This is a genomic window from Nocardia sp. NPDC055165 (genome assembly GCF_053606985.1).
Window position 1 is genome coordinate 1 of record NZ_JBSGSS010000006.1, and the last position, 57671, is coordinate 57671.

At 68.5% G+C, this 57671-nt stretch carries 39 protein-coding genes (1 of these 39 running past the window's edge); 19 read left to right on the forward strand and 20 right to left on the reverse strand.

All coding sequences use genetic code 11. From position 1 onward, the window contains the following. Positions 1 to 221: 221 nt before the first annotated feature. Entirely contained in the window at positions 222 to 1112 is an 891-nt protein-coding gene (locus tag ACWFRF_RS14055; RefSeq protein ID WP_379316300.1) for an MHYT domain-containing protein, read from the forward strand. On the opposite strand, the gene ACWFRF_RS14060 is transcribed toward ACWFRF_RS14055, so the two are convergent. Genes ACWFRF_RS14060 through ACWFRF_RS14070 form a run of 3 tightly spaced genes read right to left on the reverse strand, consistent with a single transcriptional unit; the run spans position 1113 to position 3188 of the window. Further along, positions 1113 to 2291, reverse strand: a complete 1179-nt coding sequence (locus ACWFRF_RS14060) for a cation:proton antiporter (RefSeq protein WP_378988632.1) — start codon at positions 2289 to 2291, stop codon at positions 1113 to 1115. It abuts the gene before it with no gap. Positions 2292 to 2296: 5 nt separating this feature from the next. Then, positions 2297 to 2779, reverse strand: a complete 483-nt coding sequence (locus ACWFRF_RS14065; protein WP_101466659.1) for a cation:proton antiporter regulatory subunit — start codon at positions 2777 to 2779, stop codon at positions 2297 to 2299. A gap of 37 nt (positions 2780 to 2816) precedes the next feature. Beyond that, on the reverse strand, positions 2817 to 3188 hold the full coding sequence (locus tag ACWFRF_RS14070; protein WP_452450242.1) for a DUF952 domain-containing protein: 372 nt from the start codon (positions 3186 to 3188) through the stop codon (positions 2817 to 2819). 402 nt (positions 3189 to 3590) lie between these two features. Here ACWFRF_RS14070 and ACWFRF_RS14075 point away from each other — a divergent pair, with 402 nt between their 5' ends. Continuing rightward, positions 3591 to 3785, forward strand: a complete 195-nt coding sequence (locus ACWFRF_RS14075; protein WP_378988628.1) for a DUF7455 domain-containing protein — start codon at positions 3591 to 3593, stop codon at positions 3783 to 3785. 101 nt (positions 3786 to 3886) lie between these two features. Here the strand turns inward: ACWFRF_RS14075 and ACWFRF_RS14080 are convergent, their stop codons facing one another. Beyond that, positions 3887 to 4645: a TetR/AcrR family transcriptional regulator gene (locus ACWFRF_RS14080; protein WP_378988626.1), complete on the reverse strand. Its 759-nt coding sequence runs from the start codon at positions 4643 to 4645 to the stop codon at positions 3887 to 3889. A 138-nt stretch (positions 4646 to 4783) separates the two neighbouring features. Here ACWFRF_RS14080 and ACWFRF_RS14085 point away from each other — a divergent pair, with 138 nt between their 5' ends. Next, on the forward strand, positions 4784 to 6514 hold the full coding sequence (locus tag ACWFRF_RS14085) for a DEAD/DEAH box helicase (protein ID WP_378989122.1): 1731 nt from the start codon (positions 4784 to 4786) through the stop codon (positions 6512 to 6514). Beyond that, positions 6514 to 7062 carry a hypothetical protein gene (locus ACWFRF_RS14090; protein WP_379316547.1) on the forward strand — a complete coding sequence of 183 codons (549 nt, stop codon included), beginning with the start codon at positions 6514 to 6516 and terminating at the stop codon, positions 7060 to 7062. Before ACWFRF_RS14085 ends, ACWFRF_RS14090 begins: the two co-directional genes overlap by 1 nt. 118 nt (positions 7063 to 7180) lie before the next feature. Here the strand turns inward: ACWFRF_RS14090 and ACWFRF_RS14095 are convergent, their stop codons facing one another. After that, positions 7181 to 7918, reverse strand: coding sequence for an SDR family NAD(P)-dependent oxidoreductase (locus tag ACWFRF_RS14095; RefSeq protein WP_387442493.1), 738 nt, complete (start codon positions 7916 to 7918; stop codon positions 7181 to 7183). A 161-nt stretch (positions 7919 to 8079) separates the two neighbouring features. On the opposite strand from ACWFRF_RS14095, the gene ACWFRF_RS14100 reads away from it, so the two are divergent. Further along, positions 8080 to 8682, forward strand: coding sequence for a TetR/AcrR family transcriptional regulator (locus ACWFRF_RS14100; RefSeq protein WP_452450245.1), 603 nt, complete (start codon positions 8080 to 8082; stop codon positions 8680 to 8682). Between the two features lie 40 nt (positions 8683 to 8722). On the opposite strand, the gene ACWFRF_RS14105 is transcribed toward ACWFRF_RS14100, so the two are convergent. After that, a complete protein-coding gene (locus ACWFRF_RS14105; protein WP_452450599.1) occupies positions 8723 to 10432 on the reverse strand; it encodes a DEAD/DEAH box helicase in 1710 nt (569 codons plus the stop codon). A gap of 206 nt (positions 10433 to 10638) precedes the next feature. Between ACWFRF_RS14105 and ACWFRF_RS14110 the strand changes: the two genes are divergently transcribed. After that, on the forward strand, positions 10639 to 11802 hold the full coding sequence (locus ACWFRF_RS14110) for a YihY/virulence factor BrkB family protein (protein ID WP_379313031.1): 1164 nt from the start codon (positions 10639 to 10641) through the stop codon (positions 11800 to 11802). On the opposite strand, the gene ACWFRF_RS14115 is transcribed toward ACWFRF_RS14110, so the two are convergent. After that, positions 11772 to 12011 (reverse strand): DUF3039 domain-containing protein, encoded by a 240-nt coding sequence (locus ACWFRF_RS14115; RefSeq protein ID WP_056815556.1) that lies wholly within the window; start codon positions 12009 to 12011, stop codon positions 11772 to 11774. The two genes, ACWFRF_RS14110 and ACWFRF_RS14115, sit on opposite strands and share 31 nt — an antisense overlap. Positions 12012 to 12094: 83 nt before the next feature. On the opposite strand from ACWFRF_RS14115, the gene ACWFRF_RS14120 reads away from it, so the two are divergent. Beyond that, positions 12095 to 12511, forward strand: coding sequence for a DUF3099 domain-containing protein (locus ACWFRF_RS14120; protein ID WP_378988616.1), 417 nt, complete (start codon positions 12095 to 12097; stop codon positions 12509 to 12511). Between the two features lie 14 nt (positions 12512 to 12525). On the opposite strand, the gene ACWFRF_RS14125 is transcribed toward ACWFRF_RS14120, so the two are convergent. Beyond that, the gene (locus tag ACWFRF_RS14125; RefSeq protein WP_452450247.1) at positions 12526 to 13857 is read right to left on the reverse strand and encodes an MFS transporter; all 1332 of its coding nucleotides are present in this window, start codon (positions 13855 to 13857) and stop codon (positions 12526 to 12528) included. Positions 13858 to 14129: 272 nt separating this feature from the next. Here ACWFRF_RS14125 and ACWFRF_RS14130 point away from each other — a divergent pair, with 272 nt between their 5' ends. The 3 genes from ACWFRF_RS14130 to ACWFRF_RS14140 all read left to right on the forward strand — a co-directional run bounded on the left by ACWFRF_RS14130 (position 14130) and on the right by ACWFRF_RS14140 (position 17708). Further along, a complete protein-coding gene (locus ACWFRF_RS14130) occupies positions 14130 to 14867 on the forward strand; it encodes a VOC family protein (protein WP_452450249.1) in 738 nt (245 codons plus the stop codon). 203 nt (positions 14868 to 15070) lie between these two features. Continuing rightward, positions 15071 to 16570: a DUF7782 domain-containing protein gene (locus tag ACWFRF_RS14135; protein WP_452450251.1), complete on the forward strand. Its 1500-nt coding sequence runs from the start codon at positions 15071 to 15073 to the stop codon at positions 16568 to 16570. A gap of 169 nt (positions 16571 to 16739) precedes the next feature. After that, positions 16740 to 17708 (forward strand): sigma-70 family RNA polymerase sigma factor, encoded by a 969-nt coding sequence (locus ACWFRF_RS14140; protein WP_378626663.1) that lies wholly within the window; start codon positions 16740 to 16742, stop codon positions 17706 to 17708. Between the two features lie 123 nt (positions 17709 to 17831). Here the strand turns inward: ACWFRF_RS14140 and ACWFRF_RS14145 are convergent, their stop codons facing one another. Further along, positions 17832 to 21026, reverse strand: a complete 3195-nt coding sequence (locus ACWFRF_RS14145) for a GNAT family N-acetyltransferase (protein WP_452450253.1) — start codon at positions 21024 to 21026, stop codon at positions 17832 to 17834. Then, positions 21019 to 22260: an acetoin utilization protein AcuC gene (locus tag ACWFRF_RS14150; protein ID WP_452450255.1), complete on the reverse strand. Its 1242-nt coding sequence runs from the start codon at positions 22258 to 22260 to the stop codon at positions 21019 to 21021. The genes ACWFRF_RS14145 and ACWFRF_RS14150 overlap by 8 nt, the downstream gene beginning before the upstream one ends. Before the next feature lie 129 nt (positions 22261 to 22389). Between ACWFRF_RS14150 and ACWFRF_RS14155 the strand changes: the two genes are divergently transcribed. Beyond that, positions 22390 to 23076 (forward strand): metal-dependent transcriptional regulator, encoded by a 687-nt coding sequence (locus tag ACWFRF_RS14155; protein WP_378989121.1) that lies wholly within the window; start codon positions 22390 to 22392, stop codon positions 23074 to 23076. Positions 23077 to 23079: 3 nt separating this feature from the next. Beyond that, the gene (galE, locus tag ACWFRF_RS14160) at positions 23080 to 24060 is read left to right on the forward strand and encodes a UDP-glucose 4-epimerase GalE (protein ID WP_378626657.1); all 981 of its coding nucleotides are present in this window, start codon (positions 23080 to 23082) and stop codon (positions 24058 to 24060) included. A 10-nt stretch (positions 24061 to 24070) separates the two neighbouring features. Here galE and ACWFRF_RS14165 read toward each other — a convergent pair whose 3' ends face one another. Continuing rightward, positions 24071 to 25237 carry a DUF4192 domain-containing protein gene (locus ACWFRF_RS14165; RefSeq protein WP_452450257.1) on the reverse strand — a complete coding sequence of 389 codons (1167 nt, stop codon included), beginning with the start codon at positions 25235 to 25237 and terminating at the stop codon, positions 24071 to 24073. Positions 25238 to 25383: 146 nt separating this feature from the next. After that, a complete protein-coding gene (locus ACWFRF_RS14170) occupies positions 25384 to 26106 on the reverse strand; it encodes a sensor domain-containing protein (RefSeq protein ID WP_452450259.1) in 723 nt (240 codons plus the stop codon). Positions 26107 to 26338: 232 nt separating this feature from the next. Here ACWFRF_RS14170 and ACWFRF_RS14175 point away from each other — a divergent pair, with 232 nt between their 5' ends. The 5 genes from ACWFRF_RS14175 (at position 26339) to ACWFRF_RS14195 (ending at position 32925) form a co-directional block, all read left to right on the forward strand. Then, entirely contained in the window at positions 26339 to 27283 is a 945-nt protein-coding gene (locus tag ACWFRF_RS14175) for a PAC2 family protein (RefSeq protein WP_378988602.1), read from the forward strand. A gap of 26 nt (positions 27284 to 27309) precedes the next feature. Then, entirely contained in the window at positions 27310 to 29808 is a 2499-nt protein-coding gene (locus ACWFRF_RS14180; RefSeq protein WP_452450261.1) for a DEAD/DEAH box helicase, read from the forward strand. Positions 29809 to 29911: 103 nt separating this feature from the next. Then, positions 29912 to 31015: a type III PLP-dependent enzyme gene (locus ACWFRF_RS14185; protein WP_378626650.1), complete on the forward strand. Its 1104-nt coding sequence runs from the start codon at positions 29912 to 29914 to the stop codon at positions 31013 to 31015. 8 nt (positions 31016 to 31023) lie between these two features. Then, entirely contained in the window at positions 31024 to 32229 is a 1206-nt protein-coding gene (gene speD, locus ACWFRF_RS14190) for an adenosylmethionine decarboxylase (RefSeq protein ID WP_452450264.1), read from the forward strand. A 135-nt stretch (positions 32230 to 32364) separates the two neighbouring features. Then, the gene (locus tag ACWFRF_RS14195; protein ID WP_378988596.1) at positions 32365 to 32925 is read left to right on the forward strand and encodes a hypothetical protein; all 561 of its coding nucleotides are present in this window, start codon (positions 32365 to 32367) and stop codon (positions 32923 to 32925) included. Between the two features lie 67 nt (positions 32926 to 32992). Here the strand turns inward: ACWFRF_RS14195 and ACWFRF_RS14200 are convergent, their stop codons facing one another. The 8 genes from ACWFRF_RS14200 to ACWFRF_RS14235 form a co-directional block, all read right to left on the reverse strand. Beyond that, positions 32993 to 33205, reverse strand: a complete 213-nt coding sequence (locus tag ACWFRF_RS14200; RefSeq protein ID WP_378988594.1) for a tautomerase family protein — start codon at positions 33203 to 33205, stop codon at positions 32993 to 32995. A gap of 96 nt (positions 33206 to 33301) precedes the next feature. After that, positions 33302 to 34042 (reverse strand): SDR family NAD(P)-dependent oxidoreductase, encoded by a 741-nt coding sequence (locus ACWFRF_RS14205; protein ID WP_387442459.1) that lies wholly within the window; start codon positions 34040 to 34042, stop codon positions 33302 to 33304. 78 nt (positions 34043 to 34120) lie between these two features. Next, a complete protein-coding gene (locus ACWFRF_RS14210) occupies positions 34121 to 34711 on the reverse strand; it encodes a TetR/AcrR family transcriptional regulator (RefSeq protein WP_378988590.1) in 591 nt (196 codons plus the stop codon). 105 nt (positions 34712 to 34816) lie between these two features. After that, a complete protein-coding gene (locus ACWFRF_RS14215) occupies positions 34817 to 35419 on the reverse strand; it encodes an energy-coupling factor transporter transmembrane component T family protein (RefSeq protein ID WP_378988588.1) in 603 nt (200 codons plus the stop codon). Beyond that, entirely contained in the window at positions 35416 to 36096 is a 681-nt protein-coding gene (locus tag ACWFRF_RS14220; protein WP_452450267.1) for an energy-coupling factor ABC transporter ATP-binding protein, read from the reverse strand. Before ACWFRF_RS14220 ends, ACWFRF_RS14215 begins: the two co-directional genes overlap by 4 nt. 12 nt (positions 36097 to 36108) lie before the next feature. Beyond that, on the reverse strand, positions 36109 to 36702 hold the full coding sequence (locus tag ACWFRF_RS14225) for a biotin transporter BioY (RefSeq protein WP_387442451.1): 594 nt from the start codon (positions 36700 to 36702) through the stop codon (positions 36109 to 36111). A gap of 86 nt (positions 36703 to 36788) precedes the next feature. Then, a complete protein-coding gene (locus ACWFRF_RS14230) occupies positions 36789 to 54920 on the reverse strand; it encodes an amino acid adenylation domain-containing protein (RefSeq protein ID WP_452450601.1) in 18132 nt (6043 codons plus the stop codon). Between the two features lie 635 nt (positions 54921 to 55555). After that, positions 55556 to 56464: a hydrogen peroxide-inducible genes activator gene (locus ACWFRF_RS14235; protein WP_379314789.1), complete on the reverse strand. Its 909-nt coding sequence runs from the start codon at positions 56462 to 56464 to the stop codon at positions 55556 to 55558. An 80-nt stretch (positions 56465 to 56544) separates the two neighbouring features. Here ACWFRF_RS14235 and ACWFRF_RS14240 point away from each other — a divergent pair, with 80 nt between their 5' ends. Together ACWFRF_RS14240 and ACWFRF_RS14245 are read left to right on the forward strand one after the other, a co-directional pair. Then, entirely contained in the window at positions 56545 to 57132 is a 588-nt protein-coding gene (locus tag ACWFRF_RS14240; RefSeq protein ID WP_378988580.1) for a peroxiredoxin, read from the forward strand. A 41-nt stretch (positions 57133 to 57173) separates the two neighbouring features. Continuing rightward, a protein-coding gene (locus tag ACWFRF_RS14245) for a carboxymuconolactone decarboxylase family protein (protein ID WP_452450271.1) crosses the window boundary here: on the forward strand, positions 57174 to 57671 show its 5' portion. The gene runs 42 nt beyond the window's last position; only the first 498 of its 540 coding nucleotides appear in the window; the start codon lies at positions 57174 to 57176; its stop codon lies off the right edge, out of view.

The following is a 57671-nucleotide window of genomic DNA, read 5'->3' on the forward strand; positions in this document are numbered from 1 at the left end:
CCACCGAATCGGTGGTGCGGGCCTCTTTTTTGTTTCCTCCGCTACATTCCTAGCGGTCTGTTTTATCCAGTAAATCGGTGAGTAATCTTTTCGTGATCAAACCCACACTGCTGGATTGCACTGTGGAGGACACGGATTGGCGATCTTCGCCGTATCGTCACACCCAGCTTTTCGTTCTACCGCCTCAAGTCTGCGGTATCGGCATTGAGGGTTTTTCGCGCGTGCTCGACATTTATCACTTCAGCTACGGCTGGATCACCCCGGTTCTCGCCTACTTCATGTCCGTCACGGGCTGTCTGCTCGGACTGCAGTGCGCGGCCCGCGGGCGCAATGCCACCGAGGGACGGGTCGGCTGGCTCATCGGCGCCGCGATCGCGATCGGCGGGACCGGGATCTGGGTCATGCATTTCATCGCGATGCTCGGCTTCACCATCCGCGGCACCGAGATCCGCTACGACATCCCGTTGACGCTGTTCAGCGCGATCACCGCGATGGTGGTGGTCGGAATCGGGCTGTTCATGGTCAACAAGCCGCAGCCGACCCTGCGCTCACTGCTCTCCGGTGGCGTCATCACCGGCCTCGGTGTCGGGACCATGCACTACACCGGCATGTACGCGATGAGATCCAGCGCGACCGTGCGATACGACCCGGCGATCGTGGCCCTGTCGATGGTGATCGCGGTGGTGGCTTCGGTCGTGGCTCTGTGGTTCACGTTGCGCGTCAAGGGTTTTCTCGCCACCGTGGGTGCGGCACTGATCATGGGTGTGGCCGTGTGCGGCATGCACTACACCGGGATGGCCTCGATGCACGCGCACACCGGACATCAAACCGCGCCCGCGACCGGCGCCGAGGCGATGCAATTGCTGGCGCCGCTGATCGGGGTGAGCAGCATCGTCACCATGCTCGTGCTGATCAGTGTGAGCCTCACCGAGATCGAGAACGAGGAAGCCCTGCCGCGCATGTGGCTCACCTCGCGGCACCGGCCCCAGCCGCGACCGGTCAAGCCCGCGCGCCCGGCCGCGCAGTACGCGCCGCCGGTCCAGCACGAGTACCGCACCGAGGAATTGAGCTACGACGGTGCGGGCGCCTGGCCACGCCGGGTCGTCGACTGATCAGGTCGTCGCGACACCCGAACGGCGCCTGACGAATTCGGCCACCGGCTCGACGACCCGGGCCGCGATCGGGCCGAGGATCGCCATCAGCAGCACATAGGCGGAGGCGAGCGCGGCCAGCTTCGCGTCGGCCTTGCCGTAGGCGACCGCCAATCCGGCGATGACGATGGAGAATTCGCCGCGCGCCACCAGCGCGGCGCCCGCCCTCGCCCGACCCATCTGCCGGATTCCCTGCCTGCTCGCCGCCCACCAACCGACCGCGATCTTGGTGCCGGTGGTCACCACCGCCAGCGCGACCGCCCAGGCGAACACCGGCGGGATCGCGGTCGGGTCGATCGACAGACCGAACGCGACGAAGAAGATCGCCGCGAACAGATCACGCAGTGGCTCCAGCAGTTTCGCGGCCTCGTGCGCGGTGGACCCCGAGATGGCGATGCCGAGCAGGAACGCGCCGACCGCGGCCGAGACATTGAGCGCCGAGGCCGCCCCGGCCACGAGCAGCGCGGCGCCGAGCAGCTGGAGCAGGAACACCTCGCGATCGGCGCTGTCGAGCACGGCCGAAACCACCCGCCCGAACCGCAGCGCCACCACGAGCACCACCGTGATGGTCGCCAGCGCGACCGCGAGGGAGATCAATCCGCTCAGCAGGCTCAACCCGGCCAGCATCATGGTCAGGATCGGCAGGTACACCGCCATCGCGAGGTCTTCGAGCACCAGGATCGACAGCACCACGGGCGTCTCGCGGTTACCGAGACGGCCCAGATCATCGAGCACCTTGGCCACGATCCCCGACGACGAGATGTAGGTGACCCCGCCGAGCACGACGGCGCCGAGCACACCCCAGCCCATGATGAGCGCGACCGCGACCCCGGGCAGGGCGTTGGCCACCAGATCGAGCACTCCGGCGGCCCAGGAGCGCCGCAGACCGGTCATCAGCTCGGGGGCGGTGTACTCGAGCCCGAGCAGCAGAAGCAGCAGCACGACGCCGATCTCGCTCGCCATGTGCCCGAACTCGGTGGCGGCGTCGAGCTCGATGAAACCGCCGCGGCCGAACGCCAGTCCGCCCAGCAGGTACAGCGGAATCGGGGACATCCCGAAGCGGCCCGCCACTCGCCCGCAGATCCCCAGCGCGAACAAGATCACGCCGAGCTCGAGCAGAGCCAAGGCCTGCGAGGTCACGGCGGTCAGCCGTGCACGAGAATCTTCGCGGCCGCTTCCAGGCCGTCCGGGGTGCCGACGACCACGAGCAGATCACCCTCGGTGAAGGTGAAGTCCGGGCCGGGTGACGGGTGGAGCTGACCGGCGCGCATCACCGCGACGATCGAGGTCTTGGTGCGGGTGCGCATGCCGGTCTCGCCGAGCGTCCGGCCCGCGTAGGGGGATTCGTCGACGATGGCGAGCTGGCGGGTGGTGATGCCCGGCAGATCGCGATGGTCGTCGTTGAGTTTGGCGACCAGCTGCGGCGCGCCGAGCAGGTTCGCCAGCACCGACGCCTCGTCGGTGGACAGCGGCACCTGGGCGGCGATGGCGTCCGGGTCGTCGGGTTTGGACACGATCAGATCGATGTCACCGTCGCGGTGGGCGACCACCCCGACGCGGCGCCCCGACCTGACTTCGAAATCCTTGCGCACTCCGATGCCCGGTAGCGCTGTGACGTCGACGTTCACACCGTCAACAGTAGCCGCGCCCGGCCGCGATTGTGGTCTACGCCACTCCCTCCCGGCGCGGTGTGCTGAACACGCCGTCGGATCCGGGCAGATACGGCTGCGCGGCCAGCACCGCGGCGACCGGCAGCGCCGTGTAGAGGTGCGGGAACAGCATCGACGACGGGTCGCTCGGCACGCCCGGTTCCCACTTCACCGCACCGGTGAACGCCGCCGGATCCAGCCACAGCACGACCATGTCGGCGCGCCCGGCAAAGAGTCGATTGGCGGGCAGGTGGACCTGCTCCGGGGTGGACAGGTGCACGAAGCCCGCATCGGCCAGCGAAGGCGGTCTGCGCTCGCCCACGCGGCGAGCTTCCTCCCATTCTTGGGAAGAACACAGGTGAACAAGGGTGTGAGTGTCGGATGTCACGGGTAATCTCCGGGTAGACAACAGGTTCGGACGGTCAAGACCCTGTCACAACTCGATCGTGTTCGGCCCGCTTCGGTGCTCGGCTCGTCCGTAACGAGCAACACCGCAGCGAGCGACATATCGGTGAGCGGCAGGTTCGAGTGGGAGGTGGCATCAGCGCTTCGCGGGTGATCGGTGGGTGCTCGAGACCGACGACCGGCGGGTGTTCGCTTTCAGCGAAACCGCAGGTCTGTTATCGAAAACACAAAGATTCACTTCCGGGAACAAAGCCTGAACCCCGAACGTCTGACAGAGTAGTCGTACCACTGCTGGGAAGTAGCGGATGCGAGCCGCGTGGAGTGACCACGAGGCCCACACCTAGGCGAACGGCCACGCAGCGCCGGGAGCCGGGACGGAGGAGTCATGCCAGGAACACTGACCAGCACCCCACTGACCGCACTCGATCGTTGCGATCGCTGCGGGGCGGCTGCCCGAGTGCGTGCCGTGCTTCCCGCGGGTGGCGAGTTGCTCTTCTGCCAGCACCACGCGAATGAACACATGGACCGCTTGCGCGAACTCGAAGCCGTGCTCAACACGGACGAAGCTCCCGCGATCTGACCACTCCTCGCGTCCGAAACAACCACATCTGACAACAGAAAACTCCCGACAGCGGGCGACCCGGACAGGGCGCCCGCTGTCGCTGTATCCGGGTATCCCGGCTATCGGGCGTCGGCGAGAATGCCGTCGACGAGGGTCGCCACGCCGTAGTCGAACGCGCCCTCCGGGTCGGCGGGCGCCTGGTAGTGCTCGCCGACGGCCGTACCGACCCGCCCGGCGAGCGGGAATTCGCCTGCGGGCATCACCTGGGCCAGCAAGGGGCCGTTGACCTCCCACCATCGGGCGTCGCTCAGCTGCGCGGCGGCGCCCGCGGCCGCGATGGCGAGGCGGGCATTGCCGGTCGCGAAGTCGGTGAGGACCGCGATCGCGCGGTCCATGGCCAGATCGCTCAGGCCGATGCCCTCGATCGCGGCCAGCTGATGTTCGTAGCGGCGCATCCGGGCGGGGCCGAGCACCTGGCGCCACGGGGACACCGCGAGGAGCCAGGGGTGCTCGATCAGCTCGGCCCTGATCCGGGTGGCGACGGTGATCATGCGTTCGCGGACCGGCAGGTCGGCCGGGATCGGGGAGTCCGCGGCGGCCACGGCGTCGACCATGAGCACGATCAGGGCGTCCTTGCTGGGGACATAGGTGTAGAGACTCATCGCGCGCAGACCGAGTTGCGTGGCGACCGCACGGATCGTCAGCTTGTCGATGCCGTCGCGGTCGGCCAGGGTGATACCCGCCGCCACCACGTCGTCGACGGTGAGCCCGGGTTTCGGGCCGCGCGCGCCCGGCTTCGACGGCAAGGAGTGCCGCCACAGCAATTCGAGGATCCGGGTGGCCTGAGCGGTCGATTCCCCGTCCTGGTCAGCGGGCACGAGCCATCCTCTCCGGAGATTGTGTCGAGCGTTCGGGAACAAACTCAGTACAGTGTACGTTGTTCGGTTGTTCGTGCTGCCCGATCAGAGGAGAACGTTCTGCCCGCCATTCAGGCCACCTACCTTCCCGACCGTCACCTGTTCGCCCTGTGGACGTGGACCGGGCACGACACCGGCCCCGCGCCGACGGGGGTCGGCGATCCGGAACAGCTCACCCTCGCGCTGCCGGTCGGTGAGCGCGGGGCGATCGAAACCGTCGAGGTGGCGACCGCGGTGGTCACCCCCGCCGAGCTGGCCGACGTCACCCTCGGCGACCTCGCCCCGTCCGCGCTGGCCTGGCGCGCGTCGATGACCGATGAGCGGTCCTTCGCCTTGCCTGCCGCCGCGCACGCCGTCCCCGACGCGGTCGGCACCGCGATCGTGTCCGCCGAGCGGGCGGCGCGGGTCTTGCGCGAGACACGGGCCCTCGACGGGGAGCTGGCGGGAGTTCTCGATGCCACGCTGCGGCCGTATCAGGTCCGCGGGGTGGGGTGGTTACGCGAGACCGTGTCGGCGTTCGGCGGGGCCGTGCTGGCCGACGAGATGGGGCTCGGGAAGACGGTGCAGACCATCGGGTTCCTGCAGGGCCGCTCCGACGGTCCGCAGTTGGTGGTGTGCCCGACCTCGCTGGTGGGCAACTGGGTGCACGAGATCGAACGGTTCGCACCGGGGTTGAAGGCGGTGTCGTGGCGCGGTGGCGCGGTGCCCGCCGGCGCGGGGACGGTTCTCGTGACCGGGTATCCGACCCTGCGGCTGCACGGGGCGGCACTGACCGGTGAGCAGTGGGCCACCGTGGTGTTCGACGAGGCGCAAGCGCTGAAGAACCCGCGCACCCAGGTGTCGCGGGCGGCGCGCGCGCTGACCGCCGACGCGAAGGTCGCGCTGACCGGAACGCCGGTGGAGAACCACCTCGACGAACTGTTCGCACTGCTCAACCTCACCGTGCCGCGACTGTTCGCGCATCGCACGCAGTTCCGGCGCCGGTTCGTGCGGCCGATCGAGGAGGGGTCGGCCACGGCCGCGGCACGACTCAGGGACGCCGTCGAGCCGGTTGTCCTCGGACGCAAGAAGCTTCAGGTGGCGGCGTCACTGCCCGCGAAGATCCACAGCGATCTGCTGTGCGATCTCACCGCCGAGCAGGAACGGGTGTACGACGCGGTGCTCGCCGACGCCCTCGATGAGGGCTTCGGTTCCGGCCTGCAACGACAGGGACGGGTACTGGCCGCGCTCACCCACCTCAAGCAAGTGTGCAACCACCCCGGACTGGTTTCCGGCGACCTGGGCGAACTCGCGGGCCGCTCCGGCAAACTCGACCTGTGCACCGACATCGTGGCCACCAACCTCGACACCGGTGACCCCACGCTGATCTTCACCCAGTACCGCAAGACCGGCGATCTGCTGGTGCGGCACCTGGCCGAGCAGTTCGGCGTCGACGCGCCGTTCTTCCACGGTGGGCTCGACGCGACCCAGCGCGGCGACCTCGTCACCCGCTTCCAGGCGCCGGACGGGCCGCCGGTACTGATCCTGAGCCTGCGCGCGGCGGGCACCGGCCTCACCCTCACCCGCGCGGCCGATGTGATCCATTTCGATCGCTGGTGGAATCCGGCGGTGGAGGCGCAGGCCTCGGACCGGGCGCACCGGATCGGGCAGACCCGCACCGTCACCGTCACCACCCTCACCAGCGCCACCACGGTGGAGGAGCACATCGCCGCGATGCACACCCGCAAGTCCGCGCTGACGGACCTGTCCGATGCGGCGGGCATCGCCGAACTGGCCCGCCTCGACGACGACGCCCTCGTCGACATCCTGCGCCGGAAGCGAGAGAACTGATGGCCGACAACGAATTCGGTTACACCCAGTGGGGTCGGGATTGGGTGCGCCTGGCCGAACCGCTGCGCCAGACCCGGCCGGAACCACTGCTGCCCCGCGCCCGCAGCATCGCGCGCAACGACGGTGTGCGCGTCGAGATCGAGGGGCGAACGGTGCGCGCGCACCTGCATCGCGGCGGTCAGGCCTCGATCGCGCACGTCGAGGTGGCGCCGCTGTCGCGGGCGGCGGTGAGCGCGATCGGCCAGACGATCACCGACCCGACCGTCCTCACCGACGAGATGCACCGGGCATTGGTCGACGCGGGCCACTCCCCCGCGCCGACCCTGGTCAGCGCCGATTGTTCCTGCTCGGCGCGGACCGCGCGCTGCCTGCACGTGTTCGCGACGCTGTACACGATCGCGCGCGGGGTCGACGAGAATCCGCGCCTCGCACTGGAATTGCAGGGTTACTTCGACGCGACCGCCGAATCCGACGCGTCCGCCCAGGAACAACGCTGGACTCCCCTGCACACCCTCGACCCGGCCGACTTCTTCGACATCGTCCGCTAGGCGATCGGCCGACGAGACCTCCTGGAACGCAACGGGTTATCCGTGAGTCCTGCCGATCCCGCTCGACGAAGCCGGCGTCCGGAAGATACACAGAGCCCGTTCGGGCTGCGCCCGCCGCTCAGGCGTTGGTGCCGCCGTCGACGGTGAGGATCGCGCCGGTGATCGATCGGCCCGACGGACCCGCGAGGAAGGCGACGAGGTCGGCCACGTCGGCGGCGGCACCGAATCGGCCCAGCGCGTTGAACTCCCGTTGCGCAGGGGCGTGCCCGCTGTCCGCGGGGTTCATGTCGGTGTCGGTCGGTCCGGGCTGGACGAGGTTGACCGTGATGCCGCGCGGACCGAGCTCGCGCGCAAGGGCTTTGGTGAAGCCGTTGAGGGCCGACTTGCTGAGGTTGTAGAGCGACAGTCCACCGAAGAGCGCGCGTTCGGACAGGTTGGAGCCGATGGAGATGATCCGGCCGCCGTCACCGAGGTACGGGAGGGCAGCCTGGCCCGCGACGAAGGCGGCGCGGGCGTGGATGTTCAGCGCACGGTCGATCTCGTCGAGGGTGAACTCCTCGTAGGGCTTGGCCGGGAAGATACCCGCGTTGTTCACGAGGACGTCGAGCCCGCCCAGTTCGCGCGCAGTCTGTTCCACGGCGGCGACGACCGCTGCGGCGTCGCCGCTGTCGGCCTTGATCGGCAGCGCCCGCCTGCCCAGCGCCTCGATCTCGGCGGCGACCGCCTTCGCGGCGACCTCGTCGCGCTGATAGGTGAACGCCACATCGGTGCCGGCGGCGGCCAGTGCGCGGGCGATGGCCGCGCCGATCCCGCGGCTCGCGCCGGTCACCAGGGCCACGGTGTTGCTGCTCGTCATCAGGTTTGCTCCAATTTTGTAGTAGTCGATACACAAATAGAGAAGCGTATCCACAGCACCCTCGTCAAGAGTTTCTTACCGATCGACACAGAAATAAGTGGACGAGGCCGTCCGCCGCCGCGGGCACGGTATATTTACCGATCGGCACAGAAAGGTTTCGCATGGCAGAGCGCGGGCGCCCCCGAGGCTTCGATCGTGAGGTCGCGCTGCGTCGCGCGATGGAGGTGTTCTGGGAGCTCGGCTACGACGGCGCCTCGATGAGCGACCTCACCGCCGCCATGGGCATCAACTCCCCCAGCCTCTACGCCGCCTTCGGCGACAAGGAGGCCCTGTTCCGCGCCGCCGTCGAGCTCTACCGCCGCACCGAGGGCTCCTACACGGCGACGGCGCTGCGCGAGCAACCCACCGCCTACGCCGCGATCGAGGCGATGCTGCGCGACAACATCACCCACTACACCGACCCCGGTCTGCCCAACGGCTGCATGGTGGTCCTCGCCGGCGCGACTTACACCACCCGCAACGCCGCGGTGCGCGAATTCCTGGTCGAAGCCCGTCGCCACACCACGGCCGACATCCGCGCACGTCTCGATCGCGGCGTCACCGACGGCGATCTCGCCGCCGACACCGACACGGCTTCGCTGGCCATGCTGTACAGCACCGTTCTGTACGGGTTGTCGATCCAGGCCAGAGACGGCGTCAGCCCCGGCGAACTCAGCGCCGCCGTCGACAGCGCGCTGCGCACACTCGAAGCCGCGACACGCTAGGCGAAGCCCGCGGGCCGGCGCGTCGGCGAGGTTCGGTCTCTCAGATTCGACGCAGGGCGGCGATACGTTCACCCAATTGATCGACACTCGCCAAGGCCGTAGGCGGACCACCACATTCGCGACGGAGTTCGCCGTGGATCACGCCGTGGGGCTTGCCGGTGCGGTGGTGGTGCATCGCGACGAGGCTGTTGAGTTCGCGGCGCAGCTCGCCCAGTTTGTCCGAGGTGGCGACACGTTCGGCGACGGCCGCCGGCTGGGGGGCGGACTCCTGCGCGGCACTACGGTCGGCCAGCTGACGGGTCTGACGGTCGCGCAGGAGAGCACGCATCTGGTCGGCGTCGAGCAGACCGGGAATGCCGAGGTAGTCGGCTTCCTCGTCGCTGCCCGCGATGGTGGCGGTGCCGAAGGAGGAACCGTCGTAGATCACCTGGTCGAGCTCGGCGTCCGCGGCGAGGGCGACGAAGGACTTCTCGTCCTCTCCGGGCTCGTCCTTGGCCTTGTTCGCGTCCATCAGGAGCTCGTCGTCGAGGCCGTCCTTCTCGCGGTGCGGCTTGCCGATCACGTGATCGCGCTGCAACTCCAGCTGCGCGGCCAGGTCGAGCAACACCGGCACCGACGGCAGGAACACGCTCGCGGTCTCGCCCGGCTTGCGGGCACGCACGAAACGGCCGATGGCCTGCGCGAAGTACAGCGGCGTCGAGGCGCTGGTGGCGTAGACGCCGACGGCGAGGCGTGGCACGTCGACACCCTCGGACACCATGCGCACCGCGACCATCCACGGCTGGGTGCCCTTCCCGAACTCGCCGATGCGCTGCGAGGACTGCGGGTCGTCCGAGAGCACCACCGACGGCCGCTCGCCACAGATGTGCTCGAGCAGTTCGGCATAATCGCGGGCCCGCTCCTGATCGGTGGCGATCACCAGACCGCCCGCGTCGGGCATGCCCGACGCGCGCAGCTGACGCAGGCGCACATCCGCCGCACGCAGCACCGCCGAGATCCAGTCACCTGCCGGGTCAAGGGCCGTGCGCCAGGCCCGCGCGGTGTGTTCGGCGCTGAGCGGTTCGCCGAGGCGGGCGGTGTGTTCCTCGCCCGCGCTGTCGCGCCAGTGCGCGTCACCGGAGTAGGCCAGGAACACCACCGGACGCACGACGCCGTCGGCGAGCGCGTCGGCATAGCCGTAGGAGTGGTCGGCGCGCGAACGAGGGAACCCACCCTCGTCGGGCTCATAGGTGACGAACGGGATCTTCGAATCGTCACTGCGGAACGGGGTTCCGGTCAGCGCCAGTCGGCGCGTCGCGTCGCCGAACGCCTCCTCGGTCGCCTCGCCCCAGGTCTTGGCGTCGCCCGCGTGGTGGATCTCGTCGAGGATCACCAGCGTGCGACGGTTCTCGGTGCGCACCCGGTGTCGTGTCGGGTGGGCAGCGACCTGGGCATAGGTCACCACGACGCCGTGATAGTCGCCGGAGGTCGCGCCGGTGGAGTTGGAGAACCGCGAGTCCAGCTGGATCCCGGTGCGCGCGGCCGCGGCGGACCACTGGTGCTTGAGGTGCTCGGTCGGCGCGACGACGGTGATCTGATCCACCGTACGATCGGCCAGCAACTCCGCGGCAACACGCAGCGCGAAGGTGGTCTTACCGGCGCCGGGCGTCGCGACCGCGAGGAAGTCACGCGGCTTGGTGGCCAGGTACTTCGTCAACGCGCGCCGCTGCCAGGCGCGCAACGAACCCGACGGGGCACCTCCCGCGGCAATCTCGCCCGGTGTCCCCGCTTGCTTCGCCGTAGCGGCGCCACCCGACCCAGTCACGCAGTCGACCCTAGCCGCCCGATGCGGCGTGTCGCCAAACCGACGCGGGGTGGGCGACAGGCATCACAACCGCGCCCGTGGTCACCGGCCATTTACCTGTTACCCGCCGACACGATGCCCGGCCCGCACCACACAGACCCCCAACGTGCGGGATGCTTGACACCGAGATGAACAACGACCAGGTCCCGGCTGCCGACGCGGCGCACCCGCCGCAGGCGCTCCCGCCCCGCGACTCGCCCGCGCGCCCTGCGGTCGGCGCGCGGGCCGCTCCGCAACGTCGCAGCGATCACGCGCCGTGGGTGCGATGGCTCGCTACGGCATGGCGACTGGTGGTCCGGGTCGCGGTCAAGTGCTGGGACAACTCGATTTTCGCCAAGTCCGCGGCGGCGGCGTTCTGGCAGACCCTGTCGCTGGCACCACTGCTGCTCGGCCTCCTCGGCAGCCTCGGCTATGTGGGCGGATTGTTCGGGCCCGACACCGTGCAGATCGTGGAGAGCAAGATCATCGCGTTCAGCCGCGAGTTCTTCAGCCCGTCGGTGGTCTCGGACCTGATCGAACCGACCGTCGACGACGTGCTCGGCCGAGGGCGCGGCGCGCTGGTGTCGGTGGGTTTCGTGCTGTCGCTGTGGGCCGGATCCTCGGCGATGGCCACCTTCGTCGACGCCATCGTGGAGGCGCACGGACAACAGGACGCCCGTCATCCGATCTGGCAGCGGATCTTCGCGCTGCTGCTCTACGTGCAGTTCCTGGTGGCCGCGGTGCTCATCCTGCCGGTGATCGCACTGGGTCCCACCAGGATCGGGCGGGTGCTGCCCGAAGCGTGGCGGGAGCCGGGATTGCGGCTGATCGACACGTTCTACTACCCGATCGTCGGGCTGCTGCTGATCGTCGGGCTGACCACGCTCTACAAGCTGGCCCTGCACAAATCACTGCCGTGGCATCGGCTGTTCGGCGGCGCGCTGGTGGCCGGGGTCTTCTTCATGGCGGCCAGCGACCTGCTGCGCCGGTACCTGTCGTGGATCACCGCCACCGGGGTGAGCTACGGCGCGCTGGCCACCCCGATCGCGTTCCTGCTGTTCACGTACTTCCTCGGCTTCGCGGTGATCCTGGGCGCGGAGTTCAACGCCGCCGTTCAGGAGTTCTGGCCTGCCCGGGCCACCCGGATCGAGCAGGTCAAGGAATGGATCACCAGCCAGGTGCGGGGTGACGACGACGATGACGATGAGCACGACGAAACCGCCGGGGCCTGCTCCGAGGCACCGGCGTCACCGACCGAGCCCTCGGCTCAGTCGCCGTCCTTGCGCAAGCCCTCGTAGACCTTCTTGCAGTCCGGGCACACGGGCGAGCCGGGCTTGGCCGAACGCGTCACCGGGAAAACCTCGCCACACAGGGCGACGACCATCGTGCCCATCACGGCACTTTCGGCGATCCGGTCCTTCTTCACGTAATGGAAGAATTTGGGGGTGTCGTCGCTGGTCGTCTCGTCGGTCGTGGTTTCCGGGCGTACCAGAGTGTCTGTACTCACGCCTTCCATGATGCCGCATCCCGGCCCCGGGTCGCTGACCAGCCGCGTGTGCGCTCGATGACGCCGAGTGGAAGACTCGGGGTATGCAGTCCTACGGCGATGTCCCAGGCGCCGACGAACCGAAGCCGGACCCGGAAGTGACGATCCCCCCCGAGCCCAAGTCCTCGCGTGGGTTCTTCCGGCCCGCCCCCGCCGAACACGCCGTGCTGATCACCGAGGCCGCGCCCTCGCTCGACGACCAGCATCGCGCCAGGGTGCGCCGCTACACGTTCATCATGGCCTTCCGGATCCCCTGCCTGATCCTGGCCGCGATCGCCTACAGCGCGTTCGAGAACCCGCTGCTCTCGATCCTGATCATCGCCGCCTCGGTGCCGCTGCCGTGGATCGCGGTGCTGATCGCCAACGACCGCCCGCCGCGGACCAAGGACGAACCCAGCCGCTGGGACGGCCGCACGAACCAGATCGCGCTGGAATCCGGACAGCACAAGACCCTGGAATAGCGGCTGCGGTTCGGCTACACGGCCGTTGCCGGTCTGCGGACCAGCATCGACATGACCGCGGCGATCCCGCAGAGCCCACCCGCCACGTACCAGGCGAGGTCGTAGGAGCCCTGGACGTCGCGGATGAAGCCCGCGCCGGTGGCGGCCACGGCGGCGCCGACCTGGTGGGCGGCGAAGACCCAGCCGAACGCGATCGGACCGTCCGCGCCGAAGAGTTCGCGGCACAGCAGCACGGTCGGCGGGACGGTCGCGATCCAGTCCAGGCCGTAGAACACGATGAACACCCACATGCTCGGCTCGGTGTGCGGGCCGAGCAGCGACGGCAGGATCAGTAGCGAGAGCCCGCGCAGCGAGTAGTAGCCGAGCAGCAGGTAGCGCGGATCCACGCGGTCCGAGAGCCAGCCCGAGGCGATGGTGCCGGCCACATCGAAGATCCCGACCAGGGCGAGCAGTCCGGCCGCGGTGGTCGGCGGCATGCCGTGGTCGTGGGCCGCGGTGACGAAATGGGTACCGACCAGGCCGTTCGTCGAGGCCCCACAGATCGCGAAACCGCCCGCCAGCAGCCAGAATCCGGGTCGGCGCGCGGCCGAGGCGAGTACCTTCAACGCCCGGTTGGCACCACCCACGATCGGGACTCGCGCGCCCGCGTCCGAATCGGTCGGCGCCCCATACGCGCGGACACCGACGTCGCTGGGATAGTCGCGCACGAACAGCCAGACCAGCGGCACCACCGACAGCGCCACTGCCGCCACGATCAACGACGGCAGCCGCCAGCCGTGCTCGGTGGCCAGCATCGACACCAGCGGCAGGAACACCAGCTGACCGGTGGCGCCCGCCGCGGTGAGCACTCCGGTGACCAGGCCACGACTCCGGACGAACCAACGGCCGGTGATGGTCGCGACGAACGGCATGGACATCGACCCGACGCCGACACCCACCAGCAATCCCCAGGTCGCCACCAGCTGCCACGCCTGGGTCATGAACACCGTCAGCCCGCTGCCCGCGGCGATCAGCACCAGCGCCGAACACACCACCTTGCGGATGCCGAATCGGTCCATCAGCGCGGCGGCGAACGGCGAGATCAGGCCGTAGAGCAGCATGTTCAGCGAGATGGCGGTGGAGATCGTGGCGTGTGACCACCCGAATTCGGTGTGCAGCGGCTCGATGAGGACGCTGGGGACCGAGCGGAAGGCGGCCGCGCCGAGGAGGGCGACGAAGCCGACGCCCGCCACGATCCACGCGGGATGGAGTCGACGACGTTCGTCGGTGACCGATGCCGGTGCGGAAGTGAGGTTGTCGGCCGGGTCGTCGCCGGTGGGCGGCGCGGGCGCACGTAAATCGGTCACTCGGCCAGCGTGCCGGATCGACGGCGGGCGAGCGAGTGGCCGGTGTGACATGTTTCGTCAATATCCTGCCATCGACGGGTCGGCCGGGCGCGCGCGAGCGAAACGCGGCACGAAGGCCGTGACAGCGGAGCCCCGCACGCTGAACCGACAAGGCTGTCGACAGCGGAGCGCGGGCCGCCTACCGTTCGGACAGGACCACCCGAGCTGCCCGACAGGACAACCGAATCCGGCCGACGGCTTCCGAGGTGCCCTCATAGCGGAAGGGAGACAGCATGATTCGCTGGACCTGGGCCTTTCTCGACCGACCCGTCGATACTTTCGCCGACTGCGCACGATTCTGGGCGAAGGTCACCGACTCCACCGTCTCGCCACCGCGCGGCGAACACGATGAGTTCATCACCCTGCTGCCCGCCACCGGGCCCGCGTGGATCAAGATGCAAGCCGTCCACGACGACGGCGGCATCCACCTGGATCTCGACGTCGACGATCTCCCCGCGGCGATCGCGACCGCGACCGGGCTCGGCGCCCACGTGATCGCCGAGATGGATGACTACACCGTGCTGGAATCGCCTGCCGGACAGACGTTCTGTCTCATTCCGTCTACCGAGCCGGCCGGTCTCGGTCCGGCGCCGATCACGGTGTCGACCGCGCCCGATGGCACAGTGACCCGCCTCGACCAGATCTGCCTCGACCTGTCCCCCACCGACATCGACGCCGATACCGCCTTCTGGCAGACACTCACCGACTGGACCCACAAGCCCGGCCGCCGCCCGGAATTCTCGCGCCTGCGCGGCCCCGACCAGCCACTGCACTTTCTGCTCCAGCGCCTGGATGAACCCGGCCCCACCGGCGCGCACGCCGACCTGGCCTCGTCGAACATCACCGCCACCGCGGCCTGGCACGAATCGCTCGGCGCCACCCGGGTCACCGACGCCGAACACTGGATCGTCCTGCGTGACCCCGGAAATGCCTTGTACTGCGTGACATCCCGGGACCCGTACACCGGCTGAACCGCCACAGACAGCGACCTGCCGCGAGCACAGCCGATGTGCCACTGCGACCCAGCGGCTTTCCATCCAGTCCGTGAGAGGAACTAGCTACCGCGGTATTCGGGCGAGTCCGGGGTCTGCGCACGCGACGACACGCAGTGGCAGCTGGTCGTTCTCGGTGCTCGTGGCCCTGGCAGAGTGGTCGGGTGCCTACGAACCCGACGATGACCGACTCCCCGCTCACCGCGCTGTGCCCGGACCTGCGCACCGCGCTGATCCGGGTCGGCTACGACGCCGACACCCTCGTCGAGGCGTTGGGTCCCGATGTGCATGCGGCACTGAGCCGTTCGGAGCCGGTGCCGGTGCGGCGGGCGGCGCGGGCGGCAGGCGACCTCGGCACGCTGGTGCGGTTGCTGCTGCTCGGAGACGTCCTGCCGGAGCGCGACGTCGCGACCGCACTGGCGCCGGTGCGCATCGACGCCGCGGTGGCGGCGGGTCTGCTCACGCGCGACGGTGACCAGGTGCGGGCCGCGCTGGATCTGCGGCCGCTCGATGCCGGCGCGGGTACCCGGTGGATCCTGTCCGATCTCGACGATTCGATGCGGCGGCGCACGCTCACCGAGGATCACGTCCTCGGCGTCGGGCATGCGTCGCTGTCGTTGCTGCGCGCCACCCCCACCGAACCCGTCGGCACCGTGCTGGATCTGGGCACCGGCTGCGGTGTGCAGGCCGTGCACGCGGCGGGTTACGCGGGCCAGGTCACCGCCACCGATGTCAACGCACGGGCCCTGTGGCTGGCGCAGGCCACGGCCGCGCTCAACGAACTCGATATCGAACTGCTCGAGGGGTCCTGGTTCGAGCCGGTGGCGGGGCGACGCTTCGACCAGGTCGTGGCCAATCCGCCGTTCGTAGTCGGTCCGGCCCGCATCGAGCACACCTATCGCGACTCCGGGCTCGCCCTGGACGGGGCCAGCGAGCTGGTCATCGGGCAGGCGCCCGAGCTACTGGCCCCCGGCGGCACGGCGGCCATGCTCGCCGCCTGGGTGCACGTGGACGGCGAGGACTGGCGCCGGCGCGTGTCGAGCTGGTTGCCCGCGCACGGCGTCGACGCGTGGGTCGTGCAGCGCGACGTCGCCGATCCTGCCCTCTACGTCGGTACCTGGTTGCGCGACGCGGGCCTGGACCCGCGCGACCCGGCCGCCCAGGAACAGGCGGCGCGCTGGCTCGACGCCTTCGAGGCCGCCGATGTCGAAGGTGTCGGGTTCGGATTCGTCTACCTGCGCGCGATCGACGGCCCCACCGAACTCCTCGCCGAGGACCTCACCCATGGTTTCGACGACCCGCTCGGCACCGAGGTGGCCGGGTACTTCGCGCGGTCGGCGTGGTTGCGCGCGGTGGCCTCCGACGAAAACCTCGCGTGGGCATCCCGTTTCGCGCCGAGCCCGGCGACCGCGCTGGAGCGGGTGTATCTGCCCGGCGAGTTCGGCTGGACCGAGCAGGTGGCCCGGCTTCATCGCGGCGACGGACCACGCTGGCAGCACGAGGTCGACGAGTCGACGGTCGCGCTGGTCGCGGGAATGCGGCCCGACGGGCTGCCGTTGTACGAACTGATCGAACTACTCGCCCTCGCCGACGGAGCAGAGCAGGTCACGCCGGAATTCGCCGCCCAGGCCCTCGGTGTGGTCGCCGGACTCGTCCGTCACGGACTGGTGCGGCCCGTCTGAGCCGCCCCGCGGTGGCAGCGAGTTCCGACCAGGACCCTCTTCTCAGGAACTTCTCAGCCGTTGGGGTGGGAACCAGCAGCTCAGAGCGGTTTATCGACCGCGGGATCGGGAACTTTCTCTAAGTCGGGTCCGTTGATCGGAGTGAGACACCACCGACAGGAGGCAAGTCATGACAAGCCCCGCCACCACTCGTTTGCGCCCCAGCGAGGCCGATATCGACGCCCAGAGCCCCGCAGCCGATCTGGTACGCGTGTACCTCAACGGAATCGGACGCACGGCACTGCTCACGGCGGCCGACGAGGTCGAATTGGCCAAGCGCATCGAGGCGGGCCTGTATGCCCAGAACCTGCTGTCAACCAGTAAGCGGTTGACGGCGGCTCGCAAGCGTGACCTGGCGATTCTGGTTCGCGAGGGCTCTGCCGCCCGCTCGCACCTGCTCGAGGCCAACCTGCGTCTGGTCGTATCCCTGGCCAAGCGCTACACGGGCCGCGGCATGCCGCTGCTGGACCTGATCCAGGAGGGCAACCTCGGACTGATCCGCGCGATGGAGAAGTTCGATTACGCCAAGGGCTTCAAGTTCTCCACCTACGCCACCTGGTGGATCCGTCAGGCCATCACCCGCGGCATGGCCGATCAGAGCCGCACCATCCGGCTGCCCGTGCACCTGGTCGAACAGGTGAACAAGCTCGCCAGGATCAAGCGGGAACTGCATCAGCAGCTGGGCCGCGAGGCCACCGACGCCGAACTCGCCAACGAGTCGGGCATCCCGGTGGAGAAGATCGCCGATCTGCTCGACCACAGCCGCGACCCGGTGAGCCTGGACATGCCCGTCGGCAACGACGAGGAGGCTCCCCTCGGCGACTTCATCGAGGACTCCGAGGCCACCTCCGCCGAGAGCGCCGTCATCGCCGGCCTGCTGCACCACGACGTGCGCAGCGTCCTGGCCACCCTCGACGAGCGCGAACAGCAGGTCATCCGCCTGCGCTTCGGTCTCGACGACGGCCAGCCGCGCACCCTGGACCAGATCGGCAAGCTCTTCGGCCTGTCCCGCGAGCGGGTCCGCCAGATCGAGCGCGAGGTCATGTCCAAGCTGCGCAAGGGCGACCGCGCCGACCGCTTGCGCGCCTACGCCAGCTGATCCGAAAACTCGACGGCCCCGCGGGGTCGTCTGCCGAAACGCCGACCGGCGACCGCGCACCCCTCCCCTCCGGGTCGCGAGCCGGTCGGCGTTGTTCGTTCCACCGGACCGATCGGCCATCGTTCAGGCCAGCCGACGGGGGCCGGTGTCGAAGCGGCTCGGTTCCGGGCCGATGCGCGCTCGGGCATAGATGATCTCCGCCGAGGCCGAGGCGGCCAGGACGGGGTCGCAGGAGAGTTCGCGCATCTGGGGGATGTCGTCGAACAACGCCGAGATGCGTTGAGCCAGCGCGGCCAGCGCGGCTTTGTCCACCCCCACTCTGCCCGGCCCGTCCGACAGCAATGGCGCCGCGCGTGGTGCGTCGATGAGCGCGGTCGCTTCCTCCTCGGTCAGCGGTAGGGCGCGGTAGGCGCGGTCGCCGAGCAGGTCGATGATCATGCCGGACAGGCCGAATTGGATGACCGATCCGAACGAGGGGTCGTCGGTGACGCGCAGCACGCAGCCGACACCCTTGGTCGCCATCTTCTGCACGTGCAGCAGCGGATCGCCACAGATCTCCACCAGGTCGGTGTAGGCCTGCCGGACCGCCTCCGGTCCCCACAGATCCAGACGCACGCCGATCAGATCCGGTCGGCGCCGCCACAGCTCCCCCGTGGCCTTCGCCGCGACCGGATAACCGAGTTCCTCGGCCGCGGCGACCGCCTGTTCGGCATCGCGCACTGCCCGGAACTCGACCACGTCGATGCCGTAGCACCCGAGTAGCCGCACCGCCTCCTCGTCGGTGAGCCACCGCCCGCCCGACTCGGCGAGCCAGCCCTCCACCAGCGCTGCCGCGGCCGCGGTGTCGATTCCGGGCGGGCGCACCACCGGCGAGATCGGCCGATTCCGCCAGCGCGCGTACCGATCCACCCTGGCCAGCGCTCGCGCGGCTCGCTCGGGATCCGGATAGGACGGGATGGACCCGCGGGCCGGCGCGCCCGCGGTGGTACGCACCGCCAACTGTCGCGGAATGCCTGATTCCGCGACGAACGTGGTGAGCACCGGCTTGCCCGGCGCCGCCGCGGCTGCCGCCCGCAAGGCGTCCCCGAAGCCTTCCATCGGCACCGGAACGGGCGGGGCGACCACGACGATCACCGCGTCGACCTCCTCGCTACGCAGCGCAGCCAGGACCGCTTCCCGGAAGTCGGCCGGTGTCGCCTCCGGGCCGAGATCCACCGGCCCGTCCACGATCGCACTGTCCACGCTCCGTGCGGCCGGGCCGAGGTCGCCCTCGGTGTGGCTGGTCGGCCCGGCGCTGTCCGCGGTCCGGTGGGCAGGCCCGGCACTGCCCACGGTCCGCTGGGACGACCCGGCGCTACCTCTGGTCCGGTCGGCCGGCCCTACGCCACCTCTCGTCCGATCGGGCGTCCCGGCGTTGTCCCCGGGCCGGTCGGCCGGTCCGCTGCCCCCGCTTCGGTCGGGCGTCCCGGCGTTGTCCCGGGGCCGGTCGGCCGGTCCGCTGCCCCTGCTTCGGTCCGGCGCCCCGGCGCTGTCCTCTGGCCGGTCGGTCGTCCCGGCATCGGCCGGGCCCCGGCTTCCCCGCCGGGCGCCGCGCAATCCCCACGCCGTCCGCCCGGCACGATCCGCGCCTCGCTCGGCGCGCTCGTCCGGCCGAGCGCTGCGCAGGTCCGGCTCCGGCGGCCGCGCGGCCTGCGCACCGCGTTCGGTGGGCCGGGCTCCAGGACCTCGGTCGACCGCGGTGACGGGCCGGTGCACCCGCAGCCCTTCGCTACGGGCGGCGTCGATGGCCAGCCAGTTCAGCGCGGCGCTGTTACCGACCACCGCGACCCGGGGGCCCTTCGGGAGCGGCTGACAGGCCAGCAGCGCGGCACAGTCGAACAGTTCGGAGATGGAGTCGACCTGGATGATCCCGGCCTGACCGAAGAGGTCGCGGACCACGATGCGGTCCATGTCGGCGCCGGCCGCGAGGCGGCCGCTGCTCACCGCGACGATCGGTTTGCCGCGGGCCACCCGGCGTGCCAACCGGGAGAACTTGCGTGGGTTACCGAAGCTCTCCAGATACAGCAGGATCACCTCGGTATCGGCGGCGGTGTCCCAGTACTGGAGCAGGTCGTTGCCCGAGACGTCGGCCCGGTTTCCCGCCGAGACGAACGTCGACAGACCGAGGTTGCGGGCCGCGGCCTCGCCGAGGATCGCCGCGCCCAGGGGGCCGGATTGGCAGAAGAAGCCGATTCGCCCGCGCTGGGGTAGCACCGGGGCCAAAGTCGCGTTGAGACCGACCGCGGGATCGGTGTTGGCGATGCCGAGCGCGCTGGGTCCGACCACACGCATCCCATGCCCGCGCGCCGCGGCGACCAGGTCGTGTTCGGCGGCCAGCCCGGCTGCCCCGGTCTCGCCGAAGCCGGCGGTCAACACGACAAGGCCCTTGACCCCCTTGGCCATGCAATCGTCGAGGACCGCTCCGATCGCGGCGGGTGGCACCGCCACCACCGCCAGGTCCACCTCGTCGGGGATCTCGCTCACCGCGGCGTAGGCGCGCACGCCACGGACCGAGCGCCGGTGCAGGTTCACCGGGAACACGGGTCCGCTGAAACCGCCTGCCAGCAGATTCGCGAATACCGCGCCGCCGACCCGGGTCTGTTCCGGTGACGCGCCGATCACCGCGACCGAACCGGGTGCGAGCAGATTGCCGACACTGCGTGCTTCCGAGGCCGCCTCCCGCGAATCCCGCACGGTGCGCAGCGCTTCGGTGGGGTCGATGGCGAATTCGAGGTGTACCTCGGAACCGTCACGACTGCGCTGCAGTTGGTAGCCGGCCTCACGGAAGACCGTGATCATGGCCTCGTTCTCGGCCAGCACCTCGGCAACGAAGGCGATCACCTCGTTCTCGGCGGCGGCACCGGCGAGGTGTTCGAGCAACACCGAGCCGAGCCCACGCCCCTGGTGCTCGTCGGCGACCACGAACGCCACCTCGGCCGCGCGTGGGCCCGGCCGGGCGAGCAGTTCGTAGCGGGCCACGCCGATGATCGCCGTGCCGAGCACCGCGACGAGACCGACCCGATCGCGGTAGTCGACGTGGGTGGTGCGGTACATGTCCTTCGGCGAGATCTGCGGGTACGGACCGAAATAGCGCAGATACCGGGTGCGATCGGACAGGCCGGTGTGAAAGGCCGCGAGCGCGTCGGCATCGGCGGGCACGATCGGGCGCACCCGGACCACGCCACCGTCGGCGGCGAGCACATCGCCGTACCAATGTTGGGGCGGCGCAGGCGGATTCGCGGGCGTGTCGGAGGTATCGGGTAGCAGTGGCTCAGTCACGAGGATCCTCCGGATCGAGCCCGAGCAGGCCGAAACTCGCCCGCCGGGTGGCCGTGATCGCGGTGTCGACCGCGCGCTGCGCGCGGATCTGGCCCGCGTCGCCGATCTCGGGTGTGCCGCCGGGACCGTCCCAGGCCCGATAGGCGGTGTCGCCTCCGTCACCCATGGTCGTCGGTGGTTGCACACGTGGCGCGGATGCCCGCACGTGGTCGATCCAGTCGGCGGGCACCGGCGTTTCGGGGGCGAGCGGCCGGTCCAGTGCCGCGGCGAGCAGGTGGGTCCAGGCGCGCGGCACCACCCGCACCACGCCGTATCCGCCACCGCCGATGGCCAGCCACCGCCCTTCGGCGTGTTCGTCGGCGAGGTCGCGCATCGCGAGGAAGGCCGCGCGCTGACCGTCGACGGTGAGCTCCAGATCGGCCAGCGGATCTTCGCGGTGGGTGTCGACACCGCACTGGCTGATGATGATCTGCGGCCGGAACGCGGCGACCGCACCGGGCACCACCGCGTGAAATCCCCTCAGCCACTGCGCGTCCCGGGTGCCCGGCAGGAGCGGCAGATTGATCGAGGTACCTTCGGCCGCCCCGACCCCGGTCTCTTCGGGCCAGCCGGTATTGGGCCACAACGTCGCCGGATGCTGGTGTATCGACACCGTGAGCACCCGCGGATCGGCGTAGAACGCGCGTTGCACACCGTCGCCGTGGTGGACGTCGACATCGAGGTAGGCGATGCGGTCGAAGCCGTGGTCGAGCAGCCACGAGATGGCGATCGCGGCATCGTTGTAGACGCAGAACCCCGCCGCCGAATCCGGCATGGCGTGGTGCATTCCACCGCCGATGCTCACAGCCCGCCGGGTACGGCCCGCCGCGATCTCCCTGGCGGCGGCGAGAGTGCCGCCGACGATCACCGACGCCGCCTCGTGCATCTTCGGGAATACCGGATTATCGGCGGTTCCGAGCCCGTAGAGGACATCCTCGGGCGTCGGCGGGCCCTGTCCGGCCCGGCGCACCGCCTCGATGTAGGAGCTGCTGTGGACCCGCATCAGATCGGCCTGGGTGGCCGCGTCGGGTGCCAACGGCTCGACACCATCGAGAAGACCTAGGCTTTCGGCCAGCGACATGGTGTATTGCAGGCGCGCCGGCTTCATCGGATGCTCCGGACTCCAGGTGTAGCCGAGGAATCGCTCGGTCCACACGACGGTCCCACTGGTTTCGCTGCGCGGCGACGTGACCATGGTCGCCACGCTAGCCGGAAGCAGCAGCCCCCGTGCGGCGTTGACATGCAGTAGAAATAGGGCCGCTGGTCCGACGGGCGGACCGGCGTTCGCGCGTGGGTAGAATTCGTGCTGACGAAGGGGTATCAGGTGAAGGATCTGGTCGACACCACGGAGATGTATCTCCGTACCATCTACGACCTCGAGGAAGAGGGCGTGGTGCCGTTGCGGGCACGCATCGCCGAACGCCTCGAGCAGAGTGGTCCGACGGTGAGCCAGACGGTCGCGCGGATGGAGCGCGACGGCCTGTTGCTCGTCGCGGGCGACCGCCATCTCGAGCTCACCGACAAGGGCCGTTCCATGGCCGTCTCGGTGATGCGCAAGCACCGGCTCGCCGAGCGGTTGCTGGTCGACATCATCGGTCTGGACTGGGAGAACGTCCACGCCGAGGCGTGTCGCTGGGAACACGTGATGAGCGAGGAGGTGGAGCGGCGCCTGATCGAGGTGCTCAACCACCCGACCACCTCGCCCTACGGCAACCCCATCCCGGGTCTGGACGAACTCGGCCTCGGCGACGTGTCCGCCGCCGAGGAGAAGCTGATCCGGCTCTCCGATCTGCCCAACGGCGCGCTGCACGCGGTGGTCGTGCGCAGGCTGGCCGAGCACATCCAGACCGACCCGGAGGTCATCGGGCGGTTGCGTGAGGCGGGCGTGGTGCCCGACGCACGCGTTACCGTGGAGACCAAGCCGGGTGCGGTACTGATCACGGTGCCGGGCCACAACGGTTTCGAACTGTCCGAAGAGATGGCGCATGCCGTCCAGGTGAGGCTGGTCTGATTCGTGAAACTTCTTGTCACCGGCGGCGCCGGCTACGTGGGTGGCGGTTGCGCCGCCGTGCTGCTCGAAGAGGGCCACGAGGTGGTCGTGGTCGATGACCTCTCGACCGGTAACGCCGACGGTGTGCCGGCCGGTGCCCGGTTCGTCGACGGTGATATCGCTGTCGCCGCCCCCGATCTGCTGCGCGCCGAATCCTTCGACGGTGTTCTGCATTTCGCGGCGCAGTCGCTGGTCGGCGAGTCGGTGGAGCAGCCGGAGAAGTACTGGCACGGCAACGTCGTGAAAACGCTGACGCTGCTCGAGGCGATCCGTGAGACCGGAACCCCCCGCCTGGTGTTCTCCTCCACCGCCGCGGTGTACGGCGAGCCCGAGCAGGTCCCGATCACCGAGGCCTCGCCCACGCGCCCCACCAATCCCTACGGCGCCAGCAAGCTGGCCATCGATCACGCCATCACCTCCTACGCGGTGGCGCACGATCTGGCCGCGACCAGCCTGCGCTATTTCAACGTGGCGGGCGCATATGCCGGGCTCGGCGAGAACCGGGTGGTGGAAACACATCTGATCCCCCTCGTATTGCAGGTGGCGCTGGGTCATCGCAAGGCCATTTCGGTGTACGGCACCGACTGGCCGACGCCGGACGGTACGTGCGTGCGTGACTACATCCACATCCGCGACCTGGCGCAGGCGCATCTGCTCGCGCTGTCGTCGTCGCAGCCGGGCACGCACCGGATCTGCAACCTGGGTTCGGGCACGGGTTTCTCGGTGCGCGAAGTGATCTCGGCGTGCGAGCGGGTCACCGGTCTGCCGATCGAGACGATCGACGCGCCGCGCCGCGCGGGTGACCCGGCCGTATTGATCGCCTCCAGTGACCGCGCGGTCGCCGAACTGGGCTGGCGACCCGAGCACAACGACCTCGACGAGATCGTCTCCGACGCCTGGGATTTCCTGCGCTCCCTCGGCACGAAGGCCCACAGCGCTCGCTGACCTGCCTGCCTCACCGGGTGATCGGGCCGATGTCGACCCCGAGATCGGCGGCGATCTGGTGACCACACAGCGCGAGTCTGCGCAGCCGTTCGGGCCGCAGTCCGGTCTGTAGCGAGGTCTCCAGCAGCACCGCCATCGCGTGCTCGGCGTCGGCCTCGACGGCGGCGCCGATCGCGACGCCGGCGAACGGTCCGTCGCCGCGCAGGTAGGCACTGAAGCCGAGCAGCGACGCTGCTTCGGCGCGGTCGGTACCGGGTGTCGCCCTGGCCAACTGCGCCCACAGCCGCTCGGCGGCCTCGGCGTGATCGCCGACCGCGAGGCCGTACACGGCGTCGCGGATCGGCCGGTCGCGCAGGGTCGCGGCCAGTCGCGCGAGTTCGCGTGCGGCACGCGGTGCGCCGGACGCGGTGTCGGCGATCTGCCACAGCACCCATTCCAGTGCCCGCCGCTGGTAGGCCAGGGCGTTACCGGCGCGCGTCGCCGCCGCCAGCCCACCCCGGTAGCGCGCGTCCGCGGGCCCGAGCTGAGCGCGCACGCGCGCGCTCAGCAGCTCGTCGGGAACCATCAGCGCCGTCATCTCCTGACGCGAGCCACGAATCTGCTTGCCTTCCAGCACATGTGACACGGCCACGATCGAGGACGACGGATCGGCGACCAGGCCGGTCCCGACCAGGCCGAACACACTGCGGTAGCGTTCGCCCGCCGCGATCGCGGGAACCGACCAGGCGCCGCGGACCGCGATTCCGTCCTCGGCCAGTACGTCGATCAATTCGGCCGCGCGCAGGACTTCCTCGCTCTCGAACTCGGCACGGTCCTCGACGAAGACGGCGAGCACCCCGGTCGCCTCTTCGCGCAGGCAGATCGATGCCAGGCAGGCGGTGAACTGGTCGAGCAGCCGGATGTCGGTGGCCACGTCGAGGTCGAAGCGCACCACCGCCTCGATCGCCTCGGCCGCACTGCCCGCCACCTCGTGCAGCACGGCGACGACGAGGGACCGTTCGGGGACGAAGCCGAGCATCGCGGGCAGGGCGGCGATCAGCTCACCGGGTTCGTCGACCCGCAGCGGTGGGCGCGGCAGCCCGCCGGGATAGCGTGGAGTGGATTCGGCGCAGCCGAGTGCGCGGGGAAACGGTCCGGAGCGCTTGACCCGGCGGGTGGGGTTCGTCGAAGGCGTCATGGCTCCACGGTGCCCGCCGGCTCCCCCACATCGGGTGCACCGACCTGGGCTTTCATCCGCCCTGTGTGTAGTGCCGAAGCTGTGGACCGATCCCGCTCCCGGCCATGCGCGGCGGGCGAACCTGTCACCGCCTGGTGGTAGGCGCTTCAGTTACCGCGTACGGCGGCGGCGGTGGTGGCGAACATCTCGTCCACTGCGGCCGTATCCGGTTGTCCCGCACCGAAGGTCATCGACGTCACCGTGATGCGCACGTCGCCGATCTGCCCGATCGAGGTCTGCATCGTCTGCGTCAGCCCCGCACCGCCGACTTCGGGAACCACGGTGCGCCGCAACGCTATCGCGTCGTCGGTACCGGTCGGCGCGGTCCGGTCGAGCGCGGTCGTGACGGTGGACCCCGCACCCGCCCGCCGAACCTGGATCAGCCCGCACTCACCGAGTCGATCGCGCAGCGACGACACCGGTTCGGCGCTCCGCGACAACTCGACGGTCAGGGTGGCCCGGCTCGCGTCATCGGTCCCGACCGCCACCGCCGCGGGCTCCCCGCCGGGCTCTGCCTCGACCGGTGTGCATTTCGCCGGGCTGACGGTCGCGCCCGCCCCCACTCCGTCGAGATCGGCCGCGGCCGCCGTCGCCGCCTGCGCGGGCAGCACGACCGCCGGATACCGGGCCGGAAACTGCGACGGCGCGGGCAGCAGCTCGGCCAGCGAACCATCGATCTGCCGCACCGATACCGCGCTCTCGGCGACCGGTGTCCCGCTGACGCTCTGCGCACACCCGGTGAGCGCGAAGGACACGGCCACCAACCCCAGCCACCAGCGGCGCAGGCCCGGATCACCCGCGCGGATCGGTGTCGCCTGCGCCACGTTCACACCGTCCACTGTGCCCCACCGCCTCGATCGGCCCGGTCGCGCCACGCCGGGCGGCGGCGCGGCACACCCCGGTCCCCCGCGCCGGGCGGGAATGCGCGAGGTGTCCATGCTGTTGCCTAACAGGACGAGCCGTCCCCGGCCGTGTGTGATGGCACTGCTCGCGTGGGGGACAATGGAGATCCGCTTCCCCACCCCGCGAGCGATGGTGGACCGCGCAGGAAGGAGAAACGCGATGGATGACCAGTCGCATATGTACGAACTGGAGTTTCCGGCGCCGCAGTTGTCCTCGGACGACGGTGCGGGCCCCGTGCTGGTGCACGGTCTGGAAGGTTTCACCGACGCCGGGCACGCCGTGCGTCTGGCGACGACCCATCTGCGCGAGAGCCTCGAATCGGAGCTGGTCGCGTCGTTCGATGTCGACGAGTTGCTCGATTACCGGTCGCGCCGCCCGCTGATGACGTTCAAGACCGATCATTTCGCCGACTACGCGGAACCGGAACTGAACCTGTGGGCGTTGCGCGACACCGCGGGCACCCCGTTCCTGCTGCTCTCGGGCCTGGAACCGGACCTGCGCTGGGAGAAGTTCACCACTGCGGTGCGGCTGCTGGCAGAACAGCTCGGCGTGCGCCGCACGATCGGCCTGTCGGCGATTCCGATGGCGATCCCGCACACCCGTCCGCTCGGTGTCACCGCGCACTCCTCGGATCGTTCGCTGATCGGCGAGCACCAGCGCTGGCCGGGCGAGTTGCAGGTGCCGGGCAGCGCGTCGTCGCTGCTCGAGTACCGGATGGCGCAGCACGGCCACGAATCGCTCGGATTCTCGGTGCACGTGCCGCACTACCTGGCCCAGACCGATTACCCCGAGGCCGCGCAGACGCTGCTGGAGAACTTCGCCGACAACGCGGGCCTGGATCTGCCGCTCTCCGCGCTGGGTGAGGCGGCCGCGCGCGTGCGCGAGCAGGTCGCCGAGCACATCGCGGGCAACGAGGAGGTGGAGACGGTCGTCACAGCGCTGGAACGCCAGTACGACAGCTTCGTCACCGCCCAGGAACGCCAGTCCAGCCTGCTGGCCGCCGACGGTGAACTGCCCAGTGGCGAGGAGCTAGGGGCGGAGTTCGAGCGCTTCCTGGCCGAGCAGGGTGGTTACGACGACACCTCCGGCGAAGGTAAAGACTGACCCCCACACCCACTAGGGTGGTCGGAGTGGATCTGACCGACCTACTGGAAATTCCCGGGACCGACGCCGACGCGCTCTACGAGTCGTTCGCGGCGTGGGCTGCCGAGCAGGGCACAACCCTGTATCCAGCGCAGGACGAGGCGCTGATGGAGTTGGCGTCGGGGTCCAATGTCATCCTGGCGACGCCGACCGGCTCCGGAAAGTCTCTGGTAGCGGTCGGCGCGCACCTGTTCGCCATGGCCAACGGGCAGCGCAGCTACTACACCGCACCGATCAAGGCGCTGGTCAGCGAGAAGTTCTTCGCGCTGTGTGAGGTGTTCGGCGCGGAGAACGTCGGCATGGTGACCGGTGACGCGGCGGTCAACGCCGACGCCCCGATCATCTGCGCCACGGCCGAGATCCTGGCGAACCTGGCGTTACGCGAGGGCGCGGCAGCCGAGGTCGGGCAGATCGTGATGGACGAGTTCCATTTCTACGCCGACCCGGACCGCGGCTGGGCGTGGCAGGTGCCGATCATCGAACTCCCCCGCGCCCAATTCCTGCTGATGTCGGCGACATTGGGCGAAGTGGACTTCTTCGCCGCCGATCTCGAGGCGCGCACCGGCCGCTCCACCACGGTGGTCGCGGGCACCGAACGTCCTGTCCCACTGACGTTCTCGTATGTGCGCACCCCGATCACCGAGACTCTCGAAGAGCTGGTGACCACCCACCAGGCGCCGGTCTACGTCGTGCACTTCACCCAGGCCGCCGCGCTCGAACGCGCGCAGGCGCTGACGAGCGTGAACTTCGCCTCCCGTGCCGAGAAGGACGCGATCGCCGCCGCCATCGGCGAGTTCCGGTTCGCCTCGGGCTTCGGCAAGACGCTGTCGCGGCTGATCCGTCACGGCATCGGTGTGCACCACGCGGGGATGCTGCCCAAATATCGCCGCCTCGTGGAGAAGCTCGCTCAGGACGGGCTGCTGAAAGTGGTGTGCGGCACCGATACCCTCGGCGTCGGCATCAACGTCCCGATCCGTACCGTGCTGCTCACCGGTCTCACCAAGTACGACGGTGTGCGCACCCGCAGGCTCAAAGCGCGTGAGTTCCATCAGATCGCCGGGCGCGCGGGTCGCGCGGGCTACGACACGATGGGCACCGTGGTGGTGCAGGCTCCCGAGCACGAGGTCGAGAACACCCGCCTCATCGCCAAGGCGGGCGACGACCCGAAGAAGCAGCGAAAAGTGGTGCGGCGCAAGCCGCCGGAGGGTTTCGTCTCGTGGAGCGAGGAGACCTTCGACCGGCTGATCGCCGCCCCACCCGAGCCGATGGTGTCGCGCTTCGCGGTGACCAACTCGATGTTGCTCAATGTGATCGCCCGCCCGGGCAACTGCTTCTACGCGATGCGTCACCTGCTCGAGGACAACCACGAGCCGCGTCCCGCGCAACGCAAGCACATCCTGCGAGCCCTGCGCCTGTACCGGTCGCTGCGCGATGCCGGTGTGGTGCAACAACTGTCCGAGCCCGACGCGAAGGGCAGGATGGCGCGGCTCACCGTCGACCTGCAACGCGATTTCGCGCTGGACCAACCACTGTCACCGTTCGCGCTGGCCGCGTTCGACCTGCTCGATCGCGACAGTCCCACCTACACACTCGACGTCGTCTCGCTGATCGAGGCGACCCTCGAGGACCCGCGCCAGCTGCTGATGGCCCAGCAGCACAAGGCCCGTGGTGTCGCCGTCAACGAGATGAAGGCCGACGGTATCGAATACGAGGAGCGGATGGAGCTCCTGGAGGAAGTCACCTGGCCCAAACCCCTGGCCGAGCTGATCGATCCGATGTTCGAGACCTACCGAGCCGGCCACCCCTGGGTGTCGGAATTCGCGCCGTCACCGAAGTCGGTGGTGCGCGACATGATCGAACGTGCGATGACCTTCGCCGAACTGATCTCGCACTACGAACTGACCCGCTCCGAAGGCGTGGTCCTGCGCTATCTCGCCGACGCCTACCGCGCCTTGCGCCGCACCGTGCCCGACGCCGCCCGTACCGAGGATCTCGACGACCTCACCGAATGGCTCGGCGAACTGATCCGCCAGGTCGACTCGAGCCTGCTCGACGAGTGGGAACAGCTCACCAACCCCGGCGCCGAGAACGACGCCCAGCAGATAGCGTTCGGTGCCGAAACGGTGCGCCCGATCACCGCCAACGAACGCGCCTTCCGGATCATGGTGCGCAACGCCATGTTCCGCCGGGTGGAGCTGGCGTCGCGACACCGCTGGTACGAACTCGACCAACTCGGCACCGGCCCCGATTGGGCCGAGGACTTCGCCCCCTATTTCGACGAGTACGCCACGATCGGCACCGGCCCCGACGCGCGCGGCCCACAACTGTTCGGGATCGAGCAGCGGCCCGGTTTCTGGCATGTCCGCCAGGTGATCGACGACCCCGCGGGTGATCACGGCTGGGCGGTCACGGCGATCGTGGATCTCGAGGAATCCGATGCCGCGGGCGAGGTGGTGTTCGACGAGGTCACAGTCACGGCGGGATGAGTAATACCAGTTGCCTATGACGAATATGACGAATGTTTGACGGATTCGTTGTTGGGTAGGCGCCGCTGATAGTCTCTCCCGGCTGCCGACCGAAAGTTCACCTGTGCCCGAATCCCCGTACCTTGTCATCGACCCCGAGCGGGTACGTGCCAACTACCGAACCCTCGACGCCGCCGTCGCTGTCGGCACCCGGATCCGGTACGCGGTCAAGGCGGCGCCGGTGGCGGAACTGATCACCCTGCTCGACGACGAGGGCGCCGAATTCGATGTCGCCAGCATCGGCGAGATCGACCAGTGCCTCGACCTCGGTGTCGCGCCCGAGCGGCTCTGCTACGGCAACCCGATCAAGAAGAGCGCCCATATCGCGCGCGCCTTCGCCCTCGGGGTGCGCCGCTACGCCTTCGACACCGAGGACGACCTCGACCGCATCGCCGAGCACGCGCCCGGCTCCGAGGTCGAGTGCCGGTTCCTGTCCTCGGCCCCCGAATCACGGACCCCGTTCGGCACCAAGTTCGGGTGCGCGCCCGCCGAAGCCCTGCGGCTGCTGGTGCGCGCCCGGGATCTGGGCCTACGGGTCGGCGGCCCCTATTTCCACGTCGGCTCCCAGCAGCTCGACCCCGCCGCATGGCGGATCGGCATCGAGCAGGCGGGTGCGATCGTCACGGCGTTGGCGGACAAGGACATTCACGTCACGGCGGTCAATGTGGGCGGCGGTCTGCCGATCTCCTACGTCGACGCCGCCCCCGAACTCGACGCGATCGCGGCCGCTATCTCCGGTGCCGCCGCCGAGTTCCTGCCCGCGGCCATCGGCCTGATCGTGGAACCCGGCCGTGCGCTGGTGGGTAACGCGGGCACTGTGCACGCCGAGGTCGTCGGCGTGCGATTCGCGCCGGATGGCCGGCGCTGGGTGTATCTCGACATCGGCCGATACAACGGTATGGCCGAGACCGAGAACGAGTACATCGCTTACCGTTTCGTCACCGATCGCGACGGCGATCCGGTGTCGGAGGCGGTGGTCGCGGGTCCGACCTGCGACGGCGACGATGTACTGTATCAACGCACGAAGGTCCTTCTGCCGACCACGTTGCGAGCCGGTGACCGGATTCAGATCCTGCACACCGGCGCCTATACCGCGAGTTATTCGTCGGTGTCCTTCAATGGTTTTCCGCCCTTGACCGTTCATGTCTCGGGCGCTGAGCGAGAGTGAGTTTGCCCATGACGGCGGAATTCACCGGTTGGCACGTGCTGGCCGAGTTCGGTGGCGTCGACACAGCCCTGTGTGACGATCTCGAACGACTCGAATCGGCGTTGCGTGAGTCTCTGATCGCGGCGGGCGTCACCATCTGCGAAGTCGTTCACAAAAAGTTCGATCCGCAGGGGGTGACCGTCCTCGCGCTGTTGTCGGAGTCTCACGCCTCGATTCACACTTATCCGGAGTCCGGCGACATCTTCGTCGACGTCTTCACCTGCGGCAGCATCGGCGCGGGCGCGACGAAAGCCGTCGAGTTGCTCCGAGATAAGTTGTCCCCCACCACAGTTCGGATGCAGACGGTCCAGCGTGGCCACGGCGCCGAGAAGATCTACGAACCGGTGGGCGACGGCCTGACCCGGATCTGGGATCTGCACGAGGTGATCGTGGATACGAACACCCCGTTCCAGCACATGGTGATCGCGCGGACCGATCAGGGGATCTCCCTGTTCTCCGACGATGATCGCCAGTCCACCGAGTTCTCCCAGGTCACCTACCACGAGGCCATGATGGTCCCGGCGTTCGTGCTGGCGGAGAAGCTCGACCGGGTGCTGATCATCGGTTCCGGCGAGGGTGTGGCCTCGCAGATGTCGGTGGCGGCCGGGGCGACCCTGGTCGACCATGTCGACATCGATCAGCGCGAAGTGGAGCTGTGTGCCGAGCACCTGCCCTACGGCTACACCACCGACGAGCTCGCCGCCGCGGTGCGGCACGAGGGCCCGGTCCATGTGCACTACGCCGACGGCTGGGACTTCCTGGCGAACGCGCAGGCGACGGGCACCCGCTACGACGTGATCGTCATCGATCTGCCCGACGAGCGTGTCGAGGACGCCCAGCACAACCGCCTCTACGAGTCGGAGTTCCTGTCCCGATGTAAGGCACTGCTCGCTCCCGGCGGCGTGCTGTCGGCGCAGGCCGGTTGCGCGACCATGTGGCGCAACGAGACGCTGAAGCGTTCGTGGGGTCGTTTCCACGAGCAGTTCGCCACCGTGGTCCCCTACGGCAGCGACGAGCACGAGTGGACCTTCCTGTTCGGCCTGAACGAGAAGATCGACGACCCGGTCCGCGGCATGCGCGACCGTCTCGCCCTGCTCCCCTACCGCGCCGAGACCATCGACGCGCGGGCTCTGGAGCGCGGCGCGGTCGAGCCGTACGCCCTGCGCGACCGGTAGGGAATCCGCACCGACAGCGGGCCGGGACGTGTGATGCGTCCCGGCCCGCTGTCCTGGGTCCGGCGAAACCGCACCGGGGCGCGCCGCGGCTTGGCACCATGCGAGGACCGAGTTTCGACAGAATCGAGTCCGCCCATGAAGCCGACACCGTTGTCCGCGAACGGTCTGATGCCGGTCCACCGGCCATCTGACCGACGCCCGCGCCTCGATGCCCTGTCCACGGCGGGTATCGCCGCGTTCACGGAGCTGTTCACCGCGGCGCCGGAGACGACAGCATCAGATTTCGGCCGGCTGACCGGCGATCTGGTGATGCGGTCTTTTCCCGCGACCGGCTCCCGGTTGCTCGGACCACTGATGGACCGTCCCACCTACTTCTGGGTGGGCAAGTCCTTTCGTCACGTGGACGGCGGGATGGCATTCGGGCACAACATCTTCCGCCTGCTCGGCGGCATGCGGGCGCTCAACTTCGTGGCAACGGTCGGCGCATCCTCGGTCGACGGACGTGCGGCCGTGCGATTGGACTACGACGATCTCCGGGCCGGAAAGCCCGGTCCCGCCCACCGGATCTACGACGAGTTGCGCGAGATAGAGCCGGGTCTGTGGCTGGGACCCAGCTACTTCAAGCGCGGTGCGACACTGACGTCCATGGGCTGGTTCGCCCTGGATGCCTCGATCGAGTTCGACGGTCCACTGTGAGTCGGCCCCGCGCTCTCGCCCGGTGAGGGTACCGAGCCGGGGCACCGCCCGGCCCGGTACCGATGACTCACTCCGTGGCGGCTCGACGGGCGCGATACTCGGCGACGTTCACGCCACCGACGCCCCAATCCGTCAGCGGCACTTCATCGATCACGACGTAGGTGCTGTCGGGGGCCTTGCCGAGTACCTCGAAGAGCAGATCGGTGACGCCCTTGATGAGCTGCGACTTCTGTTCCGTGGTGACATTTTCGTCGGTGACCTTGATGTTCACGTACGGCATGAGCATGTCCTTTCGATGGGTGCAGCTCTCACAGGATGACCGGCGTTCGGGGCGCTGCGCACCCGAATCCGTTGTGTAGTAGGTCTTTTCGCCGACTCAGGCCGCTCGGCCGGAAATGAAGCCGCCGTCGACGGGCAGGATGTGGCCGGTGACGAACTCGGCGTCGGCGAGGTACAGCACGGCCGCGGTGGTTTCGGTGACGTCGCCGAGACGGTCGAGGAGGGCGAACCCGCCGAAGACAGCCTCGTTACCGCTCGCCAGCAGCGGCGTGCGCACGAAACCGGGGGCGACGGCGTTGACGCGAATACGGTCGACTGCCAGTTCGGCCGCCAAACTTGTGGTCAAGGCGTGGATCGCGCCCTTGCTGGCCAACGGCGCGGAGGCGGGGATATCGGCGATCGCGTGCGTGACGAGCACGGTGCCGATATTGACGATACTGCCGCCCGCACCCTGCTCACGAAGCCGCCGGACCACGGCCTGCGTGGTGAAGTAGGTGCCTTTCAGGTTGCCGTCGAGGTAGCCGGTCAACTCGTCGGCGGTGACCTCGGTGAACGGCTTCGCCGCGAACGTGCCCGCGTTGTTGACCAGCACATCCACCCCACCGAATCGCTCGACTGCGGCCGCGACCAGCGCCGAACCCGTTGCGGGCGAGCCGATATCGCCGACGACGACCGCCGTGCGCTCGGGCGCGCCCAACTCCTGGGCCACCGCCGCGAGCTTCGCGGCATCACGCCCGTTGAGCACGACATTGTCGCCGCGCTGAACGAAGGCACGAGCGATGTCGCGCCCGATCCCACTGGAGGATCCGGTCACGATGGCCGTTTTGATGGTGGACATGGTGTCTTCCCTTTCATTTGATACGACCGGTCGTCTTGGAATAGACACGCAGCAACCAGCCGGTCCGCCCGACCCTGATCAGGGCCGGAAGTAGTCGTCCAGCAGACGGTTCAGGCACTTGTGCAGCGGCTCGACGGTGCGCTGCAGCTTCATCCGGATCACAGCGCCCTCCCACGATTCGAGGAGCAGGTCGGCGAGGTCGACCGCGTCGATATCGCCGCGCACCGAGCCGTCGGCCTGCGCGGCGCGCAACGCGGCCGCGACACTGTCACGCCAGGCCACCCAGGCACTCGACAGTTCTTCCCGCAGCACGTCACTACCTTCGAGCTCGGCCGCGAGGTTCGCGAGCAGGCAGCCGCCGGTGAAGTCGGTGCGCACGAATTCGGCGGTCTGCCGCGCGAAGAAGACGCGCACACCACCGAGGGGGTCGGCGGTGGCGCCGAAGGCGTCGGCGAGGTTGCGCTGGATGCACAGTGAATGATGCTCGATCACCGCTCGAGCGAACGTCTCTTTGCTGTCGAAGTAGTTGTAGAACGAGCCTTTCGGCACCCCGACCTTGTCGAGCACCTGCTTGATGCCGGTGCCGTGATAGCCGTTGGACAGCAGATCGGCCGCGCCCTCCTCGATGAGAAGCGCTCTCGTGTCGTCGCTGCGCCGTGGTCGTGCCATGCGCAGAACTATACGACCGGTCGTCTAGGAATAGCAAGGTGCGCGTACGCACGCTACGCGGAAGGCGGCTGGTCTCCTGTTCGCATCGCGCGGTCCACGCCGATCTCAGTCGTCGTCGACACCGCGTGCGGCGAGGGCTTCGCCCATCGCGTCGGCGGTGCGCAATGCCCGTACCAGCACGGGCGTGACCAGTGCGGTCGCCGACCACGACACCCCGCGGGCTCGCCGAGCCTCGCCGACATCGTGGACGATCTGCGCCAGCAACGGAACACACCGGATGGCCAGTGCCAGAAGCAGGCTCACCCGCTCCGGATTCACTCCGACGCGGCGCAGCGGGCCGAGCGCGCGGGTGAGCGCATCGAGCATGGCGCTCACCCGCGTGGTCACCGTGACCAGCGCAGCGAGGGCCACCGACACGAGCAACACCCCGCACACCACCACGGCCCGCGCCGGCGAGGTGGTGAGCAGCTGGAACACCCCGATGATCGCGGTCATCCACAGCACCGGGCGCACCTGGGCGAAGGCCACCCGCCAGGAGACGCGGGCGAGCGCGAACAGACAGGCCACCAGCGCCGCAGCGACCAGCACAGTGAGTGGACCGCGGACGAACACCGTCATCGCGAGGATCGAGACCAGCAACAGCGCCAGCTTCACCCCCGCCGGCATCCGGTGCAGCGGCGAGTCGCCGGGGCAGTACAGGCCGATCATTCGATCAGGTGCCGATACGCGTCGATCGCCGCCGGCGGTGCGCCGTCGAAAACGACGCAACCGTTGTCCAGCAACACGACTCGATCGAACCCGTCGAGCAGTCCGAGCTGGTGGGTCACCACGATCACCTGCTGGTCGAGGGAGTTCAGCGCCTGCGAGACCCGCCGGGCATTGCGTAGATCGAGCAGCGTGGTCGGTTCGTCGGCCACGATCACCTCGGGCTCGCGAATCAGTGCGGAACCGATGGCCAGCAGCTGTTTCTGTCCACCGGAGAGCAGGTGCGCCGGGTGGTCGGTGTGCGCGGCGAGGCCGAATCGGTCGAGCATCCGCTGTACCCGGGCGGCGATATCGGTCTTGCTCAGGCCGCTGCGGCGCAGCGAGAACGCGAGGTCCTCGGCGACTGTCGGCATCACGATCTGGGTATCGGGGTCGGTGAACACGAAGCCGACCTTGCGCCGCACCTGCGCGCCCTTGCGGGCGACGTCGAGCCCGTCGACGGTGACGGTGCCTGCGGTCGGCTTCAGCAGTCCGTTGAGCATGCGGGCCAGCGTCGATTTGCCCGAGCCGTTGGCGCCGATGAAGCCGACCCGGCGTTCGGTGATCCGCAGATTTATCTCACGCAGCACGGTCCGGTCACCGAAACGATGCCCCACCGCGTCGACGACGATCTCGCTCACGACGCGCGGCGATCAGCCACGGATCAGCCCGGGATACGCGCGATGCACGCCCTTGGCGACGACCGTGGCGATCACGACCTTGGCGAGGTCGCCCGGGATGAACGCGAAGTTGGTCGACACCGCCGCCCACGGGCTGAGATCGGTGCGCACCAGCAGTCCCGCGGTGCCGAACAGGTAGATGATCACGATGCCGCCGAGTGCGTTGATCAGCAGACCGAACACGATCGGATACTTCGGCAGGATCATGGCGGTCAACAGACCGATGACCAGCGTCGCCGGAATCCAGCCGATCAGGTAACCCGCCGTCGGCGAGGCCAGGGCGGTGAGTCCGGTGCGGCCGCCGGACAGCAGCGGCAGCCCGATCATGGTCAGTGCGATGAACACCGCCACCGCGGCCGTGCCCTTACGCGCGCCCAGGATCGCGCCGGTGAGGATCACCCCGAGCGTCTGCAGCGTGATCGGTACCCCGCTGAACCCGACGGTGATCGCGCCGGGCAGGCCGAGCGCGGCGATCAGGGCGGCGAACACCGCGATCTGCGCCATGTCCCGTGCGGTGAAGGTGGCTGCCCACTTCGGGGATTTCTCGACTTCGGGCACGGCAGACATCCTTCGCTACACAATTGAACAACGTTCAAGATAGCAGGCGACCAGGTCGGTCTCGCAACCGGAGCGTGTGGGCGGACCTCACACGGTCATTGATCCAGTCGCGCGTTGAGAATCCGGGCGATCTCGGCGATCGCACCTGGTTGGGTCATCTCGAGGTGGGCTGCGTCGATGTCGAAGCTCGACACCTGCCCGCGGACCACCCGCGCCCATCCCTCGTGACCCGCGACGTCGGATCGCCGGTCGCGTGTCGCGGTGAAATAGAGCATGTCGCTGTCCAAGACCGCCGGACGCCACGCACCGGCTGCCCGGACCGCCAGGTTGTAGGCGTCGGTCAGGCGCTGGATCCGTGCGGCGTCGATGCCGAGGCTGCTTCCCAGATGTCGTTCGATCAGGTCGGCAGCCTCCTCGGCCGTCGCATCGGGGTCGATGAAATCGACGCCCATGACCGGGCCGAGATTGCTGATCAGCTCGCCGGCCGTCACGGCGCGCAGCGTCGACTCGTCGACACCGCCGACTTCGGCGTCCAGCAGTGCCAGCAGCGCGACCTGTTCACCGGCGGCGCGCATCTCGACGGCAATGGCATGGGCGATCGCACCACCCAGTGACCAGCCGAGCAGGTGATAGGGGCCGTGTGGCTGAACCGCGCGAATCTCGTCGAAGTAGCGTGCTGCCATTTCTTCGATCGATGTAGGACCGGGGATCTCACCGCCGATCTGTGGCGCCTGGATGCCGTAGATCGGTCGGCCGTCGGAGAGGTAGCGGTCGAGTGTGCGGTAGCACCACGACAGGCCGACGGCCGGGTGGATACAGAACAGTGGCGCTCGGTCACCATCGGTCCGGATCGGCAACAGCGTGTCGAAGCCGGCATCGGTCCCGTCGACGGTCGAACCGGAGCGGATTCTGGATTCGATCCGCTTGGCCAGGTCGGCCGGGCAGGGATCGGACAGCATCCAGCTGATCGGAACCTCGTAGTCGAGTTCCTTGCGCAACTCGCTCACCACTTGCACCGACTTCAGCGAGTTACCGCCCAATGCGTAGAAGTCGTCGTCGGCGCCCACCCGTTCCACGCCGAGCACCGTTCCGAAGGCCCGTGCGACCTCGCCTTCCAGCCACGACGCGGGCTCCCTGAACTCCGCTACCGAGAGCACCGGCTCCGGTAGCCGCAGACGGTCCAGCTTGCCCGACGAGTGGAAGGCCACCGAGTCGAGCACCATCATCGTGGCGGGCACCATGTAGTCGGGCAGTTTGGTCGCCGCGTGCGCGGCCACCGCCGCGGTATCGACCGTCGCGCCCGCGACAGGCACGAGGTAGCCGACCAGGTGCTCCATCGTACCGATGGGGCGCACCACCGCGATCGCCCGCGCGACGCTGGGGTGCTCGGCGAGTACTGCCTCGATTTCACCGAGTTCGATGCGCAGGCCGCGCAGCTTCACCTGGAAATCGGTGCGGCCCAGGTAATCCAATTCGCCGGTCCGGCGCCAGCGCACCAAGTCGCCGGTGCGGTACAGGCGCCTGCCGTCACCGTACGGATCGGGCACGAACCGTTCCGCGGTGAGGCCCGGGCGTGACTGGTAGCCGCGCGCGAGCTGGGTGCCCGCCAGGTACAGCTCCCCGGCGACGCCGGGCGGTACCGGATGCAACCGGTCGTCGAGGACGTATGCGCGCGTGTTCCATACCGGTGAGCCGATCGGCATGGTCGCGCTCTCGGCTTCGCTCACCCGATGCGCGGTCGAGCACACGGTGCATTCGGTCGGCCCGTACAGATTGTGCAACTCGACCCCGGGCACCATTCGCCGTGCCGCGGCCACCGTCTCGGGGTCGAATGCCTCACCGCCCACCAGCAGCGTCCGCACCGACTCGAGCGACTGCGCGGGCGCCATGTCCGCCAGTACCGCCACCATCGACGGCACCAGCGCGGCGACCGTGACCCGCTGGGCGGCGATGGTTTCGGCGAGATAGGCCGGGTCGGTATGCCCGTAGGCTCGCGCGATCACCAGCCGCGCGCCCGCCGCCAGCGGCGCGAACAACTCCCACACCGACATGTCGAACGTAGCCGGGGACTTCAGCAGGGCGACGTCTTTCGGCGTCAGCGCGTAGGTCTCGTTGACCCACCGCACCTGGTTGACCACTGAACAGTGCGATACCGCGACGCCTTTCGGTCGACCGGTCGACCCCGACGTGAAGATCACGTACGCGACATTGTGCGATCGCAGCGGCGCGAGCCGATCGGCGTCGGTGACCGGCCCGTCGTCGAATCCCGACAGCTCCAGCCCATCGAGAGACGACAGCTCCAGCGCCGGCGCGGCGATGGACAGCATGTAGTCGATGCGGTCGGCCGGCAGGTCCGGATCGACCGGCAGGTATCCGCCCCCGGCGGCGTGCACCGCGTAGATGGTGACGACCTGGTCCAGTGAACGCCGCATCCGCAGCGCCACCAACGACTCCGGCCCCACTCCGCGGGAGATCAACCACCGCGCCAACCGATTGACGCGGGACGCGAATTCCGCATAGGTCAATGTCTGCTCTCCGGCTGTCACCGCGGGCCGATCCGCTCGCGCCAGCACGGAGTGAGCGAAGAGGGAGGGGAGCGTCTCCTCCGGCTGGAGGCTGTAATCGGTCGAATTCCACTGCGTCAGGATGGTTTCGCGCTCATCGTCGCCGAGCAGATCCACTTCGCGCACCGGCTGTGTCGCATCGGTCACCAGTTCGCCGAGCAATCGCAGCAGGCGATCGACGATCGCTGTCGCTGTTGTGGCGTCGAAGAGGTCGCTCGCGTAGATCACCCCGCCGCTGATGCCGGCCGGGTCACCGGCGGAGTCATAGGAATCCGACATCGTGATCAGCAGATCGAACAGCGCGATGTCGGTGTCGGCCGTCACGGCGGACGCCGAGAGCCCCGGAAGTTCGAACTGGGCCCCGCCGACGTTCTGGAATGCCAGCATCACCTGGAACAGTGGATGGTGGGCGTGCGACCGCACCGGGTTCAGCTCTTGCACCAGCCGCTCGAACGGAACATCGGCGTGTCCGAACGCGGCCAGATCGGTCCCCCGCTGGTGTTCGAGTAGCTGGGTGAACGTCATCCCCGGCGTCAACCGGGTCCGCAGCACCAGGGTGTTGACGAACATCCCGACCAGATCGTCGAGTTCGGGCTCGCCGCGTCCGGCGAACGGAGTGCCGATCGCGATATCGTCCGTATCGGCCAGCCGGGCCAGCGTAGCCGCCAGCGCGGCATGGAAGACCATGAACAGCGTCGTGTTGTGTTCTCGCGCGACCTGCTGCAATCCCGCGTGCAGATCGGCACCGACACTGATCGGCACGCTCGCGCCCGCATGGGTCTGCACGGGCGGACGCGGTCGGTCGGTCGGCAGCCCCAGCAATACCGGGAGCTCGGCCAACTCGAGGGTCCAGTAGTCGATCTGGGCACGGAGCAGCGACTGGGGATCGTCTTCGGACCCCAATACCGTCCGCTGCCAGATCGCGTAGTCGGCGTACTGCACCGGCAACGGCGGCCGGCTCGGCGACTCCCCGAGCAGGTGAGCTGTGTACGCCGTCATCATGTCCCGTGCCAGCGGGCCGAGCGAGGACCCGTCGCAGGCGATGTGATGCACCACCACGGCCAAGACCCACTCGTCCCGCCCGAGCTCGAACAACCGCACCCGCACCGGCGCCTCGACCGTCACATCGAACACCGTCGAGACGAACGCCGACAACGACTCGGCCAGTTCGGGTTCCGCGACCGAGGTCACGGTCAGCGGCGGATACGCGTCAGCGGCGGAAAGGACCACCTGCGACGGCTCGCCGTCGGCATACGGGTATACGGTCCGCAGTACTTCGTGCCGATCCAGGACATCCTCGATCGCCGCGCGCAACGCGTCGAGATCCAGCTGTCCGGACAGCCGCAGCACCATCGGAATGCTGTAGGCGGCCGAGCCGGGCTCGAGCCGGTTCAGGAACCACATCCGCTGCTGTGCGTACGACAGGGGAATTCGCTGCGGCCGTGGCTGCGCGGTCAGCGCTACCCGACCGGTATCGGCGTGCGATTCGGCGCGCGCGGCCAGCCTCTCGACCGTCGGCGCTTCGAAGATCATCGACACCGGGATGGTCACGTCGAGCGCGGCACCGATCCGCGCGGCTACCCGGGTGGCCACCAGGCTGTTGCCGCCGAGGTCGAAGAAGTCGTCGTCGGCGCCGACGGGACCGTCGTTACCGAGGACGTCGGCGAAGACGCCCGCCACTATTTCCTCCGCCGGTGACACCGGTGCCCGGAACCGCTTGGCCTGGACGACGGGTGCGGGCAGGGCCGCGCGGTCGAGCTTTCCGTTCGGCGACAGGGGGATCGCGTCGAGGATCATCACCGCGGCGGGCACCAGGTACGACGGCAGCGCCTCGACCAATGCCGCGCGCAACTGTTCGCCCGAGATGCTCGCGCCGGTTTCGGGGACCGCGTAGGACACCAATTGTGCCGGACCGGTGCCCGCACGCCACGGCACCGTGACCGCGTAGGCCACCTCCGCCTGGGCGTTCAGCACCGCGTCGATCTCGCCCAGCTCTACCCGGTAACCACGGATCTTCACCTGGAAATCGTTGCGCCCCAAGAACTCCAGATCGCCGTCGGTCTTCCAGCGCACCACATCACCGGTCCGGTACATGCGGCGTCCCGGTTCCCCGAACGCGAGCGCCACGAACCGCACCGCGTCGAGAGCCGCCCTGTTCAGGTACCCGCGCGCCAGCGCCGGACCCGCGAGATACAACTCTCCGGCCACCCCCACCGGCACCGGCCGCAGCCGGTCATCCAGGACCAGTGCCTGGATCCCCGGCAGCGGGACACCGATCGTCGGCCGATCATCCGGTTGCAGCGCGCGCGTCGCCGTGGCGAGCATCGTGGCCTCGGTCGGCCCGTACAGCACCTGGAACTCCCGGGCGCCCGCGACGTCGGTGCCCGCCCATCGGCTCACCAGATCCGCCGGGACCTCCTCACCACCGGACAACACCATCCGCAGGTCGTCGAGCCCGGCCGGATCCACCGACGCGAGCGCGGCCGGGGTGATGAAGGCGTGGGTGACCCGCTGCACGCGCAGGAACTCGGCCAGCTCGTCGCCGCCGTAGATCCCCGTCGGCGCCACGATGAGCGCACCGGCTCGACTGGCCGCGATCAGGATCTCCATCACCGCGGCGTCGAACGACGGCGACGCGAAATGCAACACCCTGGACGTGTGCCGCAGCTCTCGGTCGGCGCGCCGCCCGGCGACGAAGCCGGCGATGCCGGAATGTGTGATGGCGACGCCCTTCGGCACTCCGGTGGATCCGGAGGTGAAGACCACGTAGGCGACATCCGAGGCTCGCAACGGCCGCGTCCGCTCGTCGTCGCCGATCGGGCCGCCCGCCGCCGCGTCGATCCGCGCGGCGACGGCCGGGTCGTCGAGCACGATCCAGTCCACCGAATCGGGCAGCTGGGCACGCACCGACGACACCGTAACCCCCAGCGTCGCACCGGAATCCGACACCATCTGCTCGATTCGGCTGTCGGGGTAGCTCGGGTCGACCGGCACGTATGCCGCACCCGACCGCACCACCGCCCACCACCCGACGACCGACTCCGCCGACCGCGCTGCTGCCACCAGCACCGGATTCTCCGGTCCGGCGCCACGGCGGATCAGCACCCTCGCCAGCCGGCTCGATCGTTCGTCCAGCTGCGTATACGACAGCGTGGCATCCCCCGCGACGACGGCGATACCGTCGCCGTTGTCCCGGACGGCCGAGGTGAACACCGCCGGCAGCAATCCGGACGGTTCCAGCGCCGCCACGGTGTGCGCCCCGACCCGCGAGGTGAGCGACGAGCGCTCGTCGGCTTCCAGCCAGTCGATATCGCCGACTACTACGGCCGGATCGTCGGCGACGGCTTCGAGTACCCGCACCAGCCGCCGGACGATCGCCGCTGCGGTCACCTCGTCGAACAGATCCCGAGCATAGGTCAACATTCCCGACATACCCTGCGCGGATGAATCGGACAGCACCAGCTGCAGATCGAACTGGATCGCCTCGGTATCCACCTCTGCCCGGGCCACCCGGACGTCGGGCAGCACCACTTCGATCGTCGACACGTTCTGGAATGCCAAGGCCACCTGGAACAATGGATGTCGTGCCGCCGATCGCTCCGGGTTCAACTCCTCCACGACCCGCTCGAACGGCACGTCCGCGTGCTCGAACGCCAGCAGGTCCGTCTGCCGGGTGCGCATCAGCAACTCGGCGAACGGCTCGCCCGTATCCACGCGGGTCCGCAAGGCCAGCGTGTTCACGAACATCCCTACCAGATCGTCGAGACCAGGCTCGCCCCGTCCCGCGACCGGGGTGCCGATCACGATGTCATCGCTGCTGCTGAGCCGCCCCAACACCGCTGCCAGCGCCGCGTGCATCACCATGAACAGCGACGACCCTCTCGTCCGTGCCAGCGCGATCAGCCGCTCGTGCAGGCTCGCACCGATCTCCACCGGTACCCGGCCTCCCGACAGCGATGCGACGGCCGGGCGTGGGCGGTCCGCCGGAAGTTCCAGCCGGTCCGGTGCACCCGCGAGCGTCGAGCGCCAGAACTCCAACTGCTCCGACATCAACGACGCCGGATCGTCCGCGGCCCCCAGCATCTGCCGTTGCCACCACGCGAAATCCGCGTACTGCACAGCGAGCGGCTCCCACAGCGGTGCCTGCCCGGCCAGTCGCGCGGCATAGGCCACCATCACGTCACGCGCCAGTGGCCCCATCGACTGACCATCGCCCGCGATGTGATGGACCACGAGCACCAGCAGGAATTCTCCTGTGTCACTGTCGCGCTCGGCGCCCAGCTCGAACAAGCCCACTCGCATCGGCACCCGGACGGTCACATCGAATCCACGCCGCACGAACTCGCCCACCACCTCCTGGACGGAATCCGCGGGCACTCGCACCGCCCGCACCGGCACCGCGGTCTCGTCGAGAACGACCTGGCGCGGCTCACCGGCGACTTCTGGATATATCGTCCGCAATACTTCGTGGCGCGCGACCACATCGGCGAGGGCGGCAGCCAGCGCTTCGGTGTCCAGCCGTCCGGACAGCCGCAGCATCACCGGAATGCTGTGCACCGCCGAATCCGGCTCGAACCGGTTCAGGAACCACATCCGCTGCTGGGCCAGCGACAGCGGCACGGAGTCGGGGTGGGCGCCCGGCAGCAGAGGCAACCGGCCCCCACCGCTGAGCGCCGCGGCGAGACCGGCCAATCCGCCGACGGTCGGCGCCTCGAAAACCGACCGCACCGGAACTCGCGTATCCAGGGCAGCGCCGAGGCGCGCCACCACCATCGAGGCGCTCAGGGAATCGCCGCCCAGCGCGAAGAAGTCGTCGTCGACTCCCACCCGGTCCACGTCGAGCACCTGCTCGAACGTCCGCGCGACCAACTCCTCCAACCCCGGCGACGGCGCCCGGAATTCTCGCGTGACGGACACCGGCTCGGGCAGCCGCTCGCGATCCAGCTTCCCGTTGACGGTCAGCGGCACCTCGTCCAGCACCATCACCGTGGACGGCACCATGTACCGGGGCAGCACCTCGGCCAGTGCCGCACGCAACTCCTCGCCCGATACCTGCGTCCCCGGCGCGGGCACGACATAGGACGCCAGCACCGCCGCTCGCCCGCCGTCGCGGCGCGGCACCGTGACCGCGTACGCCACATCCGCCCGCGCATCGAGCACCGCGTCGATCTCCCCCAGCTCGATCCTGGTGCCGTGCACCTTCACCTGAAAATCGTTGCGCCCCACGAATTCCATCTCGCCGTCGACGCCACGGCGCACCACGTCACCGGTGCGGTACATCCGCTGACCCGGCTCCGCGAACGGGCACGCGACGAACCGCGACGCGGTCAACCCCGTCCGGGCGGCGTACCCGTCGGCCAAGCCGGGACCGAACAGATACAGCTCGCCCTCGACACCGTGTGGCACGGGCCGCAACCAGGTATCGAGCACGACGACCGCGACGGGGCCGACCGGCCTGCCGATCGTGATCGCGGCATCGGGGGCCAGTGCGTCGCTGGCGGTAGCCCAGATCGTGCTTTCGCTCGGCCCGTAGAGATTGACCATGGTGCGGTGCGGCGCCCACCGATCGACCAGTTCCGGCCCGACCGGCTCACCGGCTGTCGCCAGCACGCGCAGCCCGTCGAGACCGTCGCACGAAACTGTCGCCAGCGCAGAGGGAGTGATCACCACGTGCGAGATATGTTCACGCCCGATCAGATCCGCCAGCTCGGGTCCGGCGTAGACATCGGGAGGCGAGACGACCAGTCGGCCGCCCGAGCCGTGCGCCATCAACAACTCGAACACCGAGGCGTCGAAGCTGGGCGAGGCTACCTGCAGCACCACCGAACTCGGGTCGACGCCGAGAATCCGCCGCTGCGCCGCGACGATATCGGCCAGGCCGCGATGGCTGACGAGCACGCCCTTGGGCATACCGGTCGACCCGGAGGTGTAGCTCACGTACACGGTCTGATCCCGCCGGATCGGACCGCCGCGTTCGACATCGGTGATCGGCACCGCGGCAACCGAATCCGCGGTGTCGAGCATCTGCTCCTGGTCGAGGATCAGCCAGTCGACGCCATCGGGAAGGTGCGCCCCGGCGGAGGAGTCGGTCAGCCCGAGCACGGCTTTCGAATCCGACAGCAGAAAGTCGATCCGCTCCGGCGGCAGGGTCGGGTCTATCGGCAGGACTGCGGCACCGGTCTTCGCCACAGCCCACAGGGTCACCGTCGCCGCCAGGGATCGCGGAAGCACCGAGGCGACGACCTGTCCCCGCTGGACGCCGTGCCGCAGCAGGACCCGGGCCAGACGTGCGGATCGCTCGTCGAGCTGCCGGTACGTCATGGCGGTCGCACCGCATCGCACGGCGATGGCGTCGGGTTCGGCGGTAGCGCACGCAGTGAGGATCCGGTCCAGCGTGTCCGGGATTTCCGGTTCCGCACCCGAAACCGGCCACGACGGCCCCGGTTCCTGGTCGAGCGGCAGCTCACCCAGCCGTAGGTCGGCGTCGACGGCGATCCGGCCGAGCAACTCGACGAAGCGGTCGAGGATCCGGCGCGCCGCCGCGGTGTCGAACGTGCGGTCGTGGAATCGCAGGGTGATCCGCAGTGCCTGTGCTTCGCCGTGCACGGACTGTTTCGGCGCCACGACCAGGCTCAGCGGGTACGGCGTCGCGTCGACACCGCTGAGTTCGTCCACCCGCAGGCCCGCCGACTCGATGAGTTGCTGTAGTGCCGCCCGGTCGACGGGGAACGATTGGAAGGTGACGGCGGTGTCGAAGAGTTCGGGCAGACCGACGCTGCGGTGGATCTCGGGCAGGCCGATGTGGTGATGATCCAGCATGCGAGCGTGCCGCTCCTGAATGCCGGTCAGCAACTCGCGCACCGTCATGGTGGGTTCGAGCGGGACTCGCACGGGAATCGTGGTCAGGAACATGCCGAGCGTCTGCTCGACCCGCGGTAACTCCGGTGGCCGTCCCGACACCGCGGATCCGAAGATCACATCGGTCTCACCGGTCAGGACGCGCAGATTCAGGGCCCAGGCCGCGGCGACCGCCGTATTGATGGTGACGGCCGACTCGGCTGCCACTCGACGGAGACCTCCGAAACGATCTGCCGTCAGCTCGGCCTCGATTTCGGCGGCGGATACCGAACCCGTCGCGAGCACGTCGCGCGACACCCGGGTGGGAGCGTCGACATCCGAAAAGGCCTGTGCCCATGCCGCCTTGGATGCGGCGGCGTCCTGGCGCCCCAGCCAGGACAGATAGTCGCGGTAGGAGGGTGCGGGTCCGGCGGAGTCGATATGGGTGGGAGACCCGTAGTAGTCGAGCAGTTCTCGCATCAGCAGCGGCATCGACCAGCCGTCCAGGATCACATGGTGATTCGTGACGAGCAGCCGGAAGGACCCCGCGTCGAGACGGATCAGCGTCAAGCGCAGGAGCGGAGGAGCCGACAGGTCGAATCCCGCCGCCGCGTCCGCCGCGGCGATCGTTGCCGGGTCGGCCGGGGATTCCGCGTCGCGGTCACCGGCGAGATCGATCTCCCGGAATCCGATCTCGGCATGGTCGAGCACGATCTGACGGGGCCCGCCCGCGGTCTCCACAAACGCGGCCCGCAGGATGTCGTGCCGGTCGACCACGGCCTGAGCGGCACGGCGCAAGCGCTCACCGTCGACCTCGCCGGAAAATCCGATCATCGTCTGGACGGTGTAGTTGTCCCCGGCATCCGGGTCGAACGTCGAGTGGAAATGCACACCGGACTGCATGGGCGACAACGGCCAGACGTCGGACAGGCCGTGGTATTGCTGCTCGAGCCGATCGATGTCGGGTTGGGTGAGGGCGACGAGCGGAGAATCCGAGGCGCGTTCCACCGGCGGGGCCCCATCGCCGTCGGCCATCGCGGCGAGGGCGGCAACTGTCTTGCCTTCGAAGACATCTCGCGGCGTGAGCGTGAGCCCGGCGGATCGCGCCAGCGCCACCAGTCGCATCGAGACGATGCTGTCCCCGCCGAGCGCGAAGAAATTGCTGTCGGCGGACACGGTGTCGAGATGGAGCACGTCGGCGAAGAGTTTCGCCATGACCTGTTCGGTATGCGTCGACGGCATTCTGCCGTCCGCGGCGTGGGCATCGAAGGACCTCTGCCGCAATGCTTTCCGATCGAGCTTTCCGGTCGGTGTGCGCGGCATCTCTTCGAGCTGCACGATCGCCGCGGGGTTCATATAGCGCGGTAGCGTGCGCGACAGATCGTCGCCGAGTGCCACCACGTCGACCACGGCCCCCGAGGCGGAGACGAAATAGGACACCAGCACCGGTTCGTCGGCAGGCCCCTTCACCACGACGGTCGCGACGCTCGCCACCTCCGGGTGCAGAGCCAGGTGCGCATCGATTTCCCCCGGCTCGATCCGCAGACCGTGGATCTTGACCTGCTGATCGCCTCGACCCAGATATTCCAGTGCCAATCCGGCGCGACCGCGCACCCAGCGCACGGAATCACCGGTGCGGTAGATCCGTTCGCCGCGAACCGATCGCGGATCCGCGACGAAGCGCGACGCGGTCACACCCGGTCGACCGACGTACCCGCGGGCGAGTCCGGGCCCACCGATATAGAGTTCGCCCACGACACCGACCGGCACCGGTCGCAGCCACCGGTCCAGAACCATCGCCGACGCGCCCCGGATCGGGCCGCCGATCGTCACCAGTTCGCCGGGTACCAGAGCGTCCGACCCCGTCGCCCAGATCGTGCACTCGGTCGGTCCGTAATGATTCATCAGCCGTCGGCCGTGCCCCCACCGGTTCACGGTGTCCGGCTCGGTCGCTTCGCCGACGACCGCGAGCGATGTCAACGACGGCGTCCGGGACGGATCCATGGTTTTCAGCACCGACGGGGTGATGATCGCGTGCGACACCTGCTGCGACCGAAGCAATTCCTCGAGGTCGGTCCCGGCGTACACCTCCGGCGGCGACACCACGAGACCGGCGCCACTCCCGTGCGCCAACAGCAACTCCGACAAGCAGGCGTCGAAGCCCGGCGACGCGACCTGCAGCACCACCGAACCCGGACCGACACCGAAGGCGTCGACCTGCGCCGCGACGAGGTCGGCCAGGCCGCGATGGCTGAGGTGGACCGCCTTCGGTTTGCCGGTCGATCCGGACGTATAGATCACGTATGCCGCGTTGTCGGCCGACAGCCGATCGGCCCCGGCCGAGACTTCGGACAGACGGGGAAGATTTTCGTCAGCATCCGTAGCCGCAGCGTCCAGCGTCAACCAGTCGACGGTGTCCGGAAGGCTCGGTGCGACATCGCTGGTCGTCACGCCGAGACCGGTCCGGGAGTCGGACAACAACTCCGCGATCCGCGCGGCGGGATTGCCGGGATCCAAGGGCAGGAAGGCGGCGCCTGTCTTCGCCACCGCCCAGATGGCGACCACCAGTTCAGCCGAACGGGGAACGGCCAACGCGACGATCGACTCGGCGCGAGCACCATGGCGGGCCAGCAGATGAGCGAACTCGTCGGCGCGGCGCTCCAGCTCACGATAGGTCCACGTGGTGTCGCCGCACCGCAGGGCCACGGCATCCGGATACCTGCGCGCGGTCCCCCACAGGATGTCGCGCAGCACGAGCTCCGCGGCGGGCGGCTCCTCGCTGCCGACCGAAAGCAGTTCCGCGCGTTCGGAATCCCAGCAGGAGGAGATCGCGGCGACGTTGCGGGCGGGATTCCTGACGATCTGCGTGAGAAGAAGCTCGAAGCGTTCGAGCAGCGTACGGACCTCGGCCGAATCGAATCGGTCGGTGGCGAATTTCAGCGTCACCGTGTAGGTGCTCGGCTCGTCGGCGGCATCCGATCGCCGGTCGCGACTCGACCGCGGCGGGGACACTTGCAAACTCAGTGGATACGGCGTGGCATCGTGTGCGTCGATCTCGACGAACCGCAAGCCGGCGTCGGAGAGATTGCGCGCCAGCAGTTCCCGGTCGAGCGGATAGGACTCGAGCACCGTCGCGGTGTCGAACATATCGGTGATGCCGGTGGCCCGTTGCAGCTCCGCCAAGCCGATGTACTGATGATCCAGCATGGCGGCTTGCTCGGATTGCACGCGGACGAGCAGGTCGCCGACGGTTTCGCCGGGGTCGAGGCGGACTCGGACGGGCAGCGTGTTGACGAGAAGCCCGACCATGCGCTCGACATCCGGAATCTGCGGCGGGCGGTGCGCGATCGTATTGCCGAAGACCACGTCGGACCGTCCGGTCAGCGCGGCCACCAGCAGTGCCCATGCCACCTGCAGGGCCGTGTTGGCGGTGACGCCGTGTGAGCGGCCCAGATCGAGAAGCGCTGCGGTGGTCGCCGCGTCCAGGTTCAGGTCGACCTCACCGACGTGCGCGGCGACGGACCGATCCGGCCTGCCCGTGACCCGTGTCGGACTGTCGATTCCGGCGAGTGTCTCCCGCCACGCGGCGATTGCGGCGTCGCGATCCTGCGCCTGCAGCCACCGCAGATACTCCCGGTACGAACGAGGGGGCGCGAGCTCGGCGGTGTCGCCATCGGAGGTGTACAAGGAGAGCAGCTCGTGGATCAGCAGAGGCATCGACCAGCCGTCGAGCACGAGGTGGTGGTTGGTGACCAGCAACTGGAAAGTATCGACGCCGGTGCGCACGAGGTGGAAACGCACCAGCGGTGGATGGGCCGGGTCGAACGGAGCCACGGCCGCCCTCGCGAGTCGCCGAAGTGCTCGCGCCCGCCTGCCCCCATCGCTGATGCCGGCGAGATTCGACTCGCCCCAATCGACTTCGGTGTCGCGCAGGACGATCTGCCGTGGCCCATCGGCACTCTCGACGAACGCCGTCCGCAGGCTGTCGTGCCGGTCGATGAGCACCTGCGCGGCGCGGCGCATCCGCGCACCGTCCACCTGCCCGGCGAAGGTCAGCGCCACCTGCACGATGTAGCCGTCGTCGCCGTCGCGGTCGTAGATGGTGTGGAACAGCAGCCCGGACTGCAAGGCGGTGAGCGGCCACACATCGATCATCGACGGGTATTTCCCCAGCCAGTGGTCGACATCGTCCTGCGATACGGCGGTGAGCGGGAAGTCGGAGGGCGTGAAGCCGTAGCCGGTGTCGGATCGGACGTGGTCGGCGAGTGCCCCCAGCGCGCGAGCCCACAGCCCGGTGAGCTCGTCGACCTCCTCGGCACCCAATACCTGCGAGGCGAATTCCCAGGTCACATCGAGTTCGAGCCCGTCGCGACCTTCCTCGGCGATCGCGTTGACATCGAGCACGGCCGGCAGCGCCATCCCCGGATCGCTCGTCGCGGTCAGTGCGGTGAACTCGGTGGTGGGCGCCCAGGGCATCGAGCGTTCAGCGACACTGACCCGCCCGAGGTAGTTGAAGCTGATCTGAGGTTCGGGCAAGTCCGCGAGCTCGGCACGGCCCTGGGGATCGAGATGACGCAGCACCTGGTAGCCGATGCCGTTGTCCGGCACCGCGCGCAACTGCTCCTTCACCTGTTTGATCGCCAGTCCAGCACCTGCGCCGCCGGCCAGCGCGTCATCGAGATCGACACCGTCCCAGTCGATCCGGACCGGGAAGCGTGTGGTGAACCAGCCCACGGTGCCGCTGAGATCGGCGCCCGGCACGGCCCGCTCCTCGCGGCCGTGTCCCTCCAGCGAGATCAACTCGCCTGCGGCCGCCGCTGTACCGCGCCTGCGCCGCCACTCACCGAGTGCCAATGCCAGCGCCGCGAGCAGCGGATCGTTGGCGCTGCAGTGGAAGCGATCCGGAATGGTGGTGAGAACCGCCTCGGTGACCGCTGCCGGGATGCGCTGATGGACCCGGCCCGCCGTGGCGCCGACGTCACGATCGGGAACCAGACGGCGCGATCCGAGTAGCTGATCACCCGGCGCGAGGACGTCCTTCCACCTGTCGAGTTCCGCCGACCGTCTGCCCGGTGCCCGCTCGACCAGGCCGTGCGCCCACCGCCGGAACGAGGTGGTGATCGGGCCGAAATCCGGTTCACCGCCGGCGGAGATCTGCGACCAGGCCCGCGCGAGGTCGGCGAGGATGATGCGCCACGACACCACGTCGACGGCGAGATGGTGAATCACCAGCCACATCAGGTCGGGTCCCGAGCCGTGGAGATCCCGCATCCAGACGGCTTGAACGAGCACACCCTTGCCCGGGTCCAATCGATCGGCGGCCTGCTGCAGGTGACGGTCGACCTCGGCGGCGTCCCGTCGCTCGAGGCGAACATCGACAAGCGCGGCGTCCGGGTCGACCGCGTTCGGCTCGAGTACCTCGACGTAGCGATCAACCGAATCGCCGCGCAAGACCGCGCGCAGCATGTCGTGGCGGTCCAGCAGGGATCCCACTGCGCGCACGAGGCCCGCTCGATCGACCCCATCGGGCAGCTGCACGAGCGCGGCCTGCGCGAATCGGTCGTAATGACCCCGATCCAGCATTGCGCACATGATCGGCGACAACGGCAGCGGCCCTACGCCGCCGCCGGGCAACTCGGCCAACTCGGGCGTATCGCTTGATTTCGTCGCCGTGGCCGCCAAGCCCGCCACGGTCTTGTGCACGAACACATCCTGTGTGGAGAAACTCAGGCCATCGGCTTTGGCCCGCGCCACCAGCTGGATCGACAGAATGCTGTCGCCGCCCAGGGCGAAGAAGCTGTCGTCCGCCCCGACCAGAGGCACGCCGAGCACCTCGGTGAACAGCCGTGCGATCGCCTTCTCCCGGGCGGTGGCCGGCGGCCGGCCGACCGGCGCGGTCCCGAACTCCGGCTTCGGCAGAGCGCTGCGATCGAGCTTGCCGAAGGCGTTCACCGGGAGGCTGTCCAACGCGATGATCACCGCCGGAACCATCTGCGGCGGCAGCGAATCACGGGCGAAGCGCTGGAGTTCGAGCGGTTCGATCCGACGGCCGCTGACCGGGACCACATACGACGCCAGCACGGTCGTGCCCGCGTTGTTGTGCACCGGCACCGTCACCGAAAGATCCACGTCCTCGTGTGTGGTGAGCGCGGTGTCGATTTCACCCGGTTCGATCCGGTAGCCACGGATCTTGACCTGGAAGTCGCCGCGTCCCAGCAATTCCAGCGCCATCTCGGCGTTGTCGCCTGTCCAGCGCGCGATGTCGCCGGTGCGGTACATCCGCTCGCCCGCGCCGCCGTACGGATCCGCGACGAACCGGGCGGCGGTTTCGGCGAACAGATGGCTGTATCCGCGGGCCAATCCCGGCCCGGCGAGATACAGCTCGCCCGCGGTGCCGTTCGGCACCGGTTGGAGCGTTCGGTCCAGCACCATCGCCGCGACGCCACGAAGGGGGCCACCGACCAGGTGGGCGTGACCGGGTCTGAGCACGCCGCCGGCGGCGGTCACGGTGGCCTCGGTGGGACCGTATTCGTTGTACATGGACAACGACGGCGCCCACCGCTCGATGACGTGCGGTGGACAGACGTCGCCGCCGACCACGAGCACGCGCACGTCGGTCGCCGGATGCGGGTCCACGGTTGCCAGCATCGTGGGCGTCAGGGTCAGGTGGGTCACGTGCTCGTCGGCCAGCAGTCGCGTGAGCGGCTCGCCGCCGGTCACCTCGGGCGGCACGATCACCAGCGCGGATCCGCTCGCGAAGCAGGTCAGAAACTGTTCCATGGAGGCGTCGAAACTGGGCGAGAGCGCATACGACACCCGAGAGGTCGCATCTATTCCGTAGGTGGCGGCGCGGTCGGCAATCAGATTCGCGAGGCCGGTGTGCGTGACCTGAACGCCTTTCGGCGTTCCGGTGGATCCCGAGGTATAGGTGACGTAGGCGATATTGGACGGGCGCAGTGGCCGGATACGGTCGTCGTCGGAAATCGGCCCGCTGTCGGCGCCGCCTTCCCCCAGGGTCGCGGGATCATCGAGAACCACACAACGCGTCGCCGGTGGGACTCGGTCGCGCAAGTCGTCGATCGTGATCACCACGGTCGCGCCGCTGTCGGCGACCATGTGTTCTACCCGCTTGCGCGGGTACTCGGGGTCCAGCTGGACCACCGCGGCCCCACATTTCGCGATCGCCCATGTCGCCACCACGGATTCGACCGAGCGTCGCAGCATGATCGCCACCGCCGCGTCCGGGCCACAACCCAGAGCTATCAGATGCCGGGCCAGCTGGGAGGATCTGTCGTCCAGCTCGCCGTAGGTCATCGTCTGCCCGGCCGAGACGATCGCGCACGCACTGCGATCCCGGCGCGCGCTCTCGGTCAGAATCTCGGGAAGCAGCCGTGTTTCGACTCCGCTCGGCCCCCGCACCCGCGGCAGCGTGGACCGCTCGTGTACGTCGAGCAGCGACAATCCGCTGACTCGACATTCCGCTCCCCCGGCGAGGAACTCGTGCAGGAACATGCGGAACCGCCGGTGGTGGCCAGCGAGCTCGTCCGGGGTGTAGGCGCTCGGATTTCCCTGGAAATCGATATGCGTACTGTCTTTGCCCGCACCCGGGTAGATATTGACGAAAAGGTCGGCGGTAGGGCCTGAGGTGAGGACGTTCAGGCGGCCTGTCGTGTTGCCGAGCACAACCTCGTTCTCGATCAGCATCAGGTTCACGGCAGGCCCGAAGGACGCCGCCTCGTCGCGCGCGATCCCCATATCGTGGAATATGTCCTCCTGGCGGTAGCGCTGCCGCCGCAGTGCACTCGTCAACTCACTTTGCACCGCGGCGATCAGTTCACCGACGTTGCGGCCGGCCACCCGCACCCGCAGCGGCACCACATTCGCCACCATCCCCCCGGAACGGCGCAGCACGGCGGAGTGCCGACCCGAAACCGGCAGGCTCAGCATCACTTCGTCGCTTCCGGTCATCCGCGCGAGATAGGCGGCGAACGCCGCGACGATGGTCGGCGCCACGCTCTGACCATGTTCGAGCGCGACGCTTGTCAGCAGACGCGCGGTGGCGTCGGGCAGCTCTGTGCTGACCAGCGCCGGATGGATGGTGGGCTTGCCGACGCGACCGGCCAGGCTGACGGCGGGCGGCGCGCCTGCCAGATGCTCCAGCCAGTAGTTGCGGTCGTTGTCGAAACGTGTCGAACCCCGGTACGCCAGGTCCTGCTCGACGATGACCTCCAGGTCCTGCGCCGCGCACGATGCCGGTTCCTCGGACTTCACCCAAGCGTTGTACAGCTCGGTCATCCTGTGCAGCATCGTTACCGCGGCGAATCCGTCGAGCGCGATGTGGTGCGCGCGCTGGTACCACAGGACATGGTCCTCGCCGACCCGGAACACGATGCTCGTCACGAGGTCGTCGTTCAGCATGTCCAGCGGAGCGGAATAGTCCTGAGCCATCATCGCGCGCGCGGTCGCCACCGGATCGGCATGATGGCGCAGGTCCACGACCGATACCGGACCTCCACGGTCCTCGTCGACGAACTGACAGGGCTCTCCATCGACCTCGATCAGTCGCGTATGCCCGGATCCGAACTCGCGACTGGCGGTTCTGCAGGCCTCGGCAAGCAGTTCGGCGTCCACCTCTCCGACGACCTCGACGTATTGGGCCACAGAAATCGGTGACGATTCGGTGAGGTGCTGGGCAAACCAGATCCCCCGCTGCGCCGCCGTCAGCGGAAAGATTTCGAATGACGGGTGTCCGCTGCCGTTGGACCCAGCACCGGAACCGTTACCGGAATCCTTTTTTTGGGAATAGCGGAATGAGCCGATTTCCAACCGCTTCGACCGGTCCTGACTGTCATCGATGCGACTCTTTCGGCCCATTTCGACCTCCCCTCTTACAGCTCACTTCAAGATGTCGATTATATAGCCGCAAAGTTGCCGAATCCGATTTCCGGAACCTTTCAACATGGTCACGAACACAGAAAGGACGTTTAGGACGTCGCCGCCGTGGCGATCGGCATCCCGACCTGGCCGACCCCTGTTCGACGTCCTCTCCGATGGGCCGTCCCGACCGTCCGCCCAGAGTCGGATCACCCGCGGTACATGCATCGGGTACCGAATTCAGCACGATTCGGAATCGATCCACAAAGGTGGCGCAGACACTTGCCGCACCGCTCCGATCGCTATACCGTGTCGTGGGGGCTGTGGACCGAACTCCCCGGCCACAGCATTCCCGAACACGTGAATGCCAATAGTTAACTGCAATGATTCTAGCGCTGGTCGAAGAAACCGACGCATCGCAGGATCATCGAGAAGTTATTTGATTTGCGATGCTAAATATCCGCTCGCCCTCGGATGGCGAGCGGAGAAAAGTCCATTTTGCGAAATTTATTCTGCAACTATGACAATTCGCCTGGCTCGACAACGAGCCCACTGTCACAACAAGCATTGTTCGAGGAGCGCGCAGATCAGAAAGGGCGCTTGGATCGGATGACCGCCGCGAGGTATTCGTAATCCGCGGCCCGCGCGGAAGACCCTCGATACGCGAGCCCGATCGTGCGACCGGGAGCGGGGGCCGTGAAGCGGGCGGTGCCCAGATTCGCGCGCGCGGTCTCGGCGGCCACGGCCATCTCCGGGATGAGCGTCACCCCGAGCCCGCCGGCCACACACTGCACGACCGTGGTCAGCGAGGCGGCACGGGTATCGCCGACCGTCCCGGGTTGCACGTCGGCCGAGCGGCACAGGTCCAGAGTCTGATCGCGCAGACAGTGGCCCTCGTCGAGCAGCAACAGCGGCAGGTCGGCGAGCGCGGGCGCGGCCAGGTCGGTGCGGCCGGCCAGCTCGTGCCCGCGGGGCGTGACCAGCACGAATTCCTCGCTGTAGAGGGGGATCTCGACCAAGCCGTTGGCTTCGGTCGGCAGGGCGAGCACCGCCACGTCGAGCACACCGGTGCGCAACCCGTCCAGCAGCCGCGCGGTCTGGTCTTCCACCACCTGGGGTAGCACCCCGGGCAGTTTGCGGCGCAACTCGGGCAGCAGTTCGGGCAGCACGTACGGGGCGACGGTCGGAATGATGCCCACGCGCAGTGTGCCGCCGAGGGTGTCGCCGGTCGCCGAGGCGACGAATCGATCGGCGGCTTCCAGGGTCGCCATGGCCTGCGGCAGCAGTCGCATTCCGGCGGCGGTCACCAGCACGCGGCGGGTGCTGCGCTCGATCAGCTGGAGCCCGAGTCCGTTTTCCAGTGATGCCAGTGCCTGCGATAACGTGGGTTGACTCACAGTCAAACGCGCTGCGGCGGTGCCGAAATGCCGGTATTCGGCGACGGCCACGAACGCACGCAGCTGCGACAGGGTTGGCTGATAAGTCTGATCACTCACACCTATCAGTGTACGACCAGCAATCGGCTTTACCTTTCAGTAGGCTGACATCAACCACACCACGAATGAGGAGACGAAGCATGGCTCTGCTGACCATCGGCGACCAGTTCCCGGCATACAACCTCAAGGCCGTCATCGGAGGCGACCTCTCCAAGGTCGACGCGCAGCAGCCCGACGATTACTTCACCCAGATCACCAGCGACGACCACGCCGGCAAGTGGCGCATCGTGTTCTTCTGGCCCAAGGACTTCACCTTCGTGTGCCCGACCGAGATCGCCGCGTTCGGCAAGCTGAACGAGGAGTTCGCCGATCGTGACGCGCAGGTGCTCGGCGCCTCGGTCGACAACGAGTTCGTGCACTTCCAGTGGCGCGCACAGCACGAGGATCTCAAGACCCTCCCCTTCCCGATCCTGTCGGACCTCAAGCGTGAACTGGCCACCGCCTCCGGCGTTCTCAACGCCGACGGCGTCGCCGACCGCGCCACCTTCATCGTCGACCCGAACAACGAGGTGCAGTTCGTCTCGGTGACCGCCGGTTCGGTCGGCCGCAACGTCGACGAGGTGCTGCGCGTGCTCGACGCCCTGCAGTCCGACGAGCTGTGCGCCTGCAACTGGAAGAAGGGCGACCCGACCATCAACGCGGGTGAGTTGCTCACCGCCAGCGTCTGAACCACTTCCCCACCGAAACACCCTGAAGGAGCCCCACTGTCATGAGCATCGAGAACCTGAAGAACTCTCTTCCCGAGTACGCCAAGGACCTCAAGCTCAATCTGTCCTCGCTGGCCCGCACCACGGTGCTCAACGAGCAGCAGCTGTGGGGCACCCTGCTCGCTTCGGCCGCCGCCACGCACTCGGCGACCACCCTGCGTGAGGTCGCCGAAGAGGCCGCCGACGTGCTCTCGGCCGAGGCCTACGACGCCGCGCTGGGCGCCGCGTCGATCATGGGCATGAACAACGTGTTCTACCGCGGTAAGGCGTTCCTGGACGGTCGCTACGACGATCTGCGCGCGGGCCTGCGGATGAACATCATCGGCAACCCCGGCGTCGACAAGGCCGACTTCGAGCTGTGGTCGTTCGCGGTGTCCTCGATCAACGGCTGCGCGCACTGCCTCGAGGCGCACGAGAAGACGCTGCGCGAGGCCGGTGTGTCGCGTGAGGTGATCTTCGAGTCACTGCGTGCGGCGGCGATCGTCGCCGGTGTCGGCCAG

Excerpts from the sequence above, each read along its gene's own strand:
- ACWFRF_RS14150 (WP_452450255.1), bottom strand. The coding sequence starts at position 22,260 with ATGGTCACGTCGCCGCGCAGCGAAACCAGTGGGACCGTCGTGTGGACC.
- ACWFRF_RS14135 (WP_452450251.1), top strand. The coding sequence starts at position 15,071 with ATGACCGACTCCCCGCTCACCGCGCTGTGCCCGGACCTGCGCACCGCG.
- ACWFRF_RS14175 (WP_378988602.1), top strand. The coding sequence starts at position 26,339 with ATGGATGACCAGTCGCATATGTACGAACTGGAGTTTCCGGCGCCGCAG.
- ACWFRF_RS14210 (WP_378988590.1), bottom strand. The coding sequence starts at position 34,711 with ATGGCACGACCACGGCGCAGCGACGACACGAGAGCGCTTCTCATCGAG.
- ACWFRF_RS14205 (WP_387442459.1), bottom strand. The coding sequence starts at position 34,042 with ATGTCCACCATCAAAACGGCCATCGTGACCGGATCCTCCAGTGGGATC.
- ACWFRF_RS14110 (WP_379313031.1), top strand. The coding sequence starts at position 10,639 with ATGCTTGACACCGAGATGAACAACGACCAGGTCCCGGCTGCCGACGCG.
- ACWFRF_RS14200 (WP_378988594.1), bottom strand. The coding sequence starts at position 33,205 with ATGCCGTACGTGAACATCAAGGTCACCGACGAAAATGTCACCACGGAA.
- ACWFRF_RS14140 (WP_378626663.1), top strand. The coding sequence starts at position 16,740 with ATGACAAGCCCCGCCACCACTCGTTTGCGCCCCAGCGAGGCCGATATC.
- ACWFRF_RS14225 (WP_387442451.1), bottom strand. The coding sequence starts at position 36,702 with ATGTCTGCCGTGCCCGAAGTCGAGAAATCCCCGAAGTGGGCAGCCACC.
- ACWFRF_RS14075 (WP_378988628.1), top strand. The coding sequence starts at position 3,591 with ATGCCAGGAACACTGACCAGCACCCCACTGACCGCACTCGATCGTTGC.
- ACWFRF_RS14090 (WP_379316547.1), top strand. The coding sequence starts at position 6,514 with ATGGCCGACAACGAATTCGGTTACACCCAGTGGGGTCGGGATTGGGTG.
- speD (WP_452450264.1), top strand. The coding sequence starts at position 31,024 with ATGACGGCGGAATTCACCGGTTGGCACGTGCTGGCCGAGTTCGGTGGC.
- ACWFRF_RS14100 (WP_452450245.1), top strand. The coding sequence starts at position 8,080 with ATGGCAGAGCGCGGGCGCCCCCGAGGCTTCGATCGTGAGGTCGCGCTG.
- ACWFRF_RS14130 (WP_452450249.1), top strand. The coding sequence starts at position 14,130 with ATGATTCGCTGGACCTGGGCCTTTCTCGACCGACCCGTCGATACTTTC.
- ACWFRF_RS14240 (WP_378988580.1), top strand. The coding sequence starts at position 56,545 with ATGGCTCTGCTGACCATCGGCGACCAGTTCCCGGCATACAACCTCAAG.
- ACWFRF_RS14165 (WP_452450257.1), bottom strand. The coding sequence starts at position 25,237 with ATGACGCCTTCGACGAACCCCACCCGCCGGGTCAAGCGCTCCGGACCG.
- ACWFRF_RS14215 (WP_378988588.1), bottom strand. The coding sequence starts at position 35,419 with ATGATCGGCCTGTACTGCCCCGGCGACTCGCCGCTGCACCGGATGCCG.
- ACWFRF_RS14195 (WP_378988596.1), top strand. The coding sequence starts at position 32,365 with ATGAAGCCGACACCGTTGTCCGCGAACGGTCTGATGCCGGTCCACCGG.
- ACWFRF_RS14095 (WP_387442493.1), bottom strand. The coding sequence starts at position 7,918 with ATGACGAGCAGCAACACCGTGGCCCTGGTGACCGGCGCGAGCCGCGGG.
- ACWFRF_RS14120 (WP_378988616.1), top strand. The coding sequence starts at position 12,095 with ATGCAGTCCTACGGCGATGTCCCAGGCGCCGACGAACCGAAGCCGGAC.